48 protein-coding genes and 1 pseudogene (2 of these 49 cut by a window edge) are annotated in these 57671 nt (G+C 71.6%); 27 read left to right on the top strand and 22 right to left on the bottom strand.

What is annotated here, in order from left to right; all coding sequences use genetic code 11:
* The 3 genes from ACIP4Z_RS22970 to ACIP4Z_RS22980 all read right to left on the bottom strand — a co-directional run.
* Nucleotides 1-2209: the 5' portion of a discoidin domain-containing protein gene (locus tag ACIP4Z_RS22970; protein ID WP_401310923.1), read on the bottom strand. The gene continues 1001 nt to the left of window position 1, outside the view; 2209 of the gene's 3210 nt are visible here — the first part of the coding sequence; its start codon is at nt 2207-2209; its stop codon lies beyond the left edge, outside the window.
* Between the two features lie 256 nt (nt 2210-2465).
* The gene (locus ACIP4Z_RS22975; RefSeq protein WP_355345651.1) at nt 2466-2990 is read right to left on the bottom strand and encodes an AAA family ATPase; all 525 of its coding nucleotides are present in this window, start codon (nt 2988-2990) and stop codon (nt 2466-2468) included.
* A gap of 121 nt (nt 2991-3111) precedes the next feature.
* Nucleotides 3112-4995: a LamG-like jellyroll fold domain-containing protein gene (locus ACIP4Z_RS22980; RefSeq protein ID WP_355345648.1), complete on the bottom strand. Its 1884-nt coding sequence runs from the start codon at nt 4993-4995 to the stop codon at nt 3112-3114.
* A 303-nt stretch (nt 4996-5298) separates the two neighbouring features.
* Here ACIP4Z_RS22980 and ACIP4Z_RS22985 point away from each other — a divergent pair, with 303 nt between their 5' ends.
* A complete protein-coding gene (locus tag ACIP4Z_RS22985; protein WP_355345645.1) occupies nt 5299-6294 on the top strand; it encodes a pyridoxal-phosphate dependent enzyme in 996 nt (331 codons plus the stop codon).
* A gap of 59 nt (nt 6295-6353) precedes the next feature.
* Here ACIP4Z_RS22985 and ACIP4Z_RS22990 read toward each other — a convergent pair whose 3' ends face one another.
* Nucleotides 6354-9611: a TIM-barrel domain-containing protein gene (locus ACIP4Z_RS22990; protein WP_401310927.1), complete on the bottom strand. Its 3258-nt coding sequence runs from the start codon at nt 9609-9611 to the stop codon at nt 6354-6356.
* Between the two features lie 634 nt (nt 9612-10245).
* On the opposite strand from ACIP4Z_RS22990, the gene ACIP4Z_RS22995 reads away from it, so the two are divergent.
* A complete protein-coding gene (locus ACIP4Z_RS22995; RefSeq protein WP_401310930.1) occupies nt 10246-10770 on the top strand; it encodes a hypothetical protein in 525 nt (174 codons plus the stop codon).
* A 55-nt stretch (nt 10771-10825) separates the two neighbouring features.
* Here the strand turns inward: ACIP4Z_RS22995 and ACIP4Z_RS23000 are convergent, their stop codons facing one another.
* The gene (locus ACIP4Z_RS23000; RefSeq protein ID WP_401310933.1) at nt 10826-11464 is read right to left on the bottom strand and encodes a hypothetical protein; all 639 of its coding nucleotides are present in this window, start codon (nt 11462-11464) and stop codon (nt 10826-10828) included.
* A 298-nt stretch (nt 11465-11762) separates the two neighbouring features.
* On the opposite strand from ACIP4Z_RS23000, the gene ACIP4Z_RS23005 reads away from it, so the two are divergent.
* A complete protein-coding gene (locus tag ACIP4Z_RS23005) occupies nt 11763-13478 on the top strand; it encodes a PHP domain-containing protein (RefSeq protein ID WP_401310936.1) in 1716 nt (571 codons plus the stop codon).
* The gene (locus ACIP4Z_RS23010) at nt 13475-14167 is read left to right on the top strand and encodes a hypothetical protein (RefSeq protein WP_401310939.1); all 693 of its coding nucleotides are present in this window, start codon (nt 13475-13477) and stop codon (nt 14165-14167) included. The genes ACIP4Z_RS23005 and ACIP4Z_RS23010 overlap by 4 nt, the downstream gene beginning before the upstream one ends.
* A gap of 54 nt (nt 14168-14221) precedes the next feature.
* Here ACIP4Z_RS23010 and ACIP4Z_RS23015 read toward each other — a convergent pair whose 3' ends face one another.
* Nucleotides 14222-14461, bottom strand: a complete 240-nt coding sequence (locus tag ACIP4Z_RS23015) for a DUF6191 domain-containing protein (protein ID WP_401310941.1) — start codon at nt 14459-14461, stop codon at nt 14222-14224.
* 130 nt (nt 14462-14591) lie between these two features.
* On the opposite strand from ACIP4Z_RS23015, the gene ACIP4Z_RS23020 reads away from it, so the two are divergent.
* A complete protein-coding gene (locus ACIP4Z_RS23020; RefSeq protein ID WP_355345627.1) occupies nt 14592-14810 on the top strand; it encodes an HTH domain-containing protein in 219 nt (72 codons plus the stop codon).
* On the opposite strand, the gene ACIP4Z_RS23025 is transcribed toward ACIP4Z_RS23020, so the two are convergent.
* Both ACIP4Z_RS23025 and ACIP4Z_RS23030 read right to left on the bottom strand, forming a co-directional pair.
* On the bottom strand, nt 14807-16525 hold the full coding sequence (locus tag ACIP4Z_RS23025) for an FAD-dependent monooxygenase (RefSeq protein ID WP_401310944.1): 1719 nt from the start codon (nt 16523-16525) through the stop codon (nt 14807-14809). The two genes, ACIP4Z_RS23020 and ACIP4Z_RS23025, sit on opposite strands and share 4 nt — an antisense overlap.
* A 119-nt stretch (nt 16526-16644) precedes the next feature.
* Nucleotides 16645-17280 (bottom strand): TetR family transcriptional regulator, encoded by a 636-nt coding sequence (locus ACIP4Z_RS23030; RefSeq protein ID WP_355345621.1) that lies wholly within the window; start codon nt 17278-17280, stop codon nt 16645-16647.
* Nucleotides 17281-17505: 225 nt separating this feature from the next.
* On the opposite strand from ACIP4Z_RS23030, the gene ACIP4Z_RS23035 reads away from it, so the two are divergent.
* From ACIP4Z_RS23035 to gap, 4 genes are all read left to right on the top strand, one after another.
* Nucleotides 17506-18318, top strand: a complete 813-nt coding sequence (locus ACIP4Z_RS23035) for a hypothetical protein (RefSeq protein ID WP_401310947.1) — start codon at nt 17506-17508, stop codon at nt 18316-18318.
* 45 nt (nt 18319-18363) lie between these two features.
* Nucleotides 18364-19323: a nitronate monooxygenase gene (locus tag ACIP4Z_RS23040; RefSeq protein ID WP_355345615.1), complete on the top strand. Its 960-nt coding sequence runs from the start codon at nt 18364-18366 to the stop codon at nt 19321-19323.
* Nucleotides 19324-19570: 247 nt separating this feature from the next.
* Complete coding sequence (locus ACIP4Z_RS23045; protein WP_391045381.1) at nt 19571-20518, top strand: DJ-1/PfpI family protein; 948 nt, start codon at nt 19571-19573, stop codon at nt 20516-20518.
* Between the two features lie 260 nt (nt 20519-20778).
* On the top strand, nt 20779-21777 hold the full coding sequence (gap, locus tag ACIP4Z_RS23050; protein ID WP_355345609.1) for a type I glyceraldehyde-3-phosphate dehydrogenase: 999 nt from the start codon (nt 20779-20781) through the stop codon (nt 21775-21777).
* A gap of 235 nt (nt 21778-22012) precedes the next feature.
* Here the strand turns inward: gap and ACIP4Z_RS23055 are convergent, their stop codons facing one another.
* Nucleotides 22013-22291 carry a YciI family protein gene (locus ACIP4Z_RS23055; protein ID WP_391045375.1) on the bottom strand — a complete coding sequence of 93 codons (279 nt, stop codon included), beginning with the start codon at nt 22289-22291 and terminating at the stop codon, nt 22013-22015.
* Nucleotides 22292-22649: 358 nt separating this feature from the next.
* Here ACIP4Z_RS23055 and ACIP4Z_RS23060 point away from each other — a divergent pair, with 358 nt between their 5' ends.
* The 6 genes from ACIP4Z_RS23060 (at nt 22650) to ACIP4Z_RS23085 (ending at nt 37057) form a co-directional block, all read left to right on the top strand.
* The gene (locus ACIP4Z_RS23060) at nt 22650-23627 is read left to right on the top strand and encodes an acetylxylan esterase (RefSeq protein ID WP_401310952.1); all 978 of its coding nucleotides are present in this window, start codon (nt 22650-22652) and stop codon (nt 23625-23627) included.
* A gap of 239 nt (nt 23628-23866) precedes the next feature.
* Complete coding sequence (locus ACIP4Z_RS23065) at nt 23867-24154, top strand: hypothetical protein (protein ID WP_401310955.1); 288 nt, start codon at nt 23867-23869, stop codon at nt 24152-24154.
* Entirely contained in the window at nt 24151-25194 is a 1044-nt protein-coding gene (locus ACIP4Z_RS23070) for a LacI family DNA-binding transcriptional regulator (RefSeq protein ID WP_401310958.1), read from the top strand. The genes ACIP4Z_RS23065 and ACIP4Z_RS23070 overlap by 4 nt, the downstream gene beginning before the upstream one ends.
* 420 nt (nt 25195-25614) lie before the next feature.
* Complete coding sequence (locus tag ACIP4Z_RS23075; RefSeq protein ID WP_401310961.1) at nt 25615-30045, top strand: LamG-like jellyroll fold domain-containing protein; 4431 nt, start codon at nt 25615-25617, stop codon at nt 30043-30045.
* A 172-nt stretch (nt 30046-30217) separates the two neighbouring features.
* Nucleotides 30218-36661 (top strand): RHS repeat-associated core domain-containing protein, encoded by a 6444-nt coding sequence (locus tag ACIP4Z_RS23080; RefSeq protein WP_401310964.1) that lies wholly within the window; start codon nt 30218-30220, stop codon nt 36659-36661.
* A gap of 3 nt (nt 36662-36664) precedes the next feature.
* Nucleotides 36665-37057 (top strand): hypothetical protein, encoded by a 393-nt coding sequence (locus tag ACIP4Z_RS23085; protein ID WP_401310967.1) that lies wholly within the window; start codon nt 36665-36667, stop codon nt 37055-37057.
* A 24-nt stretch (nt 37058-37081) separates the two neighbouring features.
* Here ACIP4Z_RS23085 and ACIP4Z_RS23090 read toward each other — a convergent pair whose 3' ends face one another.
* Entirely contained in the window at nt 37082-37450 is a 369-nt protein-coding gene (locus ACIP4Z_RS23090) for a hypothetical protein (protein WP_355345586.1), read from the bottom strand.
* Between the two features lie 18 nt (nt 37451-37468).
* Here ACIP4Z_RS23090 and ACIP4Z_RS23095 point away from each other — a divergent pair, with 18 nt between their 5' ends.
* Complete coding sequence (locus ACIP4Z_RS23095; RefSeq protein ID WP_401310970.1) at nt 37469-38326, top strand: LysR family transcriptional regulator; 858 nt, start codon at nt 37469-37471, stop codon at nt 38324-38326.
* A gap of 140 nt (nt 38327-38466) precedes the next feature.
* On the opposite strand, the gene ACIP4Z_RS23100 is transcribed toward ACIP4Z_RS23095, so the two are convergent.
* Nucleotides 38467-38889 carry a hypothetical protein gene (locus tag ACIP4Z_RS23100; RefSeq protein WP_355345580.1) on the bottom strand — a complete coding sequence of 141 codons (423 nt, stop codon included), beginning with the start codon at nt 38887-38889 and terminating at the stop codon, nt 38467-38469.
* A 541-nt stretch (nt 38890-39430) separates the two neighbouring features.
* Between ACIP4Z_RS23100 and ACIP4Z_RS23105 the strand changes: the two genes are divergently transcribed.
* Nucleotides 39431-39817: a DoxX family protein gene (locus ACIP4Z_RS23105; protein WP_355345577.1), complete on the top strand. Its 387-nt coding sequence runs from the start codon at nt 39431-39433 to the stop codon at nt 39815-39817.
* 36 nt (nt 39818-39853) lie between these two features.
* On the opposite strand, the gene ACIP4Z_RS23110 is transcribed toward ACIP4Z_RS23105, so the two are convergent.
* Together ACIP4Z_RS23110 and ACIP4Z_RS23115 are read right to left on the bottom strand one after the other, a co-directional pair.
* Nucleotides 39854-40753, bottom strand: coding sequence for a helix-turn-helix domain-containing GNAT family N-acetyltransferase (locus ACIP4Z_RS23110; RefSeq protein ID WP_355345574.1), 900 nt, complete (start codon nt 40751-40753; stop codon nt 39854-39856).
* 179 nt (nt 40754-40932) lie between these two features.
* Nucleotides 40933-41673 carry an alpha/beta hydrolase gene (locus ACIP4Z_RS23115; protein ID WP_401310975.1) on the bottom strand — a complete coding sequence of 247 codons (741 nt, stop codon included), beginning with the start codon at nt 41671-41673 and terminating at the stop codon, nt 40933-40935.
* A 295-nt stretch (nt 41674-41968) separates the two neighbouring features.
* Here ACIP4Z_RS23115 and ACIP4Z_RS23120 point away from each other — a divergent pair, with 295 nt between their 5' ends.
* Nucleotides 41969-42424 carry a hypothetical protein gene (locus ACIP4Z_RS23120; protein ID WP_401310978.1) on the top strand — a complete coding sequence of 152 codons (456 nt, stop codon included), beginning with the start codon at nt 41969-41971 and terminating at the stop codon, nt 42422-42424.
* A 120-nt stretch (nt 42425-42544) separates the two neighbouring features.
* Here the strand turns inward: ACIP4Z_RS23120 and ACIP4Z_RS23125 are convergent, their stop codons facing one another.
* The 3 genes from ACIP4Z_RS23125 to ACIP4Z_RS23135 are packed head-to-tail and all read right to left on the bottom strand — an operon-like array spanning nt 42545 to nt 44545.
* Nucleotides 42545-43651 (bottom strand): iron-containing redox enzyme family protein, encoded by a 1107-nt coding sequence (locus ACIP4Z_RS23125; protein WP_401310981.1) that lies wholly within the window; start codon nt 43649-43651, stop codon nt 42545-42547.
* On the bottom strand, nt 43651-43920 hold the full coding sequence (locus ACIP4Z_RS23130) for a CDGSH iron-sulfur domain-containing protein (RefSeq protein WP_355345562.1): 270 nt from the start codon (nt 43918-43920) through the stop codon (nt 43651-43653). Before ACIP4Z_RS23130 ends, ACIP4Z_RS23125 begins: the two co-directional genes overlap by 1 nt.
* Entirely contained in the window at nt 43904-44545 is a 642-nt protein-coding gene (locus ACIP4Z_RS23135; protein ID WP_355345559.1) for a HemK2/MTQ2 family protein methyltransferase, read from the bottom strand. The genes ACIP4Z_RS23130 and ACIP4Z_RS23135 overlap by 17 nt, the downstream gene beginning before the upstream one ends.
* A 212-nt stretch (nt 44546-44757) precedes the next feature.
* On the opposite strand from ACIP4Z_RS23135, the gene ACIP4Z_RS23140 reads away from it, so the two are divergent.
* The 6 genes from ACIP4Z_RS23140 to ACIP4Z_RS23165 all read left to right on the top strand — a co-directional run bounded on the left by ACIP4Z_RS23140 (nt 44758) and on the right by ACIP4Z_RS23165 (nt 50908).
* Nucleotides 44758-46137, top strand: coding sequence for a peptide ligase PGM1-related protein (locus ACIP4Z_RS23140; protein WP_401310985.1), 1380 nt, complete (start codon nt 44758-44760; stop codon nt 46135-46137).
* 343 nt (nt 46138-46480) lie between these two features.
* On the top strand, nt 46481-47719 hold the full coding sequence (locus ACIP4Z_RS23145; protein ID WP_401310988.1) for an ice-binding family protein: 1239 nt from the start codon (nt 46481-46483) through the stop codon (nt 47717-47719).
* A 246-nt stretch (nt 47720-47965) separates the two neighbouring features.
* Nucleotides 47966-48556 carry a DUF5819 family protein gene (locus tag ACIP4Z_RS23150; RefSeq protein ID WP_401310991.1) on the top strand — a complete coding sequence of 197 codons (591 nt, stop codon included), beginning with the start codon at nt 47966-47968 and terminating at the stop codon, nt 48554-48556.
* Nucleotides 48546-49619 (top strand): HTTM domain-containing protein, encoded by a 1074-nt coding sequence (locus ACIP4Z_RS23155; protein ID WP_401310994.1) that lies wholly within the window; start codon nt 48546-48548, stop codon nt 49617-49619. The genes ACIP4Z_RS23150 and ACIP4Z_RS23155 overlap by 11 nt, the downstream gene beginning before the upstream one ends.
* A 147-nt stretch (nt 49620-49766) precedes the next feature.
* Nucleotides 49767-50066 carry a hypothetical protein gene (locus ACIP4Z_RS23160; RefSeq protein WP_401310997.1) on the top strand — a complete coding sequence of 100 codons (300 nt, stop codon included), beginning with the start codon at nt 49767-49769 and terminating at the stop codon, nt 50064-50066.
* 80 nt (nt 50067-50146) lie between these two features.
* Nucleotides 50147-50908, top strand: coding sequence for a nucleotidyltransferase domain-containing protein (locus ACIP4Z_RS23165; RefSeq protein WP_401311000.1), 762 nt, complete (start codon nt 50147-50149; stop codon nt 50906-50908).
* Nucleotides 50909-51177: 269 nt separating this feature from the next.
* Here the strand turns inward: ACIP4Z_RS23165 and ACIP4Z_RS23170 are convergent, their stop codons facing one another.
* The 3 genes from ACIP4Z_RS23170 to ACIP4Z_RS23180 all read right to left on the bottom strand — a co-directional run bounded on the left by ACIP4Z_RS23170 (nt 51178) and on the right by ACIP4Z_RS23180 (nt 52398).
* The gene (locus ACIP4Z_RS23170) at nt 51178-51570 is read right to left on the bottom strand and encodes a VOC family protein (RefSeq protein WP_401311003.1); all 393 of its coding nucleotides are present in this window, start codon (nt 51568-51570) and stop codon (nt 51178-51180) included.
* A complete protein-coding gene (locus tag ACIP4Z_RS23175) occupies nt 51567-51869 on the bottom strand; it encodes a metalloregulator ArsR/SmtB family transcription factor (RefSeq protein ID WP_355345514.1) in 303 nt (100 codons plus the stop codon). The genes ACIP4Z_RS23170 and ACIP4Z_RS23175 overlap by 4 nt, the downstream gene beginning before the upstream one ends.
* 202 nt (nt 51870-52071) lie before the next feature.
* Nucleotides 52072-52398 carry a hypothetical protein gene (locus ACIP4Z_RS23180; protein ID WP_401311005.1) on the bottom strand — a complete coding sequence of 109 codons (327 nt, stop codon included), beginning with the start codon at nt 52396-52398 and terminating at the stop codon, nt 52072-52074.
* 472 nt (nt 52399-52870) lie between these two features.
* Between ACIP4Z_RS23180 and ACIP4Z_RS23185 the strand changes: the two genes are divergently transcribed.
* The 3 genes from ACIP4Z_RS23185 (at nt 52871) to ACIP4Z_RS23195 (ending at nt 55412) form a co-directional block, all read left to right on the top strand.
* Nucleotides 52871-53596 (top strand): dienelactone hydrolase family protein, encoded by a 726-nt coding sequence (locus tag ACIP4Z_RS23185; protein ID WP_401311008.1) that lies wholly within the window; start codon nt 52871-52873, stop codon nt 53594-53596.
* 270 nt (nt 53597-53866) lie between these two features.
* Nucleotides 53867-54256, top strand: a complete 390-nt coding sequence (locus tag ACIP4Z_RS23190; protein ID WP_391045309.1) for a PPOX class F420-dependent oxidoreductase — start codon at nt 53867-53869, stop codon at nt 54254-54256.
* Nucleotides 54257-54935: 679 nt separating this feature from the next.
* Nucleotides 54936-55412, top strand: a complete 477-nt coding sequence (locus ACIP4Z_RS23195) for a hypothetical protein (protein ID WP_401311011.1) — start codon at nt 54936-54938, stop codon at nt 55410-55412.
* On the opposite strand, the pseudogene ACIP4Z_RS23200 reads toward ACIP4Z_RS23195, so the two are convergent.
* The 3 genes and pseudogenes from ACIP4Z_RS23200 to ACIP4Z_RS23210 all read right to left on the bottom strand — a co-directional run.
* Nucleotides 55334-55516, bottom strand: a pseudogene (locus ACIP4Z_RS23200) (hypothetical protein); the annotation flags it as partial. The gene ACIP4Z_RS23195 and the pseudogene ACIP4Z_RS23200 sit on opposite strands and share 79 nt — an antisense overlap.
* Before the next feature lie 159 nt (nt 55517-55675).
* Nucleotides 55676-56689: an RCC1 domain-containing protein gene (locus tag ACIP4Z_RS23205; RefSeq protein ID WP_401311014.1), complete on the bottom strand. Its 1014-nt coding sequence runs from the start codon at nt 56687-56689 to the stop codon at nt 55676-55678.
* A gap of 46 nt (nt 56690-56735) precedes the next feature.
* Nucleotides 56736-57671: the 3' portion of a hypothetical protein gene (locus ACIP4Z_RS23210; RefSeq protein ID WP_401311017.1), read on the bottom strand. The gene runs 366 nt beyond the window's last position; 936 of the gene's 1302 nt are visible here — the last part of the coding sequence; its start codon lies beyond the right edge, outside the window — the gene reads right to left on this strand; the stop codon is at nt 56736-56738.

Consider the following 57671-nt stretch of genomic DNA (forward strand, 5'->3'; position numbering starts at 1 on the left):
GATCGGTCCAGGTCTTCCCGTCCGCCGAGCCCTGCACGCGGTACGCGCGCGCCGCCGCCGTCTCCCAGCGCAGCGTCACACGGTCGAAGGCACTGGCGGCGCCGAGGTCCACGGTCAGCCAACTGTCCGCGCGCCCGCGGTCCGAGACCGCGACCGCCCACCGGGTCGTCGCATTGCCGTCCACGGCCAGCGCCGCACCCTTGCCGGAGTCGGCGGACGACGCGGTGGCCGTCCTGCCCTGGGCCAGATCCGGACCGCTCGCGCCGTCACGGACCTCGAAGGCGTACAGCGAGTAGCCGTACGTGGTGTGGCCCGCGACGCCCTGCATGCGCACGTACCGCCACGAACCGCTGGGCACGGTCAGCTCGTCCACCCGCGGCCCGGGACCGACACCGGCGTTGCCGCTGTCCTGCGAGGCGACCTTCGCGCTGCCCTCGGCCGCGGTGTACGTACGGCTGCCGACGAGCCCCGCGACACCCGGCATCGTCAGATTCTGCACCCGCAGCGAGCCCTCGCCCGACGCCGTACCGCTGGTCGCGTAGACCACCGCGCCGGACGGCAGAGTGGTGAAGCCCGCGGTGCCCGAGTCCAGGGTCAGCACGGTCGCGGTCGCGTCGAAGCCGTCGCGCACCTCCCGGTACGTCGTCACCGACCGCTTGAGCACCTTCGCCGCCGTCGCGGGCAGGAACATCGGCGTCGTGCCGCTGAGCGCGAACAGCCAGTCGTCGTGGGCGGGTTGCCAGCCGAACTTCACAAAGCCCGGCTTGCTGACCGCCGCCGCCCAGGCCGCCGGGGTCTGCTGCGCGACCAGGCCGGGGCCGGTGCCGAAGTCCTTGACGCCGGAGGCGCGCGCGAACATCTCCGCGTCCGACAGCGGCTTGACGATCCCGCCGTGCGCCGCCCGCCACTCGTGCAGCAGATAGCTGATCGCCACCTCGGCGCGCGCCTCGGGCTCGTACTTCGGCTCACCGGAGAACTTCGCCAGCCGGTACAGCGGCGCGTACGCCTGGTACGGCGCCAGCCGCGCCGCCATCGCGGCCTCGCCCCACGCCGCCGTACGGTCCCCGGCGACCTGCGCGAGGAACGCCAGCGGGATCACGTCACGGCCGTAGAGGTGCTCGCGGTCGGCGACCATCGGCATCAGCGGCTCGCCCGCGTCGCTCATCACCATCAGCAGCGTGCGCCACAACTGCTTGGCGTTCGGCTGCTCGGTGAGCACCTGCGGCAGCGGACGGCCCGCGGTGATGAAGTGCACGGCGTTACGGCCCGAGGTGCGCCACAACTCCTGCTGGTAGTGCGGTCCGAAGGAGCCGTGGTTCTCCACGATGAAGGAGTCGTACAGATTCGTCGCGGTGTTCGCGCTGACCGCGACGCCGTCCACCACGGTCGGGTTGGCCAGGTCGGCGGCCGGGAGCCCCGTCTCGTTCCGGCTCCAACGGCCGTACGCGGCGCTCCAGTCGGCATACCTCGGATCGTCGCTGGCCCAGGCCAGACCCGGCGCCAGGGACTGGGCGTAGACGCCCATCTCCTCCAGCTTGGTGTCCCCGACGAAGCCGCCCTTGAGCCCGTTCGGCGTCCAACTGCCGGACGCTGGGTCGTTGGCGGTGCCCAACGCCGTGGTGTACGCGGCCTGTTCGCGCACGATCGTGTCGACGTGACCTCGCGTCACCGCGTCCAACTGGTCCCAGAGCAGGTGCGCCGCGAGCACGAAGTAGAGCTGGAAGGTCGTGTCGAAGAAGAGGGTGCGGCCCCACTCGGTGCCGCCCGTCAGGCGGTTGGACGCGGCGAAGTGCTTGACGGTGGCCAGTGTGTGCGCCCGCAGCGTCTCCTTGTCGATGCCCGCGCTCGTGGCGTCGTACGTACCGCGGGTCAGCAGCACCGCGTTGCCGAGGACGACCACGAAGTTGTAGTCGGTCCCCGTGTAGTAGCCCTTCGAAGCGTCCCACTGGGTCTCGGCCCAGCGGGTGTGGGTCAGCAGCGCCTGGTAGTAGGCGGCGGCGACATCGTCGTCGGGAGCGTGGCCAGGACCGTGCCCTGCGCCGCCGGGCCGGCCCGCGGGCGCGGCGTCCGCGGAGGCGGCGCCGATCGACAGCGGCGTGGCGACGGCCAGGGAGGTGAGCGCGGCGAGCTGGGCGAAGCGCCGTCTGCCCAGTCCGGCGGGGTCGTGGGTCACGGCAGATCTCCTCTTGCGTTTAGACAACGTTGTCATAGGCTGCCGGGCCATTCTTTGCGGTCGTGGACGCGGCCGTCAAGGTCTGGGGAGACGGCAAAGCGGACGGACCGCGGCCGGTGACCGGGCGGACTGTGGCCGGTGGGAGGCGCGGTGCGCGCGGGCTGCGGGATGCGAGGGACGGGCGGCCGGGGGAGGCGCGGGGCACGTCCGGAACCCGGCCCAGCCGTCGGTCGCGGGGGTACCGGGGTTCGGCACGCGGCCATCGGGCCGACGAGCCCGCCAGGTCACCGCGTCACGGGCGCACGGTGCGCAGCCACGCCTCGGCCCGACGCGGCGAGGGGAAACGGAACACCTGGAGGTGCGCGAAGCGGGGGTCCTGGCCGCGCCCGCCGATGTCCGCGCGCCGGGCGGCGTGCTGGGACCAGGCCCACCACGCCGGGTGTTCGCCGCTGAACCAGCCCGACACGGTCTCCACATTGCCGCCGAAGACCCGCTCCCGGCGCAGCGTCCTGCTCAGCGACCGGCGCAGGACGCGCGGCATGATCACCGCTCGCGGGTAGTCGAGCCAGACCACCGTGTCCGCGCGCGTCCACAGCAGGTCCCGTACCTCCGGGTAGCCGAAGGAGTCGACGATCCACTCGGGGCCGGCCGCGAGGTCGGCGACCTTCCGCTCGAACTCCGGGTCGGTGGCCCAGTCGGGGCCCGAGAACCGCAGGGCGTCCATCTCGTGGAAGGGCAGGCGGAGCCGCTCGGCGAGGGCCCGCGCCATGGTGGTCTTGCCCGCTCCGGTGATGCCTGCGACGAGGATGCGTTTCACCGCCCGAGGCTAACGGCTGCTCGGGCGGTGGGGTCCCGGTCCGGGTCCGATCGAAAGTGAGGTCCGGGGCCGGGGGACGGGTGCGGTCGGGTCGGGACCCGCCCCCCGGCGGCTGTGTCCGTCAGGCGTTCATGAACTCGCGCGGGGCCAGCGCCCGTTCGGCGATCCGGACGTCACCGATCCAGCCGCGCATGACCTGGTCCGGCTTGCCGCCGTCCGCGTGACCGCCGATCATCCACGGCAGATTGAGCGAGGTCAGGCCGTTGTTGCGGGTGGACGGATTGCGGACGACCGGGCAGCCGTCGACGTACATCGTGGTCTGTCGGCCGTTGTTGACGACGGCGACGTGCCACCACACGTTGATCGGCAGGTAGTGGCCCCAGTTGGTGGTCGACGTCGTGAGGTTCAACGGGTAGACGTTCCACTGGAGTTCGGCGCCGCCGGACAGGCTGAGGGTGACGATCGGCTCGGTCTCGGAGTAACCCGTCTTGCCCGCCTGGCCGCTGGTGCCCCAGCGGCTCAGCAGCGCCGACCAGCCGTTGCGGTTGCCGTCCCAGTCGGCGGGCAGCTTGAAGAACGCCTCGAAGGTGTACGCCGAGCGGAAGGTGGCCGCGTTCAGCGGCGCCCTGTCCACGGTCTGGAGGTAGGCGCCGTGCGGCCCGCCGCTGTCCCTGTCGCCGCCGAAGTAGAGGCTGGCGTGGCCGGGCTGGTCCGGGTGGTGGTCGGCCGACCAGGTCAGCGCCGCGTCCGTGGCGCCGGGCAGCGCGACCTTGGTGAGGTCGTTGCCGCGCCCCGACAGGTCGACGATCCGGTCGGTGCCGTGCGAGCCGTCGAACCGCCAGTACGCCAGGGTGCCGGGGACGAGCATCCGGTTGACGGGCCGTGCGGGCCGCGGGGTGGCCGGGGCGAAGCCCGAGAAGCGCTGCTCGAAGTCGATGTCGAGCGAGAACCGGTCCTGCGGTCCCGTCAGTTCGATCTCCTGCCGCTCCAGCTCGTTGAGGCTGTCGGCGGCCTTGCCGAGGATCCACGGGGAGATCGTCTCGACGTCGATGGTGTCGCGCGCCAGGTCGAAGCGGTAGAGCCGGATCATCGCGGCGCCGCCGTAGTACCGGTCCTGGTAGTTGGTGATGTGCAGATGCGTGTCGTGCCCGGCGGCGTTCTTCTTCACCGTGCGGGCGGGCGGCCAGAAGTGACCGTTGAGCGTGAGGAAGATCTGGTCGTTGCCGTCGATCAGGTCGGCCCACAACTGCTGCCCGAAGTCGGACAGTTCGGCCTCGTCGCCGTACGTGTCGGCGCCGACGATCTCGTGCGTGGTGAGGATGACCGGGGACTTCGGGTGCGCGGCGATGACCTTCTTCGCCCACGCGACGCCCGCGGCCGACGGCCGCCAGTCGAGGGCCAGCACCAGCCACTCCCGGCCCGCGGCCCGGAAGGTGTGGAAGGTGTTGTAGCCGTCGGGGCTCGCGCCGCCGAAGGAGCGCGCCTTGCGGAACCGCCGCGGTCCGAAGTGGTCGAGGTACGGCGTGTTCCCGCGCTGGTCGTCCTTGCCGGGGATGTCGTGGTTGCCCGCCAGCACGCTGTACGGCACCTGGTGGTCGTCCAGGATCTTGAACGCCTTGCTGATGGAGGCGAATTCGCCCGCCTTGCCGTTCTGGGTGAGGTCGCCCAGGTGGGCCATGAAGACGATGTTCTCGTCCTTGCCGTTCGCCAGCAGATAGCGGAAGGCCGCCTCGACCGGCGCCGGGTACAGGGCGTCACCGTCGAACATGTACTGCGTGTCCGGCATCACCACGACGGTGAAGCGCTGGTCGTCGGTGTCGGGCCGCCACGGCCCGCCGAACCCCGGAAGCCCGGCGGTTCCGGCCGTCCCCGGCGTACTGGCCGACGCGGGTCCCGCGGCCGACAGACCGGCCACCGCGGCTCCGGCGAGTCCGGCTCCGACGAGCAACGATCGGCGGCTCGCGCCGGGCAGGGGTCCCTCGGGCTGGTGCTGCGGACTGCACATGGGCGTCTCTCATTCGTCTGCGCTGTTGTTCGGTTCATCGGTCGTCGCCGTGGGGCAGCACGGAACCTGTGAGGGGTCCCCGAGAGGTCGACGGGGCAGGTCCGGCCGGCAGAAGCCGACGCTACGGACCGAGATGACAGCCCCAGCCAACGCGCGACGAAGCGCACATGAACGCCTTGCCGGAATCACCCACTCCGGGCGCGCCCCCGGCCCGTGCACCGCCGCCGCGCAGGCCGCGGGACCGTAACGTCCGAGGTCCGGCCACCCGCGAGGCGCCCGAGGAGCACGGCGTAGGGTGCGGTGGTGACCTCAACCCACCGCCCCCCGACCGCCGCCGCGCCGGTCACGCTGGCCGACGTCCGCGACGCCGCCGCCCGCATCGACGGCGTCGCGCACCGTACGCCCGTCCTGCGCTCGCGCACCCTGGACGACCTCGTCGGCGCCGAGGTCCATCTCAAGTGCGAGAACTTCCAGCGCGTCGGCGCGTTCAAATTCCGCGGCGCGTACAACGCCGCGTCCCGGCTCACGCCCGAGCAGTTGGCCAAGGGCATCGCCGCGTACTCCTCCGGCAACCACGCGCAGGCCGTCGCGCTCTCCGCGCGGGAGCTGGGCAGCACCGCGGTGATCGTGATGCCCGAGGACACCCCGCGCTCCAAGCGGGAGGCCACCGAGGGCTACGGCGCGGAGGTCGTCACCTACGACCGGTATACGGGCGACCGGGTCGCCATCGGCGAGGCGCTGGCCGCCGACCGCGGCCTCACCCTGATCCCGCCGTACGACCACCCGCACGTCATCGCGGGGCAGGGCACCGCCGCCCTGGAACTCCTCGACGAGGCAGGGCCGTTGGACGCCCTCGTGGTGCCGGTCGGCGGCGGGGGACTCCTCGCGGGAAGCGCGACCGCCGTCAAGGGGCTGGACAGCGCCATCCGGATGATCGGCGTCGAACCGGCGGCGGGCGACGACACCAAGCGCTCGCTGGAGGCGGGCGAGCGTGTCGCCATCCCCGTCCCGCGCACGATCGCCGACGGGCAAGCGGCCTCCGTCCCCGGCGAGTTGACCTTCTCCATCAACCGGCGGCTGGTGGACGACATCGTCCTGGTCACCGAGGACGCCATCCGCGAGGCGATGCGCTTCGCCTTCGAACGCCTGAAGATCGTCCTCGAACCCAGCGGCGCCACGCCCCTGGCCGCCCTGCTCTCCGCCCGCGTCACCCCCCTTCCGCCCCGCGTCGGCCTGATCCTGTCCGGCGGCAACATCGACACCGCGCGCTTCGCGGAGCTGTGCGGTGGCGCGGGCTAGCGGCGTCATGGGTACGGGCCCGCGCGGGGGTACGCGCGGGCCCGTACGGGGCCGGTCGGTCAGCGGTAGCTGAGGGTGACCGGTGCGTGCACGCTGCGCGCGGGCAGCGTGACGGTGAGGGAGCGGGTCGCGCCGTCGTAGTGGTACGCGTCCGGCGACAATCCCTTGCCGGTCGCCGTGACGTGGCTCGGCGCGGCGACGCCGAGCAGCGTCACCGTCCACTGCCGGGTCCTGACCTGGCCGGGGAAGGACCCGGCGGCCGGGCTGACGGTGACGGTGTGGCGACCGCCGTTCTCGCGGTACCGGACCGTCGTGGTGGCGCTGCGACCGGGACCCCCGGTGGTGCCGTTGTCCTCGTAGAGCGAGGTCGAACCGGAGGCGCCCGCGGCCACGGTCAGCGTGACCTTGGTCAGCGGCGCCTTGTCGTTGGCGGTGACATCGTCCGTACGGGTCGGGATGACGCCGCCCGCCTTCACGAACACCGGCATCCGGTCGAGCCCCGTGGTGATGTTCCGCGTGGTGCCGCCGGTGTAGGTCTGCCCGGTGAAGTAGTCCGTCCACTGGCCGGGCGGGAACCACACCGACGTCGTGGCCGTCGTCCCCGGGGTGGTGACGGGAGCGACCAGCATGTCGGAGCCGTAGAAGTACTCACTGCCCGCGGTGGCGTACGCCTGCGGCTCGTCCGGGTATTCGAGATACGTGGCGCGGACCACGGGGACGCCCGTGGTGGCCGCCTGCTGCGCGAGGCTGTACGTGTAAGGCACCAGGTTCTCGCGGAGGTTGAGGAATGTGTCCGCCGACTGCCGGGCCGCGGTGCCGTACTGCCACGGCAGCCGGTCGCTGTGGTTGCTGTGCAGCCGGTCGACGGGCTGGAAGGTGCCGAGCTGCACCCACCGGGCGTACAGGTCGTCCGGCAGCTTGTGCGTGGTGTGGGTGCCGCCGCCGTCGGTGTACGTCTCCGAGCCGGTCAGTCCGGTCGTGTCGTTGTGACCGCCGATGTCGTGGCTGACCGCGGACATGCCGGTCGCGACCGACTCGCCCGGTGTGTAACCGACTTCGGACCGCAGCGTGCCCCAGGTCGAGGACGTGTCACCGGTGAAGTGCACGGTGGTGCGCTTGTCGGCCCACGGTCCGGTGGGCAGCCCCTGCTGGCCGCTGTACCCGCCGGCCTGGAGCGAGCCGTAGGCGCGGGAGATGACGAAGCCGCGGCCGATCGCCGGAGCGGATTCCGCCGCGTACGCCTGGTTGATCCACGCGTCGGGCGTCACTCCGGCGAGCGAGGACTGGGAGTTGTCGCAGCACCAGTCGAACCACCAGAAGTCGTTGCCCTGCTGGTCCATCGTCTTGTGCAGGTCCATGTACGCCTTGAGCTGGTCGGGGTCGCCGAAGTCGAAGACGTAGCAGTCGCCTCCCGCGCTCGCCCCCGCCGCGCAACCGCCCTTGACCAGCTTGCCCTTGGCGGTCGCCTGGGCCTGTGCGAACTGCGGGTCCGAGGCCAGGATGCTCGGGTGGGTGTTGAGCGTGTTGTGCAGCCCCTGCGCCGCCGACCAGTCGAAGAAGCCCTTCGGGTCGGGGAATTTGGCGGTGTTCATCTCCCAACCGCTCCACGGGTTGGGCGACTTGAAGTCCGTGTCGGTCACCAGGACGTCCAGCGGGACGCCTTCGGACCGGAAGGCGGGCAGGATCGTGTTCTCGTAGTCGGCGGCGGTCCTGTCGATGTACTCCGAGTACCAGACGCCGTACGCCCACTGCGGCAGCAGCTGCGCCGGGCCGGTCAGCGTCGCCAGATCCGACAGCGCCTGCTTGTAGGCGTGGCCGTATCCGAAGAGATAACCGTCCTGGTACGGCGTCCCGTTGTGCGAGGGGCGCTGCGTGACCTTCTTGGCGGCGGTGTCGTACAGCGCGGATGTCGTGTCGTCCAGCAGATACCAGCCGTCCTTGTACATCAGGCCGGGCGTGGTCGTCGGATTGCCGTTGTCGCCGTTGAGCCCGTCCAGGCTGCGCCGGTATCCGCCGAGCGCGAGGTGCGGCTGCGGGGCCGCCGCGCCGGACGCGGTCACCGACAGCGTGTCGAGGTTGATGTGGCAACTCGCCGCGTTCGGGCAGCCGACGGTGATGTCGTCGGCGCCCGCCTTGAGCGCCACGGGCACCGAGGCGGTCTGCCAGGTGTCCCAGTTGCCGGTCACCGGCAGCGAGAGCGTCTGACTCGTACCGCCGGACGACACCGTGGCCGTACGGGTCTGGTTCAGGCCGTCGCCGCCCGTGGAGTTGGCATAGCGCACCTGGACCGCGTACGTCCCGTCCGACGGCACCCCGACGACATGGGTCGTCACGCTCGACCCCTGGTTCAGCTCCCCGAGGAAGCCGCTGCCCGAGTACCCGCCGTGGTCGGTGGCCACCTTCGCGGAACCCGCGATCCGGTCCGCCTCGGCCTCGCAACTCGCGCCGAAGGCACAGTCCGCGATCGCCGTCGCCGAGGCCGGGGGGAACGCGCTCCCCGAGTTCACCAGCGCGACGCTGTCGATGTTCACATTGCCGGAGTTCCCGGCGGCCCTGGACAGCGTGACGGTGTGACGGCCCGCGCCGAGCTGCACCGCGGCGGTCGCCAGACTCCAGGTGTCCCAACTGCCGGTCACCGGAAGGCTCAGGGTCCGCGCCGCGCCGCCGTCGACCGTCAAGGTGAGCGTGCGTGTGGTGTTCTGGCCGTCGCCCGCCGCGGAGTTGGCGTACCGCGCGTCGAATTGGTACGTGCCCGCCGTCGCGACCTCGACGTCGGCCGACAGCGAACTGCCCGTCCCCTGGAAGCCGGCCAGGAAGCCGGAGCCGGTGTACCCGGTGTGGTCCGTGGCGACGCCGACCCCGCTGTACGGCAGGCTCTCCGCCTCGCACAGCGCGCCGACCGCGCACGTCATCTGCTGCCACGGCGCCGCGGTGACCGCCGAGGATCCGGCTGTCAGTCTCACCGACAGATTCCGCGCGCTGAAGGGCCCGGACCCCACCTGGTACCGCAGCGTCATCGCACTCGTCGCGACCGTCAGCCAGCCGTTGGACGTGCTCGTCGTGTACGCGGCCGGCGCGAAGTCGCCGCGGCCGATCGCGTTGTACGTCGCGGCGTCGGTGAACTTCCCGTCCTGCGCGTACTCGGTACGGATCAACGTCGGCGACAGCACCTGGAAGCGGGCGCCGCCTGAGGTCACCGAGGGGACGGCGTGGTGGCCCGCCCCGTGTCCCGGTCCCGCGGACGCCTGGCCCGCCCCGGCCACCGTCATCCCCGCCACGCAGGCGGTCACGGCGACCACCGCTGCCCGCCGCCGCATGTACCGCATCGTGCGCCACGCTCGTCTTCTTCTCACGCACAACTCCGTCCTGAAGCGGGCCCGTTGTCGACCCGTCGTGAGGCTCCGTCGGCCGCTGACAGCGTTGTCGGAGCCCCCCTCCCCGTACGACGTGGGCTCCTGAGGTCCGACCTGGCGGAATGCTGGACAAAGGCGGCGCCCGCGTCCCACGGGCACCTCCCCGCACTTCTTCCATCGTTGCAAACGATGTCGGTGGCATGACAGCACAGTGCCTGGCGGGTGTCCATACGGGCGGCGGTCAACGTTGGAAAAAGAGGGGTCGCCCGCGCGGCGCCGAGACGGCGGTGGCGCGCGCCGTTCCCGACCGCCGGGCATCCTCAGGGCGGTGCGGGTGATGCCCCGTCAGGGGCGGTTAGCCGCTCCCCGGATAGACGCAGACCGCCCCCACGGGGCACCGCTGGAAGCGCGGCGCGGCGCCGCGCCCATGACGTAGGACAGGGCGGCGCGCGGCGCGGACGTCGCCCTTCCGGGGCCCGGCGGCTCCCCGTGCCGCGCCGGTCAGAACGCGGCCGGTCGGCTCGCGCGTAAGCCCGTACGCCCCCTGGCCGGGGAAAACGCGTGGCCCGACGGGGTCGGCCTCTGGGAGGCTCCCGGCGTGACGACGTATGAGGTGCTGCTCATCGGGGGGCGTTCGGGCGTGGGCAAGTCCACGGTGGCCTGGGAGGTTTCGGAGCTGCTGCGGGAGGCGGAGGTCGCGCACTGCGTGATCGAGGGCGACCTCATGGGGCAGGTGCACCCGGCGCCGCCGGACGATCCGCGCCGCTCCGCGATCACCGAGCGGAATCTGGCCGCGGTGTGGGCGAATTTCGCGGCGCTGGGGCACCGCAGGCTGATCTACACCAACACGGTGAGCGTGCTGGAGCACGACATGTTCGTCCGGGCCCTGGGCGGCGGGCCGCCGCGCGTCGTCCGGGTGCTGCTCACCGCCGACGACGCGACGGCCCGCACCCGGCTCGCCCGGCGCGAGACCGGCTCCCAACTCGCCCCGCACATCAGCCGGAGCGACGTCATGGCGCGGCACCTGGCGGAACACGCGCCTCAGGACACGGTACGGATCGCCACGGACGGCAGGAGCGTCGTGGACATCGCCCGCGAGGTGGTCGCCGCGACGGGCTGGTGAACACCGCGCCCGGAAGGCGCCGCGCCCACCGCTCCGGAGCGGCGACGGGCCCGTGTCAGAGCAGGAAGACGCCGGGGCCGATCTCGCGGCAGGTCGCGCGCGCCTTCTTGGCGGCGGCCGGGGACCAGACCGTACTCGGGGACCAGAGGGCGCGCAGCCCGGAGACGGCGTGCGCGTTCAGGCCGGACAGGTCCGCGGCGGTGAGGTCGAGGACCACCGTGTCGAGCAGGGTGCCGAGCGAAGCGCCGTACGCGCTCATCCGGGACCTGGTGCTCGACATCTCGCGGTCCCGGACCCGGACGTAGAACGGCTCGCGGCTGCGCAACGTCGCCAGGGCGCGGGTCAGTTCGAGGACGCCCCGGCGGACGGCGAGGACACCGCCGTCGTCGAGCACGTCGCGTTCGTGGACGCTGACGTACCGCCCCAGCCGGGGGTGCGCCCGCAGGCGCGCGCAGCCGCCCTGGCGGAGGCGGGCGCTGATCCGGCGGAGGCTGCGGGCGAGCGCCTTGCCCTGGTGGCGGACGACGGTGGCGCGCTTGGGGTAGAGGTAGGTGCGGCTGTCGTCCAGCGCGAGGGTGAACTCGGTCATGTCCCGGCGGGCCGCCGCCAGTTCCACCGCGAGTCCGGCGGGGTCGCGGCGCGCCAGGACGCAGTTCACCGACGTGGGCAGGGACCAGTGCTGCCGAGCGGTCACGCGGATACTCCTCGGTTCGTCCATCGTCCGCGGAGATTACGGGCGCTGCCTCGGGACCGGTCCCGAGCCCGTGGACGACGGGCCGCCGCGCGGTCCTGTCCGGGGCCGGACGCGTCCTCGCCCGTACCGCCGACGACGCCCGCATGCGAGGGGTCCTCGCGACGCGACGCGCACGCCGTGGGCCTTTGCTTACGCTTTACTTCGCCTTTGCCACCCCACGGTGCCTCCCGCCGTTCACCCGCGCTGCCCAGACTCGCCGCGTCCTACGCGTACATCCTGTCGTCAGCGGGAGCTGAATATGAGCCACGGCCACAGCCACGGTCACCAGCACGGGCCCCACGATCACGCGCACGGCGGTCACACCGACGGCGGTTCGCTGCCTCCCGCCCTCGACACCTCGGTACCGGACGAGGAGCTGACGCCCGGTCAGCTCTCGCGGCGCTCCATGCTGCGCCGAACGGGCCTGCTGGGCGCGGGACTCGCGGCCGGGAGCGTCCTGGCCGGAGCGGGCCAGGCGGCGGCGCACTCCTCCGGCGGTCATGCGGGCCACGGCGGTTCGCACCCCGGCGGCCTGCTGTGGCTGGCGGGTGACCACCACATCCACACCCAGTACAGCAGCGACGCCAAGTACCGCGTGATCGACCACGTGCGGCAGGCCAACGCGCACGGCCTCGACTGGATGGTCATCACCGACCACGGCAGCGAGCAGCACGCCAAGATCGGTGTGGAGAAGGTCAATCCGGACATCGTCGCGGCCCGCGCGAAGGTCTCCGACACCCTGGTCTTCCAGGGTCTTGAGTGGAACATCCCGGCCGCCGAGCACGGCACCGTCTTCGTCCACCCCGGCCGCAACGAGGTCGCGGTCCTCAAGGAGTTCGAGAACTCCTTCGACGGTTCGGTGAAGGGCGCGAGCGCCAGCACGCCCGCCAACGAGGCGCTGGCCATCTCCGGCCTGAACTTCCTCGCCGACCAGGTCAGGCGGCGCAAGGTCCAGGACGTGCTGTTCCTGGCCAACCACCCGGCGCGCAAGGGCATCGACTCCCCGCACGAGATCCGCGCCTGGCGCGACGCCCAGCCGGGGATCGCCGTCGGCATGGAGGGCGCCCCCGGCCACCAGGCGGGCGGCCTGCCCGCCCCACAGGGCGCGGGGTCCGGGCGCGGCATCTACGACAACAGCCCCAGCGCCGACTCCTTCCCGGGCTACCCGCTGGAGAGCTACCGCACCTGGGGCGGCTTCGACTGGATGACCTCCACCGTCGGCGGCCTGTGGGACAGCCTCCTCGCCGAGGGCAAGCCCTGGTGGATCACCGCCAACTCCGACTCGCACAACGTCTACGCCGACAATTCGGTGCGCGGCCCGAACGGCGACTTCAACGCCAACGGCAAGTACGCCGACCCGGTCTACGGCGGCGCGCTCAACCTCACCGACACCGACTTCTGGCCCGGCCAGTACAGCCGCACCCACGTCGGCTCCGCCGGCTTCTCCTACGCGGCCGTCATGGACGGCATCCGCGCCGGACGCGTCTGGGTCGACCACGGCGGCCTGATCAGCGGCCTCGACGCGCGGCTCGGCGACGGCAGCCGGTCGGTCACCCTCGGCGGCGTCCTGCACGTGCGCCGCGGCAGCAAGGTCGACCTGGTCGTCACCGTCGCCCTGGCGGGCGGCCCGAACTGGTCCCAGTTCGTCCCCAAGCTCGCCCGCGTCGACGTCATCCAGGGCCAGGTGACCGGCACCGCGCGGGACAAGGACACCCTCGCCGCGCCGAACACCAAGGTCGTGAAGTCCTTCGAGGTCGACAAGTCGACCGGCACGGTCCGGCTGACCTACTCCCTGGGCCGGGTCGACAAGCCGGTGTACGTCCGCCTGCGCGGCACCGACGGCAACCGTACCGCCGTCGGCGTCAACGGCGCCTCCGTCGACCCGGTCGGCCCCGCCATGGACGTGATCGGCGACGCCGACCCCTGGAAGGACCTGTGGTTCTACTCCAACCCGATGTGGGTCCTGCCCGCATGACGACCCCGCACGAAGGACCCGGCGGCCACACCGTCATCGGTGTGGCCGCCGGGTCGGTGAATCTGCGCGAGGCCGACCACCTCATCCGGCACCTCGCCGACGTGCTCGACCTCCCGGCCGCCACCGTCGCCTGCACCCACCTCGTACGCGCCACCGCCCGCCCGCGTACGGCCGTCTCCTTCGCGCTGCCCGACGCCGAGGCCGCGACGGCGGCATGGGACCGGCTGCTGGCCCGGCTCTCGCCCGAGGACACGGCGGGACCGGGCGGGGCGGGGCTCGACGGTGCGGGACTCGCCAGCGCTGGGCTCGACGGTGCGGGCGCCGCGCTCGGCCCTGCTACGCACGGCCCGGCCGAGGAGGCGCGCTCCGCGACCGCGGCGGCGGCGGAACACGCCCGCGGGAGCGGCGGCCGGGCGGTGCTCTATCCGGGCGCCGACGTCCTGACCGGCACCGTCACGCTCGCGGACCTGCTCGCACGTACCGCGATCGACCAGGTCGTCCTGGTCGGCGCGCCGCCCGCGACGGACGGCGACGGGCCCGATCCGCACATCCCCGTGCGGACCCGCGACCACGTACGCCCGCGGTGGCGCGACGGACGGCTCGTGCTGGACCTGACCCCCGCCCCCGGTGGCACGCTGGCCCCCTTCGAGGTGCCGAACCCGACTCCCTGCTGCGCCGACCACCCGTAGACCCGCCGTGGCGCGCGGATCGCTCGGGAGCTGCGGATGAGGCGTGCCCGCGCCTCACTCCTCGTCCGCGTCCACGGCCGGTTCCCCGGCGGGGGCGGGCTCCGACGGGGTCGCCTCGGTGACGTGGGCATCGGCGTGGGCCGGACGGATGACCACCGAGCCGGAATCGAGGTCTATCGCCCCGCGCGCCGGATCGCTGCTGCCCTCGTCGTCGCGGGACAGCTCCAGGCGGTTGCGCTCGTCCTCGGTGTGCTTGCGGCCGGGCGCGAAGAGCTCATCCATGAAGTTGAACATCGCGGCTCCTTCTCGGCTCGGCTCGGCATGGCACCACTTCAGGCTACGCCGAGCGTCCCCCGAACGAGTGAGAGCCACCTTTGACAACGAGGGGTTGACATGACAACCCGTCGTTGTCACTGTGGAGGGCATGGCAGACAGGAAAGATCTCTCGATGCACGAGCCGACCTTCGCCCGCATCAAGGAAGTGCGCGCCCAGGCCATCCACCACACCCGCCTGGCCCGGCAGTTCGCCGTCGAGCGGCGCGACCTGATGCAGGAGCTCATCGGACAGGGCGTTTCGCAGTCCGACATCGCCCGCGAGCTGGGCGTGAGCCGCCAGGCCATCCAGAAGATGCTGGCCTGCTAGACGGCGTCCCCGGTCCGATTCCCGGCCTGATCCCAGGCCGGCCGCCCGGCCCGGCCCCGGGCCTGCTCCCCGCCCGCTTCCCCGGCGCCGAACCAGTGCCGCGCGGCCGACCGGAGCGCGTCCAGGGCCGCCGCGCCGGGACGCGGGTCGGACGACGCCCAGGCCACGTAGGAGTCGGGACGGATCAGCAGGGCGGTCGGGGCGGCAGCGTCGTCCGGCCGCGACGGCGGCTGCGGTGACCGGGACGGCGCGTGCGCTGTGACGACGCTGACGCGGTCGCTCCACGGGCCGAGCGCCGCCGCGGCCGACGCGTCGTCGGTCAGGTCGAGCAGCAACGGCCGCGCCGATCTGGCCAGTTCGGCCACCGAGACCGTGCCGTCCGGGGTGTGGAGGTCCAGATCCGGCGCGAACCGCCCCACCAGCGCGTGCGGTTCGGGACCGCCCATGTCGTAGCGGACATCGGTGCCCGCCGTGAGGTCGGCGAGGTGCTGGACGGTCGCGGGCTGCGCGAGCAGTTCGGTGAAGAGCTGACGCAGCGCCGTGACGTCGTCGCCGGGAGCGGTCAACGCGGCCTGGGCCTGGGCGTAGACGACCATACGGTCGGCGGCCCCGCGCCGCTCGGCGTCGTAACTGTCGAGGAGGTGGGCCGGTGCGGTGCCGTGGATCGCGGCGGCCAGTTTCCAGCCGAGGTTGACCGCGTCCTGGAGGCCGAGGTTCAGGCCGGGGCCGCCGCCCGCCGTGTAGATGTGGGCGGCGTCGCCGACGAGGAACACCCGCCGGTCCCGGAAGCGCTCGGCCACCCGCGTGTTGCCGCCGGTCAACCGCCGCAGGACGTACGGCCCTTCGCCGGTCGGCGGGCTCAGCGGCAGATCGGCGCCCAGCACACGCCGGACGCTCGCGCCCAGTTCTTCGAGGCTCATCGGCGTCCCGGTCTCCGGCTGGTCCCACTCCGTGGTGCTGATCAGCGCCGGGCGGCCGGGGAAGGGTGCGTACGAGAATCCGCCGTGCTCGGTACGGAGCGGCAGGAACGGCCGGACGGTGCCGTAACCGGGCACATTCAGGGCACCGGTCGCGGGGTGGACCCAATCAGCGGGGACGGTCGCGTGCGCCGACCGGTTGGTCCTGCGGTCGTCACTCACGCCGGGGAAGCCGATGCCCGACAGCTTGCGGGTGACGCTGTGCGCGCCGTCCGCGCCGACGACGTAACGGGCGCGCAGCCGGTACGCGCCGTCCGGTCCCGTGACGTCCACGGTGACGGCGTCGCCCGGTGCGCCAGCGTCAGGGTCCGACGCCTCGTGCGGGGCGGGCGGGTCCTGTGATTCCTGCGCCAGGGCGGTCAGCCGGTGGCCGCGCCGGATCTCCACGCCGAGTTCACCGGCCCGCTTCTCCAGGATCTCGACGATGTGCCGCTGCGGCGCCGCGATGCCGTACACCGGGCTGTCCGGGAGCAGGCTCAGGTCCAGCGGCAGGGCGGCGAACATGAAGGAGGCGGAGTTCGGACGCGGCGGCCCCGGCGTCCCGCTCAGGTCCTCGTACAGCCCCCGCCGGTCGACCAGCCGTACGACCTGGCCGACCAGTCCGTTCGCCTTGGGCTCCTCGCTCGGCGCCGACAGGCTCTCCAGCACGGTCGGCCGTACCCCGGCCAGGGCCAACTCGCATGCCAGCATCAGCCCGTTCGGGCCGCCTCCGACGATGACGACATCCGTGGTGACCAACTGGTCCTCCTCAGTGACTCGTTGCGTGAACGGAAGAAGGGAAAGGGGGAGCGCCGTACGAGGGCAGGCCGGAGCGACCCGGCGGCCGACCGGGTCAACTCACGTACGGCGCGGGCGGATCAGGGAGCGGGCAGGCCCGCGACGATCCCGTCGAACGTCTCGCGCAGGACCGCGGCGAGCGACACGGGCGGATCCGCGGTCAGGGAGTGCTCGACGGCCACGGCGCTGCCCGCGCCGACCACCGCGGCGACCAGCTTGGGATACACATCGCGGGCGACGTCGGTGCCGGTTCGCTCGGCGACGGCCCTGGCTAGCTCCTCCTGCGCGGCGGCGTTCGCCTTGACGATCTCGCCGTGCAGGGCCGGTTCCGCGAGCATCAGCCGCACGCCGTCCGTCCAGCGCCGCCGGTCCTCGGACGAGCCCTGCTCAGGACCGCCCTTCGGCGCGAACTGGCCCTCCACGGCATGTGCCACCGACTCCCACAGCGGCTCGTCGGCCGGTCGCGCGCGCAGTTCGTCGGCGACGCGTCGCATCCGCTCCAGGTGGCTGGCGGCGATGGCCTCGGCCTTGCCGGAGAAGTAGTTGCGGAAGGTGCGCACGGACACGTTCGCCGCGGCGGCGATGTCCTCCACGGTGACGTCGTCCCAGCCGCGCTGGACGCACAGCCGGATCGTGGCCTGGCTCAGCGCGACACGCGTCTCCCGCTTCTTGCGCTCCCGCAGGCCGAGGCGGGCGGCGTCTTCGTCCTGTGTCATGGCTACGACGGTAGATAAATATTGCCGTGATGGCAAGATTGCCGGATCGGCAAGTTTATTGAAAGATGGTCGGCGACGGTTCCGGGGGCGGCTCGCGTCGGTGCCTCCCGCTCTCGGGGGCGCACCTGAGGGTCACCTCCCTGACACCACGTCAGGGGCCCTTCGGGGTACGGCAAGGGGCATCCCCAAGGCCGCACCGCCGTGCGCGACGGCAGGCTGACAGCCATGCGATCCACCACCGACACGCGCCGCTCGACCGTCCGCCGCGGAGCCGCGGGCCTGGCCCTCGCCGCCGCCCTGGCCGCCACGGTCACGGGCACCGCGAGCGCCGACCCCGCAGCCGACCCCGCAACCCTGTCCGCAGCCTCGTCCGCGGCCACCGACGCGCCCGCCCCGCCCCCGTACTCGTCCGACTTCAGCGACTGCCCGGCCCTCCCCGCCGGGGTCGACGCCACGCTCTGGAAGTGCGAAGTCCTCACCGCCACCGGGTCGTTGACGCTCGGCAGCCGGACGATCCCCGAGCTGGCGCCGATGACGCTCACACACGCCGAGGGCCCGCTGCCCGACGGCGCCGACGGCCAGGTCTGGGGCGCCCTGCGCAGCGCCCCCGACCGCGTCCCCGGCGGCCTCACCGGCATCCCCGGCGCCGACCGCGACCCGCTGCTCCGGCTGTCCCTGCGACCGGAGTACGGCGGCCGGTCCGACTTCTTCTCCGTCGGCGACCGTCTGGGCCTGTTCACCCTGCGCTTCCGCGCCCTCAGCCCCCTGCTGCCGCACGACTGCGTCATCGGCGGCGGCGACACCCCGGTCGAGCTGCGGCTGGTGCGCTCTGGCGGCTCCCGCGTCGTCTCGCAGGACCCGCCGGTCATCGCATTCGACGCCTACGACACCGCCTTCACGGTCCCCGGCGCCACCGGCTGCGGCCCCCTCGACCGCCTCGTCGACAGCCGCCTCGGACTTCCCGCCGCCACCGGCAACGCGATGCGGCTGAGCGCGTACTACACGTTCAGGACCTACGATCAACTCCCGCCGCGCTGACGGGGATCACGCGTCCCGGACCCGTCCGGGGCCATGATGGAGCCCATGACTTTGGCGACGGCGTTCACGGAGATGTTCGGTGTGCGGCACCCGATCGCGCTGGCACCGATGGGCGGTTCCGCCGGTGGCGCGCTGGCGGCGGCCGTGTCGCGCGGCGGCGGCCTCGGACTGCTCGGCGGCGGCAGCGGCGACCGGGAGTGGCTGGCCCGCGAGCTGCCCGTGGCGGCCGAGTGCGGCAGGCCGTGGGGAGTCGGGTTCCTGAGCTGGGCGGCCGAGGCCGGCGCCGTCGAGCAGGCACTGGAGTACGGTCCCGCCGCGGTGATGCTGTCCTTCGGGGACCCGGCGCCCTTGGCGGCACGCGTCCGTGCGGCGGGCGTGCCGCTGATCGTCCAGGTCACCGACCTGGAGGAGGCTCGGCGGGCGCTGGACGTCGGGGCCGACGTCATCGTGGCGCAGGGCACCGAGAGCGGCGGACACGGCGCGCGCCACGGCCGGTCCACGCTGCCCTTCGTGCCGGTCGTGGTCGACCTCGCGGCTCCGGTGCCGGTGCTCGCGGCCGGTGGGATCGGCGACGGCCGCGGTGTGGCCGCCGCGCTGGCGCTGGGCGCGGCCGGTGCGCTCATCGGCACCCGCTTCCAGGCGACGGCCGAGGCCGGGGCCGAGCCCTCGGCCGTCGAGGCGATCGTCGGCGGGAGCGGGGAGGACACCGAGCGCAACAGCGTCCTGGACATCGCCCGCGGCTCCCGGTGGCCGACGGCGTACACCGCTCGTACGCTCGGCCACCCCTACCTGGACCGCTGGCGCGGCCGGGAGGCGGAGCTGGCCGCCGACCCGCAGGCGCGGCAGGAGTACCAGGCCGATGTGGCGCGCGGCGCGGTGCCCTCGCTCCCGGTGTGGGCGGGGGAGGCCGTCGACCTCGTCCACAACGTCCCGCAGGCCGCCGACCTGGTCGCTGTACTGGCCGTTCAGGCGGAGGAGGCGCTGGCGCGGGCCGTACGGCGCTGACCTCGCCGTCACGCGGGCCGACGTCCGCCCGTGCGGGAGCGGGCGAGGACAGGTGTACGCCGCCCGTACGGGAGCGGGCGGCGACAGGCGCACGCCGCCGGGTGGCAGGATGCTTGCGGAAGGTGCCATCGCGGCCACCGACGCCCCGGTGGGTACCCGTGTCCGGCCGCGAGGCGCGCGGAGTCACCGCAGCAGTCACGCAGTCACCGCAGTCACCGCAGTCACCGAAGCGACCGGAGGAGAGCTGATGAGCCGGAAGCGGCACCGCGTCGCCGTGCTCGTACTGGAGGGTGCGAAGCCGCTCGATGTCGGCATCCCCGCGCAGGTGTTCTCGAACCGGCCGAGCATGCCGTACGAGGTGCGGGTGTGCGGGGCCGCGCCAGGACTCGTGACCGGCGGTGACGGCCTCTCGTACCACGTGGCCGAGGGGCTCGACGCGGTCGAGCACGCCGACACCATCTTCATCCCCGGCTACCGCGAGCCCGCGACCACGGAGCCTCCGGCGGCGGTCGTCAGCGCGCTCACGGCGGCCCACGGGCGGGGTACGCGCCTCGCCGCGATCTCGACGGGGGCCTTCGCGCTGGCGGCGACCGGCCTGCTCGACGGGAAGCGGGCGACGACGCACTGGCACTACACGAAGGCACTGGCCACCCGGCATCCGCTCGTGCGGGTGGACGAGAACGTGCTGTTCGTGGACGAGGGCGACGTGCTCACCTCGGCGGGCGCGGCCTCCGGTATCGACATGTGCCTGCACCTGGTGCGGCGTGACCACGGAGTGGGACTCTCCAACCACGTGGCGAGACGGCTGGTCGCGGCGCCGTACCGCAGCGGGGGACAGGCGCAGTACGTGCCCCGGAGCGTGCCGGAACCGCTCGGCGACGTCTTCGCGAGCACGCGGGAGTGGGTGCTGGCGCACCTCGCGGAGCCGCTGACGCTGGAGGAGCTGGCCCGCCACGCGCGGGTCTCGGCGCGGACCTTCTCGCGGCGGTTCGTGCAGGACACCGGGTACACGCCGATGCAGTGGGTGCTGCGGGCGCGCGTGGACCTGGCCCGCGAGTTGCTGGAACGCACCGACCTGGGCGTGGAGCAGATCGCCGACCGGGTCGGGCTCGGCACGGGCGCCAATCTGCGCCTGCACTTCCAGCGGATTCTCGGCACGTCGCCGACGGAGTACCGGCACACGTTCTCGGCCTGAGGGGTCTCGGTCCTAGCCTTTCCGGATGGGAGCTTTCCGGGCTGGTGCTTCCCGGCCTGAGTCTTTCCTGGCTGGAGCCGTGAGGGCTGAAGCGGTACGGAGCCGCTGGACCCGAGGCGAGTCGATGGCGAGTCGATGGCGGGCCGCTCGCGGTGTCACGACCGGGCTGGCGAGATCCTTGCGGGCGCTGTCATTCGGGCCACTGTCGGCTCGGCGCGCGGTTGCCGACCATGGAAGACGTAACGAAAGGAGCCCTTCTCATGACCCGCATCGCCGTCAACGGATTCGGCCGTATCGGTCGCAACACCCTCCGCGCCCTGCTCGCCCGCGACACCGACCTCGAAGTGGTCGCCGTCAACGACCTGACCGCGCCCGAGGCGCTGGCCCACCTGCTCGAGTTCGACAGCACGCTCGGCCGCCTCGACGCCTCCGTCGAGGTCGACGGGACCGACCTGGTGGTCGACGGCCGCCGCATCAAGGTGCTCGCCGAGCGCGAGCCCGAGAAGCTGCCGTGGGCCGAGCTGGGCGTCGAGATCGTGCTGGAGTCCACCGGCCGGTTCACCTCGGCGGACGCCGCCCGCGCCCACATCCGCGCCGGTGCCAAGCGCGTCCTGGTCAGCGCCCCCTCGGACGGCGCCGACGTGACGCTCGCGTACGGCGTCAACACCGAGGACTACGACCCCGCCGCGCACGTGATCGTCTCGAACGCCTCGTGCACCACCAACGCGCTGGCCCCGCTCGCCGCCGTCCTGGACGACCTGGCCGGTATCGAGCACGGCTTCATGACCACCGTGCACGCCTACACCCAGGAGCAGAACCTCCAGGACGGCCCGCACCGCGACCTGCGCCGCGCCCGCGCCGCCGGGGTCAACATCGTCCCCACCACGACCGGCGCCGCCAAGGCCATCGGCCGCGTACTGCCCAACCTCGACGGGAAGCTGTCCGGCGACTCCATCCGTGTCCCGGTCCCGGTCGGCTCGATCGTGGAGCTGAACACCACCGTCGCGCGCGAGGTCACCCGCGACGAAGTGCTCGCCGCCTACCGCGCCGCCGCCGACGGCCCCCTCAAGGGCGTCCTCGAATACACCGACAAGCCCCTGGTCTCCAGTGACATCACCGGCCGCCCCGCCTCGTCGATCTTCGACTCCGCCCTCACCCGCGTCGACGGCAAGCACGTCAAGGTCGTCGCCTGGTACGACAACGAATGGGGCTTCTCCAACCGCGTCATCGACACCCTCGAACTCCTCGCCCGCTCCTGACCGACACCCAGCCGCAGGCCGCCGCCGCTCGGCGTAAGTCGCTTACCGCACCGGTGAGTTGACTGATCGTCAGTCCTCGCGGTGGCCACGCGGCGCGATCCTGCTTCAGGTCGCCGAGGTGATCGAGGCCCACGGCCGACGAACCGGCCGTGGGCCGACTCGTTCTCCATGGGGGAGTGTTCTCGACGCCTGCACCGAGACCAAGACGGTCATGCTCCACCTCTGAGGCACCGGATCAGCCGTCGGTCAGACGGTCCCGCCCGACCACCGGAGCCCACTCGTGGACGGCGGTCACGGTGACTCCGGGCGTCCGGTAGTACGCGTCCGCGGCCATGATCCGGTCCAGTTCGTCGCGGTCGGCGGAGAAGACGAGAAGCGCGCCCGTGTCGTCCGCCCAGGGTCCCGCGGCGACGAGGCGGCCCTCGTCATGGAGGCGCTGGAGGATCGCGCGGTGCGCGGGGCGGGCCGCGAGGCGTTCGGAGGTGGCGGTGAAGGCGAGTTCGACAGTCAGCATGCCTCCGAGGGTAGGTTTCGGGAGTGGCCGGATCCGGATCACGTGATGCCGCGGGCGTGGCGAGCCCGCCTGCCGGGACCGGCGGCGCAGTGGGCGCGGCACGCGCGCACCGGAACGCAGGCCCCGGCCGTGACCTGCGAGAACGCCACTCGCTAGCATGGCCGTCGGCAACCGTACCGGGCCTCACCGGCGGGCCGGGACGGTGAACGGCGGCTGCTGCCCGGATTCGACCCGGACGCGGCGCGATCGAGAGGATCGAGAAGCGGCCACGGCTCGTCCGGCCGCCGACATCGCATTCGCCGCCCCCGCCGGGCCTTCCGGCGCCGGGCGGAACGACCGACGAGAGGAATCCGCACCCGTGACGGCCGAGGCCATCGAGACCCACGACTTCCCGTTCGACCCGACGTACGGATACGACCTGGACCGGCTGCTCCAGGTCGGCACCCCGGAGGAGCCCGCCGACTTCGGCGACTTCTGGCAGGGCGCGTACGCCAAGGCGCTGGCGGTGGACACCGCGCCGCGGGTGGGAGCGCTGGAGGAGGAGCGGGACGGCGTACGCGTCCACGCGGTGTCGTACACCTCGGTCGGGGGTTTCCGCGTGGGCGGCTGGCTGACGCTGCCCGCCGACGGACACGTCACGCACGGCATGGTCGTCCTGCACGGCTACGGCGGCAGGGACGCCGTCGATGTGACGCTGCCCCCGCCCGGCACCGCCGCGATCTGGCCGTGCGCCCGCGGAATGGCCACGCGCAGCCTCGACCCGGAGATTCCGGCGACCGCGGCCGAACACGTCGTGCACGGCATCGCCTCGCGCGAGACCTACGTGCACGGCGGATGCGTCGCCGACACCTGGTGCGCGGCCTCCGCGCTGCTCGCCCTGGTACCGGGAGCGGCGCGCCAACTCGCCCTGGTGGGAGGCAGTTTCGGCGGCGGGATCGGCGCCCTGGCGCTGCCCTGGGACGACCGGTTCCACCACGGGCTGCTGACCGTGCCCAGCTTCGGCAACCATCCGCTGCGGCTGACCCTGCCCTGCACGGGCAGCGGCGAGGCGGTCCGCGCCCACTACGCCCGGCACCCCGAAGTCACCGAAGTGCTCGGCTACTTCGACGCGGCCGTCGCCGCCACCCGCGTCCGCGTCCCCGTCCACGTCGGCGCGGCCCTGTTCGACCCCGCGGTGCCGCCGCCCGGACAATTCGCCGTGCACAACGCCCTGGGCGGCCCGAAGGAGCTGTTCGTCCTGACGGCGGGCCATGTCGAGTACCCGGCCGCCGCCGAGGAGGACGCCCGACTGCGGGCGGCACAGCGGGAGTTCCTGGCGGAGGCCGACCCGCGATAACGGCCGGCGGTCGCAGGGACGCCTACGGACCATGTGCTCGCGGAAACGTCCCGCACGCGGTGCTGACGCGCTCTCCGTACCAAGACCGGCCGGGACACCGGATGGCCGCCGGGCCGTGACGCTCGACGGACAGCCGAGCAGCGAGGCCGACGTGTCGAGCCCGCTTCCGGCGGACCGCCCGCGGCGGGATCCCGCCGATGCGCGGCACCGGACGGGCGGCCCGCGCCTACCATGCTGACGTGCAGCTCATCTTCCCGGACCCGCTCGGCTCGCTGAAGCCGCTGTGCCGCGCCCGCCGCGCCTGCCGCGCCTGCCGCCCCCGTCGTGCCCGCCGTGCCTTCCGCCCCCGTCGCCCCCTGGAACGCCATGCCGCGCCCGCGCGAACCGGCTCCGGACCGGGCCGGGCGGGCGGACCCGCCGGGACGGCGCACGCGGCAACCGAGCACCGCCGCCAGGAGACCGGCCCGGCCCGGCGCGAGCCGGTGACGCACAAGGACAGCCCCCTGCGACAGGAGAGCACACCGTGACCGCCCGCCGCCGCGACCGCGCCCCCAACCAGGCCGACGTGGCCCGTCTCGCCGGGGTGTCCCAGTCGGCGGTCTCCCGAGTGATCAGCGGCGACGCCGTCCGCGCCCGGATCCCCGAGGAGACCCGCAAGCGGGTCTTCGACGCGGTCAGGGAACTCGGGTACGTCGCCAACCCGGCCGCCCGCGCGATGCGCAACAAGCGCACCAACCTCCTCGGGGTGCACACCTTCGAGGCCGTCTTCCCGCACGCCCGCGAGGACTTCTACTTCGAATTCCTCCAGGGCATCGAGGAGCGGGCGGAGGAGACCGGCTACGACCTGGTGCTGTTCACCTCCACCGGCAGCGGCGACGGGGGCCGTCGCAACATCTACCGGGACGGCACCAACCGGCTGGGCCTGGCCGACGGCAGCGTGCTCCTCGGCGTGTCCACCGACCGCGGCGAACTGGCCAGGCTCTGGTACGAGGGCTACCCGTTCGTCCACATCGGCCGCCGCGAGGTGCCCGGCGCCGAGATCCCGTGCGTCATCCCCGACTACGAGACCGCGGCGGCGGGCATCGTGGAGAAGCTCGCCGCGCTCGGGCACCGCAGCATCGGCTATCTGCGCGAGCCCCTGGAGATGGAGCCGTACACCGACCGCCGGGAGGGCTACGCGCGGGCCGTCCGCGAACTCGGCCTCACCGACGGGTCACCCGGCTTCCGCGGCGAGACCGGCCTGTCCGACGCGTGGCTCGACCACCTGGTCACGGGAGCCGAGACGGCCGTCGTCGCCGAGAGCGTACGGCTCGCCGAGACGCTGCGGACGAAGCTGGCCGAGCGCGGCCTGCGGGTGCCGGACGACCTGTCCGTCGCCGTGCTCGAAGGCGCGCCCGAGCAGCCGGAAGGCCGGTGGGTGTCGCTGGAGATCCCGCGCGTCGAGATCGGCCGGACCGCCGTGGACCAGCTCATCGCGATGCTCGACGACCCCGGCCGCCGCGCCGACAGCCTCCTCGTCCCCTGCTCGATCGCCGCCGGCACCACCCTCGCTCCTCCCCGTCACTGACCGTCACCGACGCCCGTCCGAACACCCGCCTGTCGGAACGTCCGACCGCCCGCACGTCCGCCGCCCGCCGTCTGTCCGGGCCGCGTCGCGGCGCTCACCGACGGTGCCGATAACGCCGAGACGGCGCATAGGGCCGTTGTGCGAGCAGGGCCGGACAAAGCCGGGCAGCGGCTCTCACCAGCGGCTAAGCGGAATTCACACAGACGCGGGCATCCGTCCGCTACCTGCGCCTACGCGAAATATTCGACGGACATTGACGGAACGTCACGAAACGCTGGGGGCGGGCGAATATTCAAGAGAAGTGTGTTGCTGTCGTGAAGGTGTTGATCTACGGTTCTCGATTGTTCGCGCACTGTTAACAGACGCCTACAAGGCGGCGCGTCTCATGGGGGGATTATGGATTTGGGTGGGGTCAGACGTGTGCGTGCGTCTCGTGGGCTGATAGTGACGCTCGCGTCCGCTCTGGTTGTCGCGGTGGGTCCCGCGGCGGCGATCGCGGTCGCCGCGGCACCGACTCCGGGCGCGGAGCCGACGTCGACATCGATGTCGAAGGCGGCACAGTCCTCGAAGCCGGCACTGTCCTCGAAGGCGGCACGGTCCTCGAAGCCGGTGAAGGCCGACACCGGTGCGTCGCACCGCACGGCGCTCACGCGGGACGCGGCGGTCGCCGAGGCGGCCGAGGCCGGGCAGAGCGTGGAGATCACGTCGCTGCGGACGGAGTCCAACGAGACGTACGCGCTGCCGGACGGCAGCCTGGAGACGGACCAGCACCTGCGTCCGGTCCGGGCCCGCGTCGGCGGCGAGTGGAAGACGATCGACAACACTCTGGTGCGGCGGCCCGACGGCGGCGTCGCACCCGCGGTCGCGTCGGTCGGCATGGAGCTGTCGGGCGGCGGCTCCGCGCCGCTGGTGACCCTGGACAGGGCCGGGCGGAAACTGTCGTACACCTGGCCGTCGGCGCTGCCCGCGCCGACGCTCGACGGCGACACCGCCACGTACAAGAACGTCCTGCCGGACGTCGACCTCCGGGTGCGCGCGGACACCGACGGTTTCCACGAGCTGCTGGTGGTCAACACCGCCGCGGCGGCGCGGAATCCGGCGCTCACGCAGCTCACCTTCGGGGTGGTGACCGACGGCCTCGACGTGGCGCGCACCGCCGACGGCGGTCTGACCGCCACCGACACCACGACCGGCGGCGAGGTCTTCGCGGCGCCGCAGCCGATCATGTGGGACTCGGGCACGCAGGGGACGAACACCCCGGCGGCCGGAACCAAGAGCGCCAGGACCACCAGCGCCGCCAAGGGCGCGAAGGCCGCGACCGCCGAGGACGGCAGCCCGGAGGACCCGGCGCAGGGCCCGACCGATACCTCCCAGATGGCGCCGATCGCCGTCGCCGTCGACACCTCCGACGCGTCCGGCTCGCTGACGCTGACGCCCGACCACGCGCTGCTGACCGGCGCGGACACCTCGTTCCCGCTGTACATCGACCCGCAGACGTACACCCCCAGGGCGGGGGACTGGACGATGGTCTCGCGCTACTGGGCCTCCAGCCCGCAGTACCGCTTCAACGGCGACGACGACGCGGGTGTGGGCGACTGCGACTGGACCTACTGCGCGCCCAGGGACGTCAAGCGGCTCTTCTACTCCTTCCCGACGTCGAAGTTCGCGGGCAAGACGATCCTGGACGCCACCTTCGTCGCGCACGAGACGTGGTCCGCGTCGTGCACCGCCAAGCCGATCGAGCTGTGGCGCACGAGCGGTTTCACCAAGGGCACGACCTGGAACTCCTCGGCCGACCACTGGCTCGACCACATCGACACCCAGACCGAGGCGCACGGCAGCTCCGGCTGTGCGGCCTCCGACGTCGAGTTCAACGCCACCACCGGCGTGAAGTACGCGGCGGCCCACAACTCCGGGACCACCACCTTCGGTCTGAAGGCCAACGAGTCCGACCCGTACGGCTGGAAGCGCTTCACCAACAAGGCGTATCTGCGGGTCCACTACAACCAGCCGCCCAAGCAGATCCCGATGTCCCACCTGTCGATGAGCCCCGGCGCCTCCTGCCACAGCCCGTCCACGTCGGTACGGATCCGCACCCTGCCGACGATCAGCGCGAGCGATGTCACCGACCCCGACGGCGACCAGGTGAGCGTGCAGTTCTCCGTCGCGTGGGACGCCGGTGACGGCAAGGGCCTGGTCACGCAGTGGACTTCGGCGAAGATCGGCCCGAAGAAGTCCGGCTCGACCTTCTCCACGAAGCTCACCGCGACGCTCGGCGGCAAGACCGTCCCGAAGAACAAGACGATCGCCTGGCAGGCCCGCGCGGTCGACTACGACCAGGGCAAGTACTACAGCTACTCCCCATGGTCGTCCGCGGGTTCCGCGACCAACTGCTACTGGGTGTACGACACCACCGTGCCGGCGGGCCCCGTGATCACCTCGGGCGACTACCCGGCCGTCGACGACAACAACCCCAACGACCCGACGTACGACGGTGTCGGCAGGGACGGCGACTTCACCTTCCGCTCGGCCTCCACCGACGTCGTGAAGTACTGCTACGGCGTCAACGCCGACGCGGTGTGCGACACGGCCCACACCGTGGCCACCTCGGGCGGCGCGGCGAAGTCGGTGACCTTCCGGCCGACCCGCGCGGGCACCAACTTCCTGAACGTGCAGGCATTCGACAGCGCGGGCAACGGCAGTGAGCCGGAGGTGTACGAGTTCCGGGTCAAGGAGGGCCAGCCCGCCCGCGCCCAGTGGCAACTCGACGACGATGCGGGTGCCACTCAGGCGGCCGGTTCCGCCGGTGACCGCACCCTGAACGTGGTCGGCTCGCCGACCCTCGGCGCGCCCGGCAAGTCCGGCACCGCCGTCGACTTCAACGGCACCGACTCCTACCTCCAGTCCGACATCCCGGCCGTCCACACCGACCAGGGCATGACGGTCGCCGCCTGGGTGAAGCTCGACCGGATGCCGACCGCGGCGGCGGTCGTCGCCGCGCAGCCGGGCAACAACGCGCCGGGCTTCGAGCTGTACTACTCACAGGGCTACGACCGGTGGGTGTTCAACCAGTACAGCTCCGACTCGGCCACCGCCACCCCGGTCCGCGCGATGTCCGCCACGGCGGGCGGCGTCACGGCCGGACAGTGGTACCACCTGCTCGGCACGTACGACGGGACGGCCCACACCCTGTCGCTGTACGTCAACGGGACCCTGATGGGGACCACGAGCTACACCACCGCGTGGGACGCGCGGCGCGGTCTCCAGATCGGCGCGGGGAGCTACTCCGGCTCCCCGGGGAGCTTCTTCCCCGGCACGGTCGACGACGTCCGGATCTACGACAAGCCCCTGGTGGCCGCCGACGTGGCGCACCTGTACAAGGGGGAGCAGCTCGGGGCCGGCCGCCCGGCCAGCGCGGTCTTCCCGCTGGACGAACCGGCCGCGCAGGACGACGGCAACCCCACCACGGTGGTGCACGGCCAGGCCGATGTGGACCCCGCGGTCCTGCACGGCGGGGTCACCGCGGGAAGCGCGGGCGCGCAGGACAAGTCGCTGACCCTCAACGGCACCAGCGGCTACGCGTCCACCCGCTCCCCGCAGGTCAACAACCAGCGCAGCTTCTCCGTGGTCGGCTGGGCGAAACTGTCCGCCAAACCCGACCACGCGGCGATCATCGCCACCCAGACCAGCACCTACCGGCCGGGCTTCGAGCTGTACTACTCCGCGACCTACGGGTGGTCCTTCGACGCCTACACCGCCGACTCCGACAGCGCCACGATCGTGCGGGCCTCCCAGGGTGACACCACCCATTCACCGGCCGGTGTCTGGACCCACCTCCTCGGCTCGTACGACGCGAACACCGACGACATGCGGCTGTACGTCAACGGCCTCTGGGTGGCCACGACGAAATTCGCCGCGCCCTTCTACGGCAAGGGACCCGTCCAGATCGGCGCCGGGTCGTACGACGGCGCACCGAGCAGCTTCTTCCCCGGTCAGATCGACGACGTGCGGTTCTACGACCGGGCCCTGTCGGCGCCGGAAGCCGAGTCGATGTACCACAACCAGCTCGTGGTCGAAGGGCGTTGGAAGCTGGACAGCGCGTCCGGCACTCCCCAGGTCTCGCCCGACTCGCTGACCACCGCGGCCGACCAGCACCCGCTGACCCTCGGCGGCGGCGCGCAGATCGACGCCACAGGCGCCAACAGCATGGTCGGCACCGGGTCGTTGGTGCTCAACGGCACGTCCACCGGCTACGCGTCGACCACCACGTCACCGATCCACACCAACAGCAGCTTCACGGTGGGCGCGTGGGTCTCCACCGCCGCGCGGCCGACGAAACCGGTGACGGTGCTGAGCATGGCCGGTACGAACACCAGCGGTTTCGCGGTGCGTTACGTACCCGACTCCGCCGACCCGGCCCACGCGGGCGCCTGGCAGTTGCAGACGTCCAACGCGGACGGCACCGGCGCCGTCGTCTCGACCGCCTCCGACACCAGCTTCCAGGACAACGGCGCGTGGGATCACATCGCCGTGGTCTACGACCTGATGGCCGGTCAGATGCGGTTGTACATCAACGGCCAGATGCAGCAGTCGCTCTGCTCCGACGGTGACGACGACGGCAACCCCGACGACCCGGCGTGCAAGGAGTCGGTGTCGTGGAACTCCTCGGTGCTGCCGTTCGACGCGACCAAGGGCCTGCAACTGGGCCGCCTCAAGACCGGCACGTCCACCTGGGGCGAGTACTGGCCCGGTGTGATCGACGACGTGTGGGTCTTCGGCGGAGTCGCGACCGACACCCAGATCGCGGCGCTCGCCAGCGGAGTGGATCTCGACACCACCGCCGGGCCCTGACCCGGTAGCACCACCGGGGCGGCGCGCGGGTCATCGCGCGCCGCCCCGGACGCGTGGCATTCGACGAAGTGACAGATCAGACACGTGCGCACGGGCGGAGCCCGGCGGCGGTTCGTGCTGCCGACGTCGGAAGACGGGGGCGCACACGGTGAGGGATGGGGACGGGACAAGCGTGAGCGACAGACGGACATCAACGGGCGGCGCGCGCGGCAAGGCCGCGCTGCTCGCCTGCGGAGCACTGGTGGCGGGCCTGCTGCAAGTGGCCGCGCTACCGGCGGCCCAGGCCGACGACATGCCGAGAACACCGTCCCCGGGCGTGCCCGTGGCCGGACACTCCAGCACCACGACGGCGCCCCGCGCCGAGGACGGCCTGCCGCACCGGGCCGACGACCGGGCCGCGGAGAAGTCCTGGGCCGCGCCCGGAACCGCCACGGTGACGCTGCCCGCCGCGCACGCCGAGCCCACGGCGGTGCGCGCCGGAAAGCTCCCGGTGACCCTCACCGTGCCGGCGGCGGCGCCATCCGCCACGGCCCGCGGCGCGGCCAAGGCGACGGCCCCGCCGTTGACCGGCGCCGCGACCGTACGCGTCCTGGACCGGAAGACCACGCGGGCCGCGGGCGTGGACGGCCTCCTGTTCACCGTCGCACCGCGGGCGGACGCCGAGGGCGGAACGGTCGGCGTCCGCGTGGACGACAGCGCGTACGCCCAGGCGTACGGCGGTGCCTACGCGGCCCGGCTGCGCCTGGTCACACTGCCCGCGTGTGCGCTGACCACCCCCGACAAGCCCGCCTGCACCACGCGGACCCCGGTCCGCGCCACGAACGACGCGGCCGCGCACACGCTGACCGCCGACGCGCTGACCCTGGCGTCCTCGGGCGCGCCCGGCACCGCGACGGTCCTCGCGGCCACCGCGGGCACGTCGAGCGACCACGGCGACTACACCGCCACCTCGCTGTCCCCGTCCTCGAACTGGAACGTCGGGCCCAACACCGGCTCCTTCACCTGGTCCTACGACATGCCCGCCCCCGACGTGCCGGGCAGCTTCACCCCGAAGGTCGGCCTGTCCTACGACTCCGGCAGCGTCGACGGCCGCACCAGCAGCACGAACAACCAGGCGTCCTGGGCCGGTGACGGCTTCGACCTGTCGCCCGGCTACATCGAGCGCAGCTACAAGTCCTGCGGCGACGAAGGCGCCAAGGACTCCTCGGGCAAGAAGTACGAGGACCTGTGCTGGGCGTACGACAACGCGTCGATCTCCTTCGACGGCCACTCCGGCCAGTTAGTCGCCACCGGCACCAACTCCTTCCGGATCAAGGGCGACGACGGCACGAAGGTCGACCGGGTCTACGGCACCTCCACCGACGTACGCTCCAACGGCGCGCGCAACGACGAGTACTGGCGGCTGACGCTCACCGACGGCAGCCAGTACTACTTCGGCTACAACCGGCTGCCCGGCTGGGCGAGCGGCAAGGCGACCACCGACTCCACGTGGACCGTGCCGGTCTTCGGCAACAACACCGACGAGCCGTGCCACGCCTCCACCTTCGCCAACTCCTGGTGCCAGCAGGGCTGGCGGTGGAATCTCGACTACTCCGTCGACCCGCACGGCAACGCCATCGCGTACTACTACACCAAGGAGACCAACTACTACGGCCGCGCCAGGACCGCCGCCAGCCCGACGACCTACGTCCGCGGCGGCTACCTGGACCACATCGACTACGGCTTGAAGTCCACCGCGATGTACTCGGCCAAGGCCCTCGCGCAGGTCGCCTTCACCAGCGGGGAGAGGTGCCTGTCCGCCACGGCTGGCGCCTGCGACGCCTCGAAGATCGACAACGCCGCCTCCCCCTGGTACGACACGCCGTGGGACCTCAACTGCAAGTCGACCGGCGACTGCCACTCCTTCGGCCCGTCCTTCTGGACCCGCGAGCGCCTGACCGCGGTCACCTCGCAGGTGCTCACCTCGGCCGGGAAGTACACCCCGGTCGACACGTGGAAGCTGGGCCACCAGTGGGGCATGGCCGACATCGACTACCAGTTGGAGCTGGCGTCGATCGAGCACACGGGCAACGCCGACACCCCCGAGGGCGCGCCCGACCTGACCATGCCGAAGATCACCTTCGGGTACGACCAGCGCACCAACCGGCTGGACATCCCCGGTGACAACACCTCGCCGTTCATCAAGGAACGCGTCTCGACCATCGACGACGAGACCGGCGGACAGACCGACATCACCTACTCCACCGCGGCCTGCGACGCCGCGCACCTGCCCACCCCCGACACCAACACCACGCTCTGCTTCCCGCAGTCCTTCACCAAGGAGGGCGACGAGGACCCGTCGCGCCAGTGGTTCAACAAGTACGTGGTGAAGCAGGTCATCCAGTCCGACCGCACCGCCTCCTCGCCCGACGAGGTCACCAGGTACGACTACCTCGGCGGGGCCGCCTGGCACTACGACTCCGACGACGGCATCACCAAGGAGAAGTACAAGTCCTGGTCCACCTGGCGCGGTTACGCCCACGTCCAGGTCGAGACCGGCGGCCAGGACCCGGCCGGCATGAGCTCGCGGACCGACCACTACTACCTGCGCGGCATGGACGCCGACAAGACGACCGGCGGCAAGCGCACCGTGACCGTCTCCGACGACAACGGCGGCACCATCACCGACCACGACTCGCTGGCGGGCGTCGAGTACAAGACCGAGCACTACTCCGGGCCCGACGGCAAGGTGCTGGACAAGACCGTCAGCACCCCCTGGCACCACGAAACGGCCTCGGTCACCCGCAGTTGGGGCACCATCGCCGCGAATCTGACCGGCACCGCGGAGACCCGCGCCTGGACCTCCCTGGACAACGGCGCCGGTTCGTCGTGGCGGATCACCGACGTCACCCGCACCTTCGACAACACCGCGGGCCGCGTCCTGACCACCGACGACCACGGCGACATCTCCACCGCCGCCGACGACCGGTGCGCCACCACCACCTACGTCGACAACGGCACCGACTGGATCCTGGACAACCCCTCGCGGATTCTCACGGTCGCGGTGCCCTGCTCGGCGACCCCCGATTACACCAAGGACGTCCTGTCGGACATCCGCACCGCCTACGACGGCCACGCCTACGGAGCCGCGCCGACCGCGGGTGACGCCACGCACGTGGCGAGCCTGAAGTCCCACAACGGCACCACCGCCACCTACCTGGAGTCCGCCGCGGCCTACGACTCCTACGGCCGCGCCGTCTCGGCCACCGATCTGAGCGGCAACGTCACCGCGACCGTGACCGGCGCGCCCCAGCGCACCGACCGCACCGACGGCCGCGTCACCACCACGGTCTACGCCCCGGCGACCGGCTTCCCGACCACGACGACGGTCACCACACCGCCGGCCACCGCGGGAGACGCGAGCACCGCGCAGACCACCACCACGACCCTGGACCCCGTACGCGGGCTGCCCGTCACGGTCGTCGACACCAACGGCAAGCGCACCGACACCACATACGACGCGCTGGGCCGCAAGCTGCGGATCTGGCTGCCCGACCGCTCCAAGGCCAACAACCAGACGCCCAACTCCGCCTTCACGTACACACTGGCCGACGGCAAGCCCCCGGTGGTGGCCACCACGAGCCTCGCGGGCACCGGCACGCAGACCGCGTACGCGCTGTACGACGGCTTCCTGAGGGTCCGTCAGGCCCAGACGCCAGGGCCCAAGGGCGGCATGCTGGTCTCCGACACCTTCTACGACGAACGCGGCCTGCCCGCGAAGACCTTCGCCTCGTACTACGCGGCGAAGGCGCCCTCCACCGTGCTGTACAAGGTGGACGACGCGCTGTCGGTCGAGACGCAGACGTGGAACACCTACGACGGTCTCGGCCGGGTCGTGCGCAGCCAGCAGGTCGCGGGCAACGGCGACGGCGGCCAGGTCCTCGCGACCACCACCACGGCCTACGGCGGCGACCGCACCACGGTCACCCCGCCGAAGGGCGGCACACCGACCACCACGGTCGTGGACGCGGGCGGCAACGTCCGTGAGCTGGACCAGTACCAGGCCGCGACACCCACGGGCCCGTACGACAAGACGCTCTACGACTACACCCCGGCGGGCAAGCTCTCCAAGGTCACCGACGCGTCGGGCACCGTCTGGGAGTACCGCTACGACCAGCGCGGCAACCAGACCAAGGCGATCGACCCCGACAAGGGCACGACCGACTCCGGCTACGACGACCGCGGCCAACTGGTCTCCAGCACCGACCAGCGCGGCAAGAGCGTCACCCACCTCTACGACGGTCTCGGCCGGGAGACCGAGACCCACGACGGCGACGCGACCGGCCCGCTGCTGACCAAGCACGTGTGGGACCCGGCCGGTTTCAAGGGCCAGATCGCCTCGGCCGCCCGCTACGTCGGCGGCGCCACGGGCTCCGCGTACACCGTGGCCTACTCGCTGTACGACAACCTGTACCGCGCCCACCGCACGACGACCACGATCCCGGCGGCCGAAGGCGCGCTCGCCGGTTCCTACCAGGGCAACGTGCAGTACAACGCGGACGGCACCACGCAGTCCGTCGGCTACCCCGCGGCGGGCAGCCTGCCCGCGGAAGCGGTCACCCCGACCTACGACGAGGTGCTGCGGCCCAGCACGGTGTCCGGCTCCGGCGGCGCCACGTACACGACCAACACCACGTACAGCTACACCGGCCAGGCGCTCCAGTACACCTTCCAGGCGGCCGGGCAGAAGATGACCCAGGTCACCAACACCTACCAGTGGGGCACCCAGCGGCTGTCCAACTCCCGCGTCGACCGGCAGGACGTGCCGGGCACCGACAAGTCCGCCACGTACGGCTACGACCCGGCCGGTGACATCACCTCGCTCACCGACGTCTCCCGCGACGGCACCGACGCCCAGTGCTTCCAGTACGACTACCTGGGCCGGCTGACCGAGGCGTGGGCGCAGGGCTCGGCGGGCTGCGCGGCCACCCCGAGCGCCGCGGCACTCGGCGGCCCGGCCGCGTACTGGCAGTCCTTCGGCTACGACAAGGCGGGCGACCGCACCAAGGAGACGGACCACTCCGCCACCGGCGCCACCGCACAGGACACCGTCCGCGACTACTCCTACCCCGCCCCGACCGGCCCCCAGCCGCACACGCTCAGCCAGATGCGGACCACGGGCCCCGGCGGCAGCACGCTGAAGTCCTACACGTACGACGCGATCGGCGGCACCCAGACCAGCACGGTCGGCGCCGCCAAGCAGACCCAGGTGTGGGACACCGAGGGCCACCTGACCCAGGTGACCGCGGTCGACGGCAACGGCGGTACGAAGACCACCTCGTACGTCTACGACGCCAACGGCAACCGGCTGGTGGTCCGTACCGACAGCGGCAGCACGCTCTACCTCGGCGGCACCGAGGTCGCCCTCGCCAAGGGGTCGACCACACCGCGCGCCACCCGCTACTACGACCTCGGCGACGGCAACCAGGCGATGCGCACCGACGACAACAAGGTGTCGTTCCTGATCGCCGACAGCCAGGGCACCAGCCAACTCCAGGTCAACGGCGCCGACCTGACCATGCAGCAGCGCCGTACCACCCCCTTCGGGGAACCGCGCGGCACGGCGCCGACCGCCTGGTCGGGGGACAAGGGCTTCGTCGGCGGCGTCAACGACCCGGGCACCGGCCTGACCCACCTCGGCGCCCGCGACTACGACCCGTCGACCGGCCGCTTCACCTCGGTCGACGCCGACCTCGACACCAGCGACCCGCAGTCGCTCAACGGCTACGCGTACGCGGGCAACGACCCCGTCTCCCAGAGCGACCCGACGGGCCTGTACACCTGCCGCAACGGTCACGAGGGCTGTGACGAGCACGGCAACGCCTGCGGCAAGGACTGCAGCGCGTGGGCGACCCAGACCGGTGACTGCGTGCACACCGAGTGCAGCAGCAGCAAGGTCAACCAGAACCCGTACGTCAGCCTCAAGACGCAGCGCAAGGTCTCCTACGCGCGACGCCACTGCGACGACCTGTGCGGCACCCTCGGCATCTCCTCGCCGAGGGAGCACCGGTGGCAGGACCTGATCAAGGACCTGTACGGCGGCAACGCGCCGGAGCCCGAGCGGGACACGTACGCGGCCGCGCACGCGCAGGAGAAGTCCGTCGCCTTCTCGCCGCACCCGAGCTACAAATACACGATGTCCGAGCTGATCGGGCCCAACAGCCTCGGCACACCCGAGGAGATCATGGCCTACTTCAAGGCGCACCCGAAGGAGATGTTCCCGTTCAAGGTGACCGGCTGCGACGCCTTCACCCAGGGCGCGATGTGCACGCTGCACCCGGGCGACTCGATCGCGCACGGCCTCGGCCGGATCGCGGGCGGACCCGGCAAGGTGAAGGTGTCCTTCAAGGACAAGACCTCCTTCACCTTCACGGTGACCAACAAGGGATACTTCGACGACGCCGGTTCGCAGATCAAGTTCTCGATCTCGTCCCGGAAGGACGGCGTGTACCTGACGCAGAAGGCGTACACGACGGGCTCGAACTGGTTCGCGTGGGCCGGGGTCAAGATGGGCGCCGCCAAGCAGCAGTGGCAGCAGCAGGCCCGCAATCTGCGGAACGCCATGGAGAACAAATAACGGATGACACGCACGACGCGTAGGGCCTGGCTGTCCTCGGCCCCATGGATCGCCGCCGCGGTGGCGACTCCATGGGCGTCGAGGGCGGCCTCGCCCGTCGACCCCACGGTGGTCACCCTGCTGGCCGCCTTCGCCGCAGTCGGCGTCCTGGGCATCCCGCTGGGCGTCCTGCTCGGACGCCTGGGCGTCCGGCGGGAGGCCGTCGCCGTGGCCGCGCTCGCGGTGGCCGGGGCGGCGGCTTCCTGCGCGGTCCGGATCGTCGGTGCCAGTGACGAGAGCCCGGCGGGCAAGGCGGCGATCGTCCTCGTGCTGGCCGCGCTCTTCGCGGTCCTGGCCCTGCCCCTGCCCGCCGTCGGCTTCGTCGTGGCGTGGGTGCGGCGGAAGCGCGCGCACTGAGCACGCGCCCGCCCGGTCGGTCGGTCAGGCCAGCGGCTCGTGGTTGGCCCAGACGACCTGGTACGGGTAGCGGGCCTGCCAGCGGCTGATGAGTTCCTCGGTGCCGGGAATGGCGAAGGCCGCGTTGAGCGCGTCGAGGTCGGCGACGCCGATGTGGACGATCGCGGTGGCGGTGAACACCGGGCTGTGGTCGTCCGCGGGAACACGGATGTGGCGCCGGGCGGAGAAGGTACGCACGTGCCCGGAGCCCACCATCAGGCTTTCGATGTCCTTGAGGTATTGATCCAGGTCCGCGTCCGGGATCGACGGTTCGAACGAGACAATCATCGTGTGGCTGATCATGGGTCCATGGAACCGCCGCCCGGCCGCCACGTCCAAGACCTTCTGGATCATCGGCGATAACCTGAGGGCATGAGTGACCTGGAGACGCGCGAGCTGGAGTACTTCGTCGCGGTCGCCGAGGAACTGCACTTCGGCCGTGCCGCCGAGCGCCTGTCCATCGCGCAGCCCGCGCTGTCGAAGGCGATCCGGCGGGTCGAGTCGCGCCTCGGTGTCCTGCTCCTGACCCGTACGAGCCGCCATGTGGCGCTCACCCCGGCGGGGGAGGCGCTGCTGCACCACGGCCGCCACGCGCTCAACGCGGTCGGCGCGGCGGCCGAGAGCGCGCGCCGGGCCGGTGACGCGCGGGCCCAGCTGCGGCTGGTGATCAAGCCGGGCGGGGACGCCAATCTGCTGTCCGGGATCCTCGCCGCGTACGCGGAACGGCCGGACGCGCGCCGGGTGGACGTGCTGTTCGGCGGCGCCACCGACCGGGCCGACCACCTGCGGGACGGCAGGGCCGATGTGGCGCTGCTGTACGCGCCGTTCGACGACCTGACCGGGCTCGCGTCCCAGACGCTGTTCGTGGAGGGGCGGGTGGCGATCCTGCCGCGTGACCACCGGCTGGCCGGGCGTGCGCAGTTGCGGCTCGCGGATCTGGACGGCGAGACGCTGCCGCGCTGGCAGGGCGTGGGCTGGGCGGGTGTGCCCGACGACGGGAGCGGGCCGGAGGTCGCGGACGTGCCGCAGATGGTCCAGATGATCGTGCTGGGGCGGATGATCGCGGTGCTGCCGCGGTCGCTCGCCGAGCCGGCGCATCCGGGTCTGGTGTGCGTGCCGGTGACCGACGCGCCCACGAGCCGGCTGGTCGTGGCGTGGTCGCGGAGCGATGACCGGGCGCTTGTCGCCTCGTTCGTGCGGGCGGCGGTGGCAGCGGCGGGCAGGGCGTAGGCGTAGCGCGTGTGGTGCGCGGCGCGCACGCGTCGGTGCGCGAGAGCCGCGAGCCCGACCGCCGCCTCCACCGTACTGAGGGTGGGGCGGCGGTCCGGCCGGTGCCGCGTGTGGTGCGAGTGGTGCTGCGGACTGCCTGACTACCGGCCGACGCGCGGGAGGCTGTTGAGCTTGCCGGGCAGTGCGGTGTTCGTCTGCTGGGCCCGCATGAGAGCGAGGACCGCGCCGACACCGGCGAGGATCAGGCTCACCCAGAAGCTGAAGCCGTGGCCACCGGCCGGGCCGAAGTCGGAGTGCGCGAAGATCGCGATCAGGTACAGGACGAAGCCCACCGCGAAGCCGACGAAGGTCAGCATGCGGTCGGGCGCGGGCAGCGTGACGGTGGGCACGAAGAGGCTGACCGCGAGCACCGCGGCGCTGAGCACCGTGATGACCATCGCGAACCAGGCTATGAACAGCCCGTGGCTGAAGTGCCAGGCACTCCAACTCACGCTGCCGAGGTTGATGCCGTAACCGCTCCCGAAATCCCAGGAGTAGTAGTCGAAGAACGAGAAGATCAACACAATGAACCCGATACCGAGAATTGCCCAGTCGAGTCGGTTGACCGAAGCCGGGTCGAAAGAACCCCCGGACGGGCCGCTCGCGCTCGGCGGCTGAGTCGGTGGGCCCGGCGGCGGTACATCGTGCGACATGGTGACTTGTCTCCCTGCTGACGTCGTTCTACGAACACTCGGGGGCTGAGAATAGCGGTACGTCGCCCCACCCCGTAAGCAGGTTGGACCGACCTGCATCACATGGGTTCAATTGGTCGCTTTGTTACGTGTGGGGACGCCAGTGGCGGGAGTCGACTTCTCGGTCCCACGGGTTCTGTGGGGAGGGTAAAAGGGGTGAAAGCGGCCCGCACAAGGTTCAAGCATGCGCAAATTCAGCGTATTTGGCCGCGCCCGGTCCCGTGCCAGTCCTGCCCTCGCCCCACGCCTGTTCCTGCCTTCGTCCCGCGCCCGTTCCCGCCTTCGTCCCGCGCCGTTTCCGCTGGCGTGTCACAGGGCGCGGCGGCTGTCTCGTCCTACGGGACACAGGCAATTCCCGATCAAGGAGCGGACGATGAACCTCGCGCTGTGGATCGTCACCGGGCTGCTGGCCGCGGTGGCACTGACCGGCGGTGTTTCCAAAGCCTTCATTCCCAAGGACAAACTGACCGCTACTCACGGCGGCGGCTGGACAGGCGACGCCAGTGTCACCTTCGTCAAATCCCTCGGCGTCCTCGAACTCCTCGCCGCTTTCGGCCTCATCCTTCCCGCCGCTCTCGACGTGGCCCCCTTCTTCGTTCCCGTCACCGCGATCTGCTGGTGCCTCCTGATGGTCGGCGCGATGACCACCCACGCCCGTCGCCCGGCCGAAGCCCCCTTCGTCCTCCTCAACCTCTTCTATCTCTGCCTGGCCCTGTTCATCACCTGGGGCCGCCTCGGCCCCCACCCCTTCACCGGCTGAGGCCGCAGTGGCCGCGGCCCTCGTAGCGGTGGGGACTCATCCCGACGGCGGTGTGGTGATCCGCTTCTCGAACCAGTGGTGGGCGTACGGCTCGTCGTTGAAGGCCGCGACCTCCTCGAAACCGCAGGAGTGGTACAGGCTGATCGCGGCGTTCAGCGCCTTGTTGGTGTCAAGGCGCAGCAGGTCCCGGCCGTTGCGGGCGGCCCGCAGTTCCAGTTCGGCCAGGAAGCGGCGGCCGAGGCCGAGTCTGCGGGCCCGCGGCGCGACCCACATGCGCTTGATCTCGGCCGGGGCCCCCGGCGGCAGCTTCAGACCGGCGCAGCCGACCGGCTCACCGTGCAGCCGGGCGACCAGGAAGAGGCCGTGCGGCGACCGGAGTTCACCGGCGTCGGGCAGGAGACTGCGCGCGGGATCGAAACCGGCGTCGAAGCGTTCGCGCAACTCGGCGAAGTAGGAGCGCATGCAGTGCTCGGCATCGGGGTGGTCCGGGTCGACGACGTCCAGCGTGACCGTCGCGGCGGTCAGCAGCCGGTCGACCTCGGCCATGGCGGCGACCAGCCGGGAGCGCTGGACGGCGTTGAGCGGCTCCAGCAGGGAGCCCGCCAGTTCGTCGCTGCGACCGTCGAGCACCGCGCGCTCGGCGCGACCGGCGTCGGTGAGCCGGACCGTGCGCACCCGTCTGTCGCGGGGCAGCGGCTCCACCGTCACCAGCCCGTCCGTCTCCAGGGAGCGCAGCAGACGGCTGACGTATCCCGAGTCGAGACCGAGCCGTTCGCGCAACCGGCGTACGTCCTGGCCCCGTTCGCCGATCTCCCACAGGAGCCGGGCCTCACCGATCGGCCGGTCCCGGCCCAGATAACGGTCGTGGAGCACGCCCACGCGCTCGGTGACGGTGCGGTTGAACCGCCGCACCTGGGCGATCTCTCGTGCGTCCATTCTCTGACTCTAGTCAGAGAAGTCCCGTCGGACCAGAGGTGACCGATCCACGTCGCTCCCCGGTGCCTCCGGTCGTAGGGCCGTGTGTGGAGGAGCGCCGCCGAGCCGGTGGCGGCGCTCCTGCGGGGCCGTCCCGGTCGGAGCGGGCTACCGTCCGGGACCGGTCTGACGGCGCGCCGCTACTTCAGGTGGCGGGTGAAGAACTGGGCCGCGGCGGCACCCGCGGACTGCGGGACTCCGGCGTGTCCGCCGAGGTGGGCGTGGAGGGACTTCTCCTTGGAGCCGAAGGTGTCGAAGAGATCCAGGGACGCCTGCCGGTCGTTGCCTTCGTCGTCCCACTGAAGGAGGACGTGCAGGGGAATGGTGACCTGCTTGGCCTCCTCGAAGATGGCGCGGGGCACGAGGCTCCCGGCGAACAGAACGGCGGCCGAGACGCGCGGCTCGACCACCGCCAGCCGGACGCCGACGGAGATCACCCCTCCCGAGTACCCGACCGGGCCGTCGACCTCGGGCAGTGCGAGAAGGGCGTCCAGGGCGGCCCGCCATTCCGGGACGGCCGCCTCCACCAGGGGGAGGACAAGGGCGTGGACGATCTCGTCGCCGACCGGCTCGCCGGTCTCCATCGCCCGGCGCAGGTCGGCGCGGGCCTCGTCGAGGGCGGGCAGGCGAGGCCGCTCGCCGCTTCCGGGGAGTTCGATGGTGGCCGTGGCGAAACCCTCCGCCGCGCAGCCCAGGGCCCGGCCCAGCAGCCGGGGGTACATCTTGCGCAGCCCGAGGGGAGGGTGGCCGAGCAGGATCAGCGGCGCCGGTGCCGCCGCGGACGCCGCATCGGGCGTCCACAAAATGCCGGGGATCTCGCCGAGGGTGAATTCGCGTTCGAGGACGCCTTCGTCGAGGCGCTGCTCAGAAGTGAATCGCATGGTCGTGCCTTTCGGGAGTGCTCGTTGACGGCGCTCCCGGACGACCTATCGCCCGACCGTGGCCCCAGAGGGGAGCACCCATGTCGATACTGCGTTCACGGGTACCACCTCCTCGTTCTCTCGCACGGCCTCGGGGAGGGTAGCAAGGGCCGGGCACGCTTCGCCAACGGGTTTTCTCCGCGACGCCGTGGCCGCCGGCCGTCCCCGGTGCGCCCCCGGCCTCCCGCCGCGGGCCGGTTGCGCCGGGCGCTCCGATCGCCGTGATGGACACGGCCGGCCGGGGAAGGTCTTGCACATGACCAACCATGAACAAGAGCGCGGCCCCGCGGCACCGGCCCGACGTCCCGCAGGGCTGAGCGACGCCTCGGTGGAGGCGCTCGGCATCCTCTCCGAAGCTCTCGAGACGGTGGAGCGGGCGCGCGGGCGGCTGTACGACTTCCACCAGCTCACCGGGGGAGCCGACCTGCGACTCGGCGAGGCGGTCGAGCACCTCAGGGCCGCGGGCCACGCGGAACACGCGGAGCGGCTCGAACGCGAGATCGTCGGCCGCAACGTCCTGCCGGGCTACTGGACCTTCCAGATGGTCGAGGCGTACGACGACACGTACGTCGAACCCTTCCGGCGCATGGAGGAGCAGATCCGCACCGACCTGGCGGGCGGCGCGCGCCACATCCACGAGGCCGAGATGAAGGAGGCGCGCCGCACGCACGGCCACCCCGACCACACGGCGCGGCCCCCGCGTCCGGCCTGACCCGTATCCCGCCCGCCCGGAAGAGGCCACCGGCCCGGCGGCGCGCTCCACGCCCATGGCGCCGCCACCGGACCGGGCCGGTGGGTCAATTCCTCGGACCCGCGTCGGGCAGGGGAACCGTCAGCCTCCGGTGCGCGGCGACGGCCGGTCCCGTAGCGGCTCCAACGGCGTGCGCAGCGCGCTGCGTCCGTTCCGCCAGGCGTCGAGCAGCGCCGCGCCGAGACGGTCCTCCAGCAGCCCGGTCGCCTCGATGCCGAGGACCACGTCGGCGTCCAGCTGCGGCTCCGCGGCCAGCAGAGGAGCGATCACCTCGTGGCGTACGACCTGTTCGTGGACGGCGTCCGCTTCGACGTGCTCGTCGTAGAAGCGCTCCGCGGCAGCGCCCGCGCCGTTGGCGCGCATCGCCTGCGCCAGCCGCCGGGAACCCGGCGACGAGGTGATCTCGACGGCGGCGAAGTGCCCGACGAGCGCGCCGCGGAGGGCGCGGTGCAGGCCGAAGAGCGACATCAGGTTGACCACCGCCAGCGCCTCGGCGGGCGCCGCGTCCAGGTAGCGGCCGTACGCGGTGTCCAGGCCGAGGTCCGTCATCAGGTCGGCGAAGAGCCGCGCGTGGATGTCCTCCGCGTGCCCGCCGCCGAACTCGTCGAATTCGACGGCGACCATCGCCGCCTTCGCCCGGCCGTGGAGGCGCGGGATCACCCAGGCGTGGGGATCGGCCTCCTTGAGGTGGTACAGGGACCGCAGGGCCGCGTACTCCCGCAAGTGCTCGAGATGGCCCTCGGGCTGGAGGTAATGACTGACACCGGTGCCGTCGTCTCCCACCGGTTCGACCAGCAGGGCGGCGACGGAGTCCGCCGCGTGCGGGCGGGCCGGCGCGTCCGCGCGCACCTGGCGCAGGAAACGGTCCTCCAGGAAGCCGCGCGTCCGCAGCAGCTCCACGTCCCACTCACGGTCGTCGGCCACACCCGCGAAGCCCTGGTAGTGCAATTCGTACAGCGAATACAGGGCGAGTTGCAGGTCGTCGCCGTACGGATCGGCGGCGGCCACGGCACCGGCGCCGGGCAGCTCTCCCGCGCCGTCGCGCAGCGACGCCACCACGGCGGCCGACAGCGGCCCGCGGGGGGTCGGAAGCGGGGGAGTGGTGGCACGCGACTCGCGGTAGGAGGTCGGGTTCGCGGTCGGCGGGTTCGCGGTCGGGTACGCGGCGGTTGGGTTCGCGGTCGTCATCAGGACTCTCCCTCCGGCCCGGCCGGAGCCGTCCGCTGCGCGCCGCACGCCGGCGGCTCTCCGTCCCCGCCGCCCTTGGACCGGCGGCGGTGGCTGGTGTCGCACCACGGGTGCGTCCGGCTGCGGCGGCAGGTGCACACCGCGACCATGAAGCGGTGCGAGGTCACGGCGACACCGTCGTCGCCGACGACGGTCACCGGCCCCTCGACCAGGACGGGCCCGTCCCGTTCGACCAGGACGCGGCGCGGGCGCTCAGGCGTGTTCGGCACGGATCACCACCAGCTCCTCCTTGTCCTGCTCCCCGTCGATCAGTCCCGCCTGCCGCAGCCACGCCGTTCGTCCGCGCAGAACGGGCCCGAAGGGGATCAGCTCCCGGTCGGTCACCGCCGCGCGCAGCCCGGCCTCCGCCAGGGAGGCCAGCGTCGCCTCGACACCGCACAGCGCCGAGTGCACCATCAGCAGGACGCCGTGCGGCGCCAGGACCCGTGGCGCGGTCGCGCAGATCCGGTCCACGACCGCCCGCCCGTCGTGCCCCGCGTCCCAGGAGCGGGCCGCGCCCCGTACCGGCGGCTCGGCCGCGGGGGAGGGGACGTAGGGCGGATTGCTGACCACCAGGTCGTACGGGCGGTCGTGCCGTCCCCGCTGCCCCGCGAGGTCGCCGTGCAGCACCCGTACCCGTCGCCCGGCCCTGAGGGCGTTCGCGCGGGCCGAGAGCACGGCCTGCCACGCGATGTCCACGGCGGTCACCCGGGCGCCCAGCCGCGCGGCGCAGATGGCCAGCGCGCCGCTGCCGGTGCACAGATCCAGTACGTGCATCCCGGGCGCCACGGCCTCGCGGCACATGGCCCGCATCAGGAGGTGGGTGTCCTGCTGGGGTTGATAGACACCTGGCATACACAGCACGGTCCACCTCCGACGCATGATGCGATGACTTTGAGTCACCTATTTGTGTGGTCCAGGGCCGACTGCCCCGGATGCGGGGTACCAATCGACGGACGGCGACCCGATAGGGATTCGGACGGTTCCGGAAATTCCGGAACCGGGTTTCCCGCCGCGATCGCGGGCACACACCCTCTATGGCGCCGAAGGACAGTGGCACTCCATCATTGATCGTTCTTGCCAACTTCGCCTCCGCACTCGCTGTCGACCTGCGGGAACACGCCGTGGTCGCCCGGTGGGCCGAGCAGGCCCCGCGGAAGATCTGGCTGACCCGGCCCGGTGACGTACTGCTGACCCCGGTCCCGCTGTCCGAGCCGTTCGCGCAGTACGCGTGCGCCCTGACCGGCGTCCCGAGGGACTCCGTACGGATCGTCACCGTCCGTGACCGACCCGGTGTCGCGATGGCCGACTCCGTGGCCGACACGCCCGGCCTGACCGACGAGCTGCGCGCGCTCGCGGCGGCCCGCCCCGGCACCCGGCTGCTGCCCATCGCCCTGGACGCCTCGACGTTCGCGCTCGCCGCCGCGCTGGGAGTGCCGGTGTCCCCCTGCGGTCGCGGCGGGCCGGCGGTCGGCGCCGAAGCGCTGGCGGTCACGGAGCTGTGCAACACCAAGGCCGGTTTCCGCGCCGTGGCCGAGCGGACCGGGATGCGCGTGCCGTACGGGCGCACCTGCTCGGGGCCGGACCTGCGCGAGACCGTACGCGCGGTGCTCCGGGCGGCCGGTTCCGGGCGCGGTGTCGTGAAACCCGACCGGTCGGCGGGCGGGCACGGGCTGCGGTTCGTCGGCGCCGAGGATCCGCTGGTCGCGGCGGACGGCTTGGGTGTGGACGGACGTGGTGTCGCCGGGCCGGACGGTCTGGGCTCGGACGGCTTGGGCGTGGACGGACGTGGTGTCGACGGTTTCGGGCCGGACGGTTTCGGGCCGGACGCTTTCGCGTCAGAAGGATTCGGGTCGGAGAGCCGGTGGACCGTGGAGGAGTACGTCCCCCACACCGTCTCGATCAGCGCCCAGTTCGTGGCCGCGGCGGGGGGACCGCGACCGCTCTTCGACGGTGTCATGCGCACGGAGGACGGCTCCTTCACCGGCTACCGGGCTCCGCTGCGCGGCATCGTGCACCCGACGGTGTGCGACGAACTGCGCGACTGGGGCATGGCCCTCGGCCGCCACCTGATCGCGCACGGCTACCGCGGTCCCTACGACATCGACGCCCTCGTGGCCACCGACGGCACCCTGTACGCCACCGAGTCCAACGTCCGCCGCACCGCGACGACCACCCCGTACGACCTGGTCGTCCGCCTCGCCCGCGGCACCCCCGTCACCTGGACGACGGGCACGGTCCACGCGTCCGGTCCGTACTCCTTCACCGCCGCACTCGACCGCCTCCGTGACCGCGCGCTGGACTACGACCCCGAGCGCGGCGACGGGGTCGTCCTCTACGCCGACGCCCCTGCGGACGGCGTGAGTTGGCGGTACGCGATCCTGGCGCGCTCCGCGCGGAGGCTGGACGAGTTGGCGGCGTCCCTGCCGTCCGCGCTCCAGAACTGAACCCCGGAGCGCGTCCGCGCGGGGCCGAACTCCGTTTCGGGCGACCGCGGATGGGCCGGATCGGTCCGCCTGAGCGCGAGCGGCGGGCACCCGCGCTCATCATCGGCCGCTCATGGCAATGATTTCCTCGCGGCGCATTCCGGCGTGACGTGCAATAGCGGGAACGTTTTTCCGGCCTCGCGATTCTGCGATATTCGACCATGCCGGTTGATAAATCAATCCTTCACTCGTATGCGTGCATCGCTTCCGCATCTCTTTCTTTAGTGTGCCTGGCACGGAGTCGGCCGTCCTCAGAACCCGCCTTTCGGGCTTCGCTGCCGTTCCTGTCAGGAGTCACGCCTCTATGACGTCACAGATCCTGCCCGCGCCGAAAGGTCGCACCATTCCCACGTGGGTCGCGGCGGTGGTCGCGCCGCTGATCGCCGCGTCTCTCGTCGCCGCGGTGTCGACCCAGGCGGATGCCACCGCCACGGCCGTCCCGCTGGGAACGGCGGACAGTTTCGCCGTACTGGCCGGTCAGACGGTCACCAACACGGGTCCTTCGGTGATCACCGGAGACCTCGGGGTGAGCCCCGGCACCGCCATCACCGGGTTCCCGCCCGGCCTGGTCAACGGGGCCCAGCACTCGGCGGACGCGGTCGCCCTCCAGGCGAAGTCCGACCTGGTCACAGCGTTCAACGACGCCGCAGGACAGGCCACGGACTCGGCGCTGCCCCCGGACGCCGGGGGTTTGTCCCTGGTCCCCGGCGTCTACACCTCCTCGTCCACGCTCGGTCTCACCGGCACGCTGACCCTCGACGCCCAGGGCGATCCCAACGCCGTGTGGGTGTTCCAGGTGGGCTCCGGCCTGACCACCGCGTCCGCGAGCCGCGTTCTCCTGGTCAACGGCGCCTCGCCGTGCAACGTCTTCTGGGAGATCGGCAGTTCGGCCACGATCGGCACCAACTCCACCTTCGTGGGCAACATCCTCGCCCTGACCTCGATCAACGTGACCACGGGCGCGAGCATCGACGGCCGCGCCCTGGCCCGTAACGGCTCGGTGACGCTGGACACCAACCGCATCACGCGGCCGGCGTGCGGCACGGGCACGACGACCGGTGGCACCACCACGGGCGGTACGACGACCGGTGGCACGACCACCGGCGGGACCACGACCGGTGGCACGACGACGGGTGGCACGACGACGGGTGGCACGACCACCGGCGGCACTACCACGGGCGGAACGACGGCGGGAACCACCACGGGCGGGACGACCACGGGTGGGACGACGGCCGGGACGACCACGGGTGGTACGACGACCGGTGGCACCACGACCGGTGGGACGACCACGGGCGGCACCACGACCGGCGGCACCACGACGGGTGGTACGACGACCGGCGGGGCCACCACCGGCGGTTCGACCGGCGGCACGGGTCACTACCCGGGCAAGCACTGCAAGCCGAAGAAGCCGGTGAAGCACTGCCCGCCCAAGAAGCCCGTGAAGCACTGCCCGCCGAAGAAGAAGCCGGGCAAGCCCGGCGGTTGGTCCGACAACCAGGGCTACGGCGCACAACCCGCTTCCCAGGCGGGTCACCAGCGCTGACGCGCCCGGAGCACGACCCCGCTCGGTGAGCGACCAAGCGGTGCGCGGCGGAATTGACACCGAATCCGCCGCGCGCCGCGGCACCGGGCCGCACAAAAGGCAGCAGCGGAAAGTAGAGGGCAGGCGCAGATGCGGGCAGCAGGGACAGCGGTGCGGGTCGATTCCGACACGCACGTACGGGAATTGCCGGACGAATCACCGGAGTTCTCCGGACAACACCGACTGCCCGTCCCGCTGAGAGCGGGCATGGGGATCGCAATCGCGCTGATCGTGGCCACGGCGTTGACCCATGTGGCCATGGTGTTCCTGCACGTGGCACCGGCCAATCCGATCTCGCAGCGGTTCGGCCGCCAGATCAACGCCTGGATCTACCCGGTCTTCGAGCAGAATTGGCAGTTGTTCGCGCCGGATCCCGAGTCGGTGGACCGGACGGTCTACGCCCGTGTCGCGAGCACCGGCCCCGACGGGACCATGCACGTCACCGCGTGGGTCGACCTGACCGCCGCCGACACGGCGGCGGTCGAGCACGACCCGTTCCCCAGCCACACCCACCAGAACATGTTGCGCCGGGCCTGGTCCTCCTACGTCGACACGCACGGGAGCGACGACGAGCCCCACTCGGACCGCGCGGTCATGACCCAGCGGTACCTGCGCAACATCGCGGTGCAGCGCGTGGGGGGCCGCCGACCCGTCGGAGACGGTCCCGTCCAGTCCGTCCAACTCCGAGTGGTCACCGTGCCCGTCGCCGTCCAGCACGCGCGTCCGGTCGCCACCGCGGCCACGGCCGCCGACACCCGTTTGCTGCCCTGGTGGAAGGTGCCCTCGAATGACCACTGACCAGGTGACGTCCACCGACGACGCGGTGCGGCCGGCGCCCGACGTGCCGCGGCCCACCCCGAATGGGACCGGCCGGGCGTACGCCCTGCTCACGGAGCGACCGGTGTCCCAGTACGCGGCGGCCGTGCTGCGGATCGGATACGGACTGCTCTACCTCGTCTTCCTGCTGCGGGAGTTCTCGCATCGCGACGAGATCTGGGGACCCGGCTCGCCGTGGACTCCCGACCTCGCCCGGCAGCTCTTCGCCCAGAGCGGCTGGGCCAGCGTCCTCACGCTGTCCGACAACAAGGTCTACTTCGAGACCTGTTACGCCTTCGCCGTGATCATCTGCGCGCTCTTCGCGCTGGGTTGGCGGACGCGGGCGGTCTCCGTGCTCTTCGCCGTCGTCGTCGCCTCATTCCACGCCAGGGCGCTCTTCATGACGGACGGCGGCGACAACCTCACCCTGCTGATGTCCGTCTACCTGATGTTCACCGCCTGCGGACGCCGCTGGTCCCTGGACGCACGCCGCACTCGGCTTCGCCCCGCCCGCCCGGACGCGCTCGCCTTCGTGCAACTCCGTTACGTCCGGCGCACGTTGACCACGGTGCTGCACAACTGCGGCATGTTCGTCATCGCGGCCCAGGTCTGCTTCCTCTACGGATCCGCCGGCCTCTACAAGGTCCAGGGCGCCTCCTGGGGCAACGGCACCGCCCTGCACGACGTACTCAACCTCCCCCTCTTCCAGCCCTGGCCCGCGCTGTCCCATCTCGCCGACAGCTTTCCGACGGTGCTCGTCATCGCCGGTTACGTGACCGTCCTCGTCCAAGTCGCCTTCCCCTTCGTCCTGTTCGGCCGCCTCAAATACCCCGTCCTCGTCATCCTGATCGGCATGCACACCGGCATCGCCCTCTTCCTCGGCCTTCCGCTCTTCTCCGCGGCGATGATCATCGCCGACACCGCCTTCCTCCCCGACCGCCTCTACCTCTCCCTCTCCACCCAGCTCCGCCGATTCCGCCGCCCCACCCCCGCGTCACCGGACCCCACCGACGCGCCCCCCATCCCCGCCCAACCCGCGCTCTAGGCTGTGTCGCCAGCGGAAGCCGGTGAGCCGGGCGCCCTCGGACCTCTCGACGTCGAGCACGCCGCCTCCCGCCGGCCGCGTGGTGTCCATCTCGCCGCGTAAACTGTCGGCTCCGACGGTTTCCCGTTCGACCCGAAGGACTCAGCCGTGGCCGACCGGCCCGAGATTGTCTGCATCTGCGGCTCTACCCGGTTCGTGGCCGAGATGCGCGCGGCGAACCGTGACCTGACCTTCGCCGGTGCCATCGTCGTCGCGCCGGGCGAGGCGGACGAGTCGATCACCGCCGAGCAGAAAACCGCACTGGACGCCCTCCACCTGCGCAAGATCGACCTGGCCGACCGCGTTCTGATCGTCAACCCCGGCGGCTACGTCGGCGAGTCCACGACCCGGGAGATCGCCTACGCCCAAGCCACCGGCAAACCGATCTCGTTCACCGATCCCGTCTGACCACTACTACTCCAGCCCCGTAGATCGTGAGCATGCCGGACCTGCGGCGCAGTGCGTGCCCGTGTGCGAGGATCTCGGCTATGGCGGCGACTGAAACGGATCTCGTTCTCAACCGGTTCGTCTCCGAGATACAGCTGGCGGTGCCGATGGTGGCCGTCTGGGCACACGGTTCACTCGCGCTTGGCGACTTCCAGCCGGGACGCAGCGATCTTGATCTCATCGCGATCGTCGAACGCCCTCTGGACGGCGAGCACAGGGACCGGCTGGCGAGCATTCACCAGCGCCTGCTGGACGAAGAGCCAGCCGCGGCCAAGTTGCACTGCTCATACATGGTCACCACATCGCTCTCCGAGGTCGAGACGCACCATGTCACCTGGGCACACAGCATGATCCTGGAACGCCCAGTAACACCGGTCACCCGCCGAGAACTGCTCGACGGCGGGCTCACCCTCCATGGTCCGTCGCCGACGGAACTGCTCCCGCCGCTCACGTGCGGGCAGTTGGAGGACTTCATCCGGCGCGACCTGGGACAGTTCTGGCTTCCGGCCACAGGCAAGCCCCTACTTTGGCTTCGGGACATCTGGGTGGATCTGGGCCTGCTGGTCCTGGCCCGAGCCACCGTCACGCTACGCGACGGACGGCTGATCACAAAGGGTGAGGCCCTCGCGGAACTGCTGGAACTGGGTGCGCCGGCAGATGTGGTTCGAGACATCCAAGAGCGCCGGTACGCAGATCCCAAGCCGATCAGCCCTTTGCGGCGAATCCGCCGAGCGATGCGGGCCCGCGCCTTCGTGCGGCGTGGTATCAAGCGCACTCTGGCGATGGGCGGAAGCCCCGAGTAGGCGTCGCCCAGCGTGGATACGTCATGACGGTCCGCCGGATGCACCTTCGGCTGATCGGATGAGTAGCAGGCCAGGTGGCGACCGGGACGTTCAAGGTCGTGAGCGTCTACGACGGCACCACCGACCTGTCCCGCTCCTGGCCGCACTACCACGAATGGAAACGCTTCGGCGTCGCGGGCGACTCAGGACTCGACGCACTGCTCTGCCTGTCCATGAACTACCCCGACGACGCCGGATACGCGACGCAGGCGGGTACGCGGGGCGGACGGCTACTGGGGCTGGGTCGCGATCTGGATGAGGTTGCCGCAGGTGTCGTCGAAGACGGCGGTGGTCACGGGGCCCATTTCCAGGGGCTCCTGAGTGAAACGGACGCCGAGCCCGGACAGGCGCTCGTACTCCGCCTTCACGTCGCTGACGGCGAACTGGGCGAGCGGGATGCCGTCCTCGAAGAGCGCGTCGCGGTAGGGCGTGACGGCCGGGTGGCCGGCAGGCTCCAGGAGGAGTTCGGTCCCGTCGGGCTCGTCGGGTGAGACGACGGTCAGCCACCGGTCCTTTTCGCCCACCGGCACGTCGTACTTCTTCACGAAGCCGAGGACGTCCGTGTAGAAGGCCAGGGCCTTGGCCTGGTCGTCGACGAACACACTGGTCAGATGGATCCTCATGGGGTGCTCTCCGTTGGTCCGGACGTGCCGCGGACAGGCCAGCGTTCGGTGATCTGCCGCAGCGGGTCGGTGTTCAGGTCGTGGAACTTGTAGCGCCCCTCCCGCCGGGTCTCGACGAGTCCGGCCGCCTCCAGCACGGCGAGGTGCTGCGAGACCCCCTGACGCGAGAGCCCGAGCCGATGCTTCATCGCCAGCCGCGAGCAGATCTCGAACAGCGTCTGTCCTGACTTCTCCGCGAGCTCGTCGAGGATCGTCCTGCGGGTGGGGTCGGCCAAGGCTTTGAACAGGTCATCGGCCACGCTCCCATGATAGGCAAGTCCCCACTTGCCTATCAAGCCGAGGCACACGGCGGAACCGTCGATGACCAGGCGGTGGTCACGGACCCGACGGCGGCGTGAACCTCGCCAAGACGTCCGCTCGGAGCTGCTCCGGCAATCGCCGGTAGCCCGCCGGGCGGTCCGGCTGCGGAGGGCGTTTCGTTCGCCGTCCCCGGCGGCCCGGTCAGGCCACCGTAGAGGCGCCGGGCTCTTCACAGCCCAACGACCCGACGACGATCAGCTTGCCGGGCTGTCCGGTGTCGGCGGCGGAGCCGAGGAGGGCGCATTTCCAGACGATGTCGCCAGCGGCGTCCTTGACGGTGCCGGGGCCCTCGTATCCGGCAGGACCGCCGGTGCAGCCGTCGCCCGCCACGCGGTTGGCGTCATCGACCAGGATGTTCTGACAGGTGTGGACGGGGTCCTGGGCGGCTACGGCGGTGCCCGGCAGGACCGCGGTCGCGGCGGCGAGGGCGGCGGCGACAACCGTGCCACACCGGATGCGGTTGCGCATGTCTTCTCCCGGAGGGGGGCTGATGAAGCCGGACCCCGATTCGACCAGCCCCGGTGCGCCCCGGGCCGGGATTGACCATCGCGTGGGCGTTTCGGGAAGAGCGGACCCACGGCCCGCAGGGCTCGGACGGCGGTGCCGTTGCCCGGCGGGGCGCTCCGGGGAGACGGATCCGGCACCTCTGTCAGGCAGCCCGGCGCGGCTCCCTGGCGTACGTGCCGCCTGGCAGCCCCCTTCTGCGCGCCCGTCCAGCGCGCCGAAGGCGACAGCACGGCCGTCTGCCACGTACCTGAGGTTCGTGGCACTTCCCTCTTCCTCGGCGGAGCTGCGGCGGGGCACCGTACCAGGACCTGCCAGGTCGGCCGATGACTTGGGCTCTCGGGCCGGGCGGGCGCGAGGTGTGCGCGGATGTTTCTGTTCCGCCGGCGGAGAACAGCGCCCCGACCGGGCTCGACGGCCATTACGGTCCAGTCGTATGACGACGGTTACCACGCGTACGGTCGAGTATCCGGCTGACGGTTTGACGATGGTCGGGCACCTCGCGCTCCCGGCCGGTACCGACCGCCGGCCCGCGGTGCTGCTCGGGCCTGAGGGCATGGGGCTCAGTGACGTCGAGCGCCGCCGGGCGGATGCTCTCGCCGAGCTGGGATACGTAGCGCTTGCCTTCGACCTGCACGGCGGGCGCTATCTGGGGGACCCCGAGGAGATGCTGGCCCGTTGCCTGCCGCTGCTCGCCGACCCGGACCGGATGCGGGGGATCGGCCACGCGGCGCTGGACGTGCTGCGCGCCGAACCGCGCACCGACCCCGACCGGATCGCCGCCATCGGCTACGGCACCGGCGGCGCCATCGGGCTGGAACTCGGGCGCGACGGCGCCCACCTGCGCGCGATCGGCACCGTCAACGCGACGACCACCGGCCGGCCGGGCGAGGCAGCGCGCATCCGCTGCCCGGTGTGGGCGGGCGTCGGGTCGGAAGACCCGATCATGCCTCCCGCGCAACGCAACGCGTTCACCGCCGAGATGCAGGCCGCCGGCGTCGACTGGCGCCTCGTGGTCTACGGCGGCGCCCTCCACGCCTTCCACCACCCGCCGGTCGACCACCCCATGGTCCCCGGCGTCGGCCACCACCCACAGCACGCACAACGCGCCTGGCGCGACGTCATCGACCTGCTCACCGAGTGCCTGCCCGTAACGGAGTGATCCGGCCGGCAACCGCCCTTCCGGGCCGCGTACCAGGCCGGTAGATCGCCACCGGCTCCGGCGGCTCCGGTTTGCAGGACATCACCGCAGCTCGGATTCGCTACGAAGACACCGACAGATCCGTCCGGCGTTGGACGGAGGCAGCACGTCACCACCGCACAGCCGACGATCACCCCACTCCGGTCTCGCACCCACGACCTGGCCTTCTGGGCAAGCGCATCCCGGGCACGCAGAGGGAGGCTCCATCAAGCCGTGACGTACCCTTCCGCCATGACAGATGGTCAAACGGACCTTGAGCGGCTGGCATCGGGCAAGTACGTCCGGGTCACTACCTTCCGTCGGGACGGCACAGAGGTTCCGACCCCGGTGTGGGTGATCCGGGACGGTGACGCCCTCGGTATCTGGACGGTCGCCGACTCCGGCAAGGTCAAGAGGATCCGCAACCGCGCCGACGTCCTGGTGTCCGCCTGCGACATTCGCGGCAACCCCTCGGGCGAGCCCGTCCCAGGACGGGCGGACATCCTCACCGGCGAGCAGACCCAGCACTACCGCCGTCTCCTGGCCCGCAAGTACGGGTTGACCGGAAGACTCACCCTCCTGGGCAGCCGCCTGCGCCGCGGCCTGGACGGCACCGTCGGCATCCGGATCACCCTCGCCTGACCGTGCGGCAGCGTCCCCGCCCGCCAACGCGATCCCGACGTCGCCGAGGCGGTCGGCGGAGGAGCTGGGGCCGGGTGGTGTCGCGATCCGGCGTGGGGATCGGTGGGGGGGGTGCATGGAAGCTGAGGACCCGAAATCTGCTTCAGCCGGTGGCTCGGTCTTCGTCCTGCCGACCACAGCGACCAGGTGACCGCACGTCCGCACAGTGAGGCCCGGCTCCGCAACCGGCGGGTGCGCGTAGGTATGCATCGTCTCGTTGAACTCCCTGTGCCGGGAGAGCGCCTGCACGGCCTTGGGGCTCAGGCCAGAATCAAGGAGCCATGTGGTGGAGAAGTGCTTCAGGCGGTAGGACCGGGTTCTCTTCGGCAGCCCGGCTAGCTTTACCGCTAGGCCGTTTCGTTTGGATCAGCTGGCGGGCCGGAGGAAGATCCTCGCGATGTGCAGTCCAGCCAGGTAGATGGTCCCTGTCCTGTCGTCACGGGCGGCCATGCCCCGTCACTGCTTCAAGCGGTTGATGCAGCCTCCAACGGTGTCGTGCTGTTTGTATGCCTCGCGGTCAAGGGTTGGTGGCCTTCCGCGTCGCAGGTGGTGGTCTCGTTGATCGGCCGGAACGGGGATAACCGCCCGGATGCCACGCTCGCGCAGGTGCTCGCGGATCGCACGGGAGGAGTACGCCTTATTGGCCAGGCCACGTCCGGATGCGGACGGTGATCCGACCGGGTTCACCGCGGCCTCCGGCGGCGGGTGGAAGCCCGAACCGGGCGCGGAGGACCTGACGCTGAGCGGCTCCCCGCTCACCGGCACCTTCACCCTCAAAGACAGCGAAGGCACGACCACCACGTTCGCGAAGGTCGACCCCTCGGCCACGTCGTGGCGGGTCACCTCGACGTTCCTGCCGACCACCAACTCCACCACCCAGGTCGTCTCGGAGAAGATCCCGGTCGGCAATACGTTCCTGGCCCGCCCCAAGTACGCCATCGCACCCACGTCCGCCGTCACGCAGGCCACCTGCTCCACCACGTCCGCGACCAAGGGCTGCCGCGTACTGGACTACGTCTACGCCACCACGCAGGTGGGCTGGGTGCCTTCTTGCTTGACCAAGCCGGGGTGGACGCCGAGCTGGAAGCCGCCGGGCAACGGCTTGCCGTCCTTGTAGGGCAGGACGTCCAGCGGTGAGGGGCCGTCGGCGGCGTAGACGACGCAGCCGGACAGGACCGCGACCGGGTGCTGGCCGGTGGACGCGGCGTACTTGATGATTCGAGCCGCGCGGTGTTCTGCCCAGCCCGGTAGCGGTAGTTGGGAGGTCCTGAGCGGGGTTGCGTGGCGGAGTGAGGCATGTGAACCGGCTGCCGCGTGGCCTTTGGCGAGCGGCAGCCGGTCTACGTCGGGAGCCTGTTGCGCGATCGGCGTTTCAGGTGGTCATGGCTGGGCGGGCGGGTCGCCGCGCAGGGCGAGGGAGTGGTAGCCGCCCGCTGCGATGGCCTGCACTTTGGTGGCGGCGTCGGTGGGGAGTGCGGTGAGGGCCGTGGTGTTGGCTTTCCATTCAATGGCCTGGCCGTTGTCGCGCAGGGCGACGATGCGGTCGTATCCGGCTGCCACCGCGACGACCCGGGTCTGGGCGGTAGTCGGCACCCACTGGTTGGTCATCGCGGTGCCCCAGGCGTAGACGCGACCGCCTACGACTGCGACGGAGAAGTCCTTGCCGGCGGCGATGGCCGTGGCCGTGCCGTTCTTGACCGGGGTGACGACGTCCGTCTGCTTCTTGCGGTTGTCGCCCCACGCGATGACTTTGCCGTCGTCGGTGAGGGCGAGGGCGTGGTAGGCGCCGGCGGCGATCGCGGTGATGCCGGTGTGGGTTCCTTCGGGGGTCTGGGTCTGGCCGTAGCGGTTGTCGCCCCAGGCCAGGACTTGGCCGTGCTTCAGGGCGAGCGAGAAGAACTGGCCTGCCGCGACGGCGTCGACGCCGGTCTGCGCGGCGGCGGGGACGGCTGTGGAGTCGTAGCGGTCGCTGCCCCAGGCGATGACCTGGCCGTTTTTGACGGCGAGGGAATGGAGGTAGCCGCCGGAGACGGCGGTGACGTCGGAGTGGAGCGCGGCCGGGACGTCTGTCTGGTGGTAGAGGTTGCTGCCCCAGGCGGTGACGGCGCCGTCCTTGACGGCCAGCGAGTGGAAGGCACCGGCGGCGATGGCGCTCGCCCCCCGCAGCGCGGCGCCGGGGATGGCGGTCTGGCCGTAGGTGTTGTCGCCCCAGGCGAGTGTCGCCCAGTCGGTTGCGGCGCGCTGGGCGGGAGCCGGCGTCACGACGGCGGGGGCGGTCCCCGGGGCGGCGGAGGCCGGCTGGGTGAGCGCCGGCAGGGGGCTGACGGCGGCCAGGGCGATCAGTACGGCCGCGGGTCTCCAGTGGCGTCGGCCTGCTTCACGGCGGGTCGGCATGGGGCGGTTTCCCTTTCCCTGAGAACTCGGGGAGGTGGTGGTCACGTCAGCCACGGTCGGCTCCGGCTGCCGGCGCGCCCGCGTCGACGGGGGTTTCGGCAGAGGGACGGTTGGAGCGGCAGCGTGCCTGCTCACCGGAGGTGAGGGGACCGGTGCGCTGGTAGACGCGGTCGGCGAGCTGGGTGGAGGGGTGGTCGACGACCGTGTAGAGGCGCCAGTCGAGGTTCGGGTCGGCGGGTGTGGGATTGGAGGTGTACCAGCCTTCGGTGCGCTGGCGTCCGCTCTGGGTTTCGATCCAGGAGACCTCGCCGGGGCTGATGACCTCACGGACCGTCCGGTCGGCCGCCGGGGCCCATGCGGGGGTGGTGCCGGTGCCGGTGGTGAACTGGCCGTTCATGTTCGAGCGTGCAGCCGACCCGGAGGCCGGGGGCAGTCCGGCGGCGGCGGGCAGGTCGCTGATGGTGCGTGAGGAGATCCGCAGCGGCCGTTCTCGGGTGATGGTCGCGCGGGTGCAGTTGATGTATCCCTCCTCGGCCTGCCTGGCGGGCTCGTAGTACGCGAAGGAGTAGTCGGACTCGGCCGTGAACGTGCAGCGGCTGGCGGCGGTGTTGCACTCGGTGACGGCCTCGGTGACGTTCCGCTTGTCGTTGCCCCTGAACGCCAGCGACGGCGGCAGTTCGTCGTTGCGGATGGTCTTGTCCAGTGGGGGCGGAACCTGGACCGCCGTGATGTTGGTGATCATCGGTCCGCACTGTCCGCCGTTGGTGCCGGTGCCGGCCGCGCCGCCGTTGGGTTTGACCGGGACCGTGGAGGCGAAGGTGAGCAGCGGCTCGTAGGCGTTGGCGGTGAAGGTGTAGGTGCGCCCGGTGCGCCAGACACCTGCGCCGAAGACATTCCATTCCTTGTCCGGGTCGGGCTCGGTCAGCTCGTCCTGAACGGCGCCGCCCTCACCTTGGACGGTGTAGGTCTGCCCCTGTTCCAC

Source organism: Streptomyces sp. NPDC088910 (assembly GCF_044749865.1).
GTDB lineage: Bacteria > Actinomycetota > Actinomycetes > Streptomycetales > Streptomycetaceae > Actinacidiphila.

Excerpts from the sequence above, each read along its gene's own strand:
- ACIP4Z_RS23015 (WP_401310941.1), bottom strand. The coding sequence starts at position 14,461 with ATGTTCAACTTCATGGATGAGCTCTTCGCGCCCGGCCGCAAGCACACC.
- ACIP4Z_RS23115 (WP_401310975.1), bottom strand. The coding sequence starts at position 41,673 with ATGCGATTCACTTCTGAGCAGCGCCTCGACGAAGGCGTCCTCGAACGC.
- ACIP4Z_RS23145 (WP_401310988.1), top strand. The coding sequence starts at position 46,481 with ATGACGTCACAGATCCTGCCCGCGCCGAAAGGTCGCACCATTCCCACG.
- ACIP4Z_RS23010 (WP_401310939.1), top strand. The coding sequence starts at position 13,475 with ATGACGACCCCGCACGAAGGACCCGGCGGCCACACCGTCATCGGTGTG.
- ACIP4Z_RS23035 (WP_401310947.1), top strand. The coding sequence starts at position 17,506 with ATGCGATCCACCACCGACACGCGCCGCTCGACCGTCCGCCGCGGAGCC.
- ACIP4Z_RS23190 (WP_391045309.1), top strand. The coding sequence starts at position 53,867 with ATGACAGATGGTCAAACGGACCTTGAGCGGCTGGCATCGGGCAAGTAC.
- ACIP4Z_RS23105 (WP_355345577.1), top strand. The coding sequence starts at position 39,431 with ATGAACCTCGCGCTGTGGATCGTCACCGGGCTGCTGGCCGCGGTGGCA.
- ACIP4Z_RS23150 (WP_401310991.1), top strand. The coding sequence starts at position 47,966 with ATGGGGATCGCAATCGCGCTGATCGTGGCCACGGCGTTGACCCATGTG.
- ACIP4Z_RS23180 (WP_401311005.1), bottom strand. The coding sequence starts at position 52,398 with ATGCGCAACCGCATCCGGTGTGGCACGGTTGTCGCCGCCGCCCTCGCC.
- ACIP4Z_RS23135 (WP_355345559.1), bottom strand. The coding sequence starts at position 44,545 with ATGCCAGGTGTCTATCAACCCCAGCAGGACACCCACCTCCTGATGCGG.
- ACIP4Z_RS23095 (WP_401310970.1), top strand. The coding sequence starts at position 37,469 with ATGAGTGACCTGGAGACGCGCGAGCTGGAGTACTTCGTCGCGGTCGCC.
- ACIP4Z_RS23185 (WP_401311008.1), top strand. The coding sequence starts at position 52,871 with ATGACGACGGTTACCACGCGTACGGTCGAGTATCCGGCTGACGGTTTG.
- ACIP4Z_RS23090 (WP_355345586.1), bottom strand. The coding sequence starts at position 37,450 with ATGATCCAGAAGGTCTTGGACGTGGCGGCCGGGCGGCGGTTCCATGGA.
- ACIP4Z_RS23045 (WP_391045381.1), top strand. The coding sequence starts at position 19,571 with ATGAGCCGGAAGCGGCACCGCGTCGCCGTGCTCGTACTGGAGGGTGCG.
- ACIP4Z_RS23155 (WP_401310994.1), top strand. The coding sequence starts at position 48,546 with ATGACCACTGACCAGGTGACGTCCACCGACGACGCGGTGCGGCCGGCG.
- ACIP4Z_RS23005 (WP_401310936.1), top strand. The coding sequence starts at position 11,763 with ATGAGCCACGGCCACAGCCACGGTCACCAGCACGGGCCCCACGATCAC.
- ACIP4Z_RS23055 (WP_391045375.1), bottom strand. The coding sequence starts at position 22,291 with ATGCTGACTGTCGAACTCGCCTTCACCGCCACCTCCGAACGCCTCGCG.
- ACIP4Z_RS23030 (WP_355345621.1), bottom strand. The coding sequence starts at position 17,280 with ATGACACAGGACGAAGACGCCGCCCGCCTCGGCCTGCGGGAGCGCAAG.
- ACIP4Z_RS23170 (WP_401311003.1), bottom strand. The coding sequence starts at position 51,570 with ATGAGGATCCATCTGACCAGTGTGTTCGTCGACGACCAGGCCAAGGCC.
- ACIP4Z_RS23110 (WP_355345574.1), bottom strand. The coding sequence starts at position 40,753 with ATGGACGCACGAGAGATCGCCCAGGTGCGGCGGTTCAACCGCACCGTC.
- gap (WP_355345609.1), top strand. The coding sequence starts at position 20,779 with ATGACCCGCATCGCCGTCAACGGATTCGGCCGTATCGGTCGCAACACC.
- ACIP4Z_RS23120 (WP_401310978.1), top strand. The coding sequence starts at position 41,969 with ATGACCAACCATGAACAAGAGCGCGGCCCCGCGGCACCGGCCCGACGT.
- ACIP4Z_RS23040 (WP_355345615.1), top strand. The coding sequence starts at position 18,364 with ATGACTTTGGCGACGGCGTTCACGGAGATGTTCGGTGTGCGGCACCCG.
- ACIP4Z_RS23020 (WP_355345627.1), top strand. The coding sequence starts at position 14,592 with ATGGCAGACAGGAAAGATCTCTCGATGCACGAGCCGACCTTCGCCCGC.
- ACIP4Z_RS23125 (WP_401310981.1), bottom strand. The coding sequence starts at position 43,651 with ATGACGACCGCGAACCCAACCGCCGCGTACCCGACCGCGAACCCGCCG.
- ACIP4Z_RS23085 (WP_401310967.1), top strand. The coding sequence starts at position 36,665 with ATGACACGCACGACGCGTAGGGCCTGGCTGTCCTCGGCCCCATGGATC.
- ACIP4Z_RS22990 (WP_401310927.1), bottom strand. The coding sequence starts at position 9,611 with ATGCGGCGGCGGGCAGCGGTGGTCGCCGTGACCGCCTGCGTGGCGGGG.
- ACIP4Z_RS23165 (WP_401311000.1), top strand. The coding sequence starts at position 50,147 with ATGGCGGCGACTGAAACGGATCTCGTTCTCAACCGGTTCGTCTCCGAG.
- ACIP4Z_RS23205 (WP_401311014.1), bottom strand. The coding sequence starts at position 56,689 with ATGCCGACCCGCCGTGAAGCAGGCCGACGCCACTGGAGACCCGCGGCC.
- ACIP4Z_RS22980 (WP_355345648.1), bottom strand. The coding sequence starts at position 4,995 with ATGTGCAGTCCGCAGCACCAGCCCGAGGGACCCCTGCCCGGCGCGAGC.